The organism is Arthrobacter crusticola (assembly GCF_004357995.1).
Lineage (GTDB): Bacteria > Actinomycetota > Actinomycetes > Actinomycetales > Micrococcaceae > Arthrobacter_D > Arthrobacter_D crusticola.
On the sequence record NZ_SMTK01000002.1, the window covers coordinates 338,011 to 393,452 of the forward strand.

Consider the following 55,442-nt stretch of genomic DNA (forward strand, 5'->3'; position numbering starts at 1 on the left):
GGAGATGCCCCCTCGAGTCGAATACGCGCTGACCCCACTGGGTGCGGGCTTCCTCCGGCAGGCCATGCCGCTCGTGGGGTGGGCCCAGGAGCATCGGGCGGAAATAGAGGAGAACCGGTCGGCGTCGGCTGCGGTCAGCGCTGCGGCTGTGGCTTCCGCAACCGCGTGATTCCGGTGCCCGGCGCATCGTCCAGGATGATGGTGCTGCCCGAGTAGCGGGACCCGCCGTCGACGGGTGGCTCCCGAAGCCACAGGCCGCCGTCGAGGTCCTGCGGAACTTCCGCCCCGGACTCACCGGCCAGGGCCGAGGCGAAGGCGGCGGCCGCGCCGATGCCGACGCCGCTTTCCATCATGCAACCCACAAGCACCCCGATGCCGGCGGCCCGCGCCGTCGAGGCCAGCTCCATTGCTGGGGTAAGCCCGCCGGTCTTGGCGAGCTTGATGTTGACCATTGCCGCCGCGCCGGCGTCGATCAGCCGATGAAGGTCCTTCACGGTCCAGACGGATTCGTCGGCGAGGATTGGGGTCCGCACGGCGGAGGTGACGCGGGCAAGTCCGTCCCAGTCACCGGCTGGAACCGGCTGCTCCACGAGTTCAAGGTCGACTCCGTCATCCTCGATGGCCGTGATGAAGCGGATGGCCTCGTCGGCGGTAAAGGCCTGATTGGCGTCGATGCGCACCCGGGCGTCGGCGCCCACGGCGTTCCGCACCGCCCGCAGCTTCGCCACCGGATCGCCGTGCGCATCGAGCTTGACCTTCACGCAGTCGAACCCGGCGGCCCGGTGGGAGGCGGCGGCCCGGGCAAGGGCCGCGGGTCCGTCGACGGAGAGGGTCATGTCGGTGAGGATGCGGTTGTGCCGGCCGCCCAGGTAGCGGTACAGCGGCAGCCCTGCACGGCGTGCCGCGAGGTCGTGCAGCGCGCAGTCCACGGCCATGCGGGCGGCGCTGCGTTCGTCCGAGCCCGCAATCCGGGAAAGCGCAGCGGAAAGATCCCCTGATCCGCCGCCGGACTCCACGAGGGTTTGCAGCGGACCGTGCACCGAGGCGATGACGCCGGCCGTCGTCGCGCCCGTTACCGCACTGATCGGGGCTTCACCCCAGCCCGAGCGCCCTTCGGCGTCCCGCACCTCGACGAGCACCGATTCGAGGACCGTCGTGCGGCGTACCGCGGTGACGAAGGGCCTCACGAGGGGGATCGTGACGGCGTGCGCGGTGAGGAGGAGCGCCGGGTTGGAGCCACCTCTGCCCGAGGGGAGGACTGGTACGCCATCCTTCATGTGTCCACCCATCGCAGCAGCCTCCCCTATGTAGGTCACTTACGATACCTTTTACATGGTTGTAACTGACTGACTATTCCCTTCGACCGGCTTCCGAAAGCGGCAGATGAGCATCCAATCGGCAATTCAGGCGCAGCTGCCCACGCTTCCTCCTTCCGCGCGGCGGGTGGCTGAGGAAATCCTCGCCGATCCGGAGACGGTGCTGCGCCACACCATTTCGGAGCTGGCGCACATCTGCAGTACGTCCGAACCTTCAGTGGTGCGCTTCTGCCGTGCTGTTGGCTACGCGGGCTACGCCCAGTTGCGCCTTTCGATGGCCACCGAGATTGGCCGCGAGACCGCGCAGTTCGGGGACACGAAACGGTTCGGTGCCGACATCAGCCCCGACGACTCCCTGGCCGACACTGTCGCCAAGATCGCCTTCGCGGAAACTTTGGGCATTGAAGAGACCCTTTCCCACCTGGACATCGACCAGCTGCGCAGCGCGGTCGAGAGCATCAGCACTGCGCGCCAGATCCTGGTCTACGGAGTCGGCGCCGGAGCCGTGGTGGCCGACGACCTCCAGCACAAGCTGTTCCGGATCCGCCGGATGGTCCACTCCTTCGATGACCCCCACGACGCCCTGATGGGCGCGTCCCTGATGGCCGCCGGCGACGTTGCCGTAGCTTTCTCCCACAGCGGCAGGACCGCGGAGACCCTCGAGTTTGTTGAGCGGGCGCGGGAGGCAGGGGCAACGACCATCGGGATCACCAACGGCGCAGGGTCACCGCTCGCCGAGGCCACGGACCTGTGCCTGCTCACGATGGTCCGTGAGACCGCTTTCCGCTCCGGCGCCATGGCGTCGCGGATTGCCCAGCTCGCGGTGGTCGACTGCATTTTCGTGGGCGTGGCGCAGAGCAGCTACGACGCGACGGTCGAGGCGCTGGAGACAACCCGGGCGGCGATCACGAACCGGAAGCAGCGCTGACCCGACCCAAGCCCCCGACTCACCGGAGGACGCGGAGCAGGAAGTCCACGGTCCGCTCTGGCTGGTCCCAGTGCGGAAAGTGCCCACAGTTCTCGAACCATTCCAGGGTGGCCCCGGGGTAGAGGGTCATGGCCAGGGCGGCTTCACTGGGCAGGGTTACCCGGTCCTGGCGTCCCCAGCCGAAGGCGAGCCTGCCCTTGAGCGTCCCTCCGGGGGCGCCGGACTGATTGGGCCCGTAGGAGAGCGCCCTGCGGGCGTCGTCGAGGCTGGGGGAGGTGGCAAACCCGCGCAGCTCCCTGAGGACGAGTTGCGGGTCGAGCCGCCATGGCCGGGCCGAAAACTGGGCCAATAGCGCCGTGCGTCCGGCGGCGTGCCGTGTCAGGAAGGGGAGCGCCGGCTGGATGCGCCGCACGAGGGCGATGGAGGCTGTGATGCTTGCCGTGAAGATTGCGCGTTGTCGATGGTTCCAGAATCCGCCCGGGCTAAGCGCGACGGCGGAGCCGCGATGTCCCCGTCGAACCAGTTCGACCACCATCCGGGCGCCCATGGAGCTGCCGACGACGTCGGCGTCGGCCAGGCCCTGCTCCACGAGGTAGTCCTGCAGTGCATCCGTGAGGGTCGCAATGGTCACCTCGCCGGTGAGCGGAGCGCTGGTGCCGAAGCCGGGCAGGTCGACGGCCACGACCTCACGCTGGCGGGCCAGGGCGGGCACCACGGGATCCCAGTTGCGCAGGCTCGAGCCCAGGCCGTGCACCAGGACCAGCGGCTCGCCGGAGCCTGAGCGCTCGGTGTTAAGGGTTGGGGCTCCCACCTAGGAGGCTTCCGGCGGCAGGGCCTCATGGTGCTCGCGGCCCTGCGTGCGGCGGTCTTCCTTCATCTCGGCCTCGAAGAGGTGACGTTTGCCGTCGGCCAGCTTGTCCCGGGCCAGCTTCTCGAGCGCCTTAAACTCCGCATAGTAGTGATCGTCGTAGTCCTCGACGATCTGGAATGTCCAGCGTCCTTCGATCACATTGCGGCCCACGAGGTCCTTGTTGAGGGTTTCGGCGAGGTCCGCGTGACCGGCCGTGCGGAGCAGTTCGACCGCCTCACCCAAGGCCAGGTCGGCCTTGCCCGTCAGACGGTGGAAGCCGTACAGGTAGCCCCGGGCATGTTCAACCACCTCGAGTGCCTCGGAGAGCTTGCCCAGGGCCTCGACGGTGGCGTCGTCGACGCCTTCAGGGCGCTGGTGGTTGGCATCGGGTCCAATATCAGCAGAGTTGGTCATGCTGCTTACCCTAAACGGATCACCGGCTGGGAATGGAGCACTTTCTGCTGCGGGCCGGGCTCGGGCCGAAGGCCGGGGGACCTAGCGGGCGCCCAGGATCGTCCGCAGCGTGTCGGCATTGCGGACCGCGTTGCCGCCGCCGTCGTTGTTGAAGTACACGAACACGTCCTTCCCGGCACCCTGCCACTCACGGATCCGGTCCGCCCACCAATGCAGATCCGCATCGCTGTAGGACCCGCCGTACAGGTGATGGGTGTCCGGGCCGTGCATCCGCAGATAGACGAACGGCGCGGTGGCACGCAGGACGCACGGCAGGTTGGCGCCGCTCATCACGCAGTACGCCGCACCGTGCCGTTCGAGCAGCGAATAGACCTCCTCCGTCTCCCAGCTCGGATGCCGGAACTCAACGGCGACCCGGATCCAGTCCGGCAGCAGGGCCAGGAAGTAGTCGAGCCGGGCATCGTCGCGCTGCATCGCGGGCGGGAGCTGCACCAGGAGAACGGCCCGCTTGTCGCCCAGCTCGTGCCAGCACCGGATGATGCGCTCGACCCACACCTCCGGCGCGTACAGCTTCTTGGCGTGGGTGAGTCCCCGCGGGGCCTTGACCGAGAAGAGGAATTCGGCCGGAAGGCGCTCCCGCCAGCCGGCGAAGGTCGACTCCCGGGGCCACCGGTAAAAACTGGCGTTCAGCTCGACGGTGCTGAACCGCTGGTAGTAGTACTGCAGCCGCCGGGCGGTCGGCGTACCCGCGGGATAGAGCACATCGTTCCAGTGGTCGTAGCTCCACCCGGAGGTGCCGATGAATACGCTCAAGACCAGGCTCCGCCCGTTGGATGACACTTCGGTCCGATCCTAGTGGACGGCTACGGCCGGCCGAGGGATACGGTTCCGCAGGCCGTCGAAGGGGCGGTGAAGCATTTTACGCCGGTCCCGGCGCTTCTCCAAGCAGGACCAGAGCCGAATCGCTGCTGTTCCCAGCGATTTGCCCCTAGCTACCGTTGAAGGGCAAGGGGACGGACCAAGGGGAAGATGCGGACATGAATTTCAAGACATTGAAGAGCCTTCCGGTCGTCGTAGTCCTGAGTGCCCTGGCGCTTATGGGCTGCGACAATCCCGCCGAGGAGCCAGTGGTGCCGCCCACGGGCAACATCACACCCGTTCCTACGGACTCCGCGTCGCCGATGGAGTCGACGATCCCCACCGGGACACTCCCAACCTCCGACGGGGAGACCGACGGGCCCACACCGGACGAGTCGACCATTCCGACAGGAACCCTGCCGACCGAGGACTAGCGCAGCGCCGGCGGTTCGAGGTTCGGTCGCAGCCCGGCTCAACTGCGGGCGCGGAGCAGCCAGGCCGCGTTGTCGGGTTCAAGCCAGCCCTCGGCAGCCTGCGGAACGGCGGTGATCAGCACCGTCCCGGCGGGAAGCCGCACGGGACCTTCGCCCATGGCCACGGCCAGCAAGAAGCCGTGCCCGCGCTCGCACAGCAACAGGCCGCCGTCGTCGACGTGCCAGGACGCGCCGTCGCCGGCGTCGAGTACGCCCTCCGCCAGCAGCCGTCGGCGGAGCTCGAGGGCGCGGACCACCAGCTGCTGCGGAGACGCCGGGTCGTTCCGTTGGGCCTCGATGGCCCCTTGCCCCCATCCGGGTGGTTGCGGCAGCCACGGTTCGGCCGCGGGATCGGTCATCGAAAAGCCATGTGCCGATGCCGCGTCCACGGTCCAGGGCAGCGGGACCCGGGCGCCGTCGCGGGAGATCCCGCCGCGGGCCACCATGGGGTCGCGCCGGGCCGCGGGCGGCACCTCGGCTTCGGGGAGCCCGAGTTCCTGGCCCTGGTAAATGTAGGCTCCGCCGGGCAGCCCCAGGACGATCAGCAGGGCCGCCCGGGCCCGTGCGGCGCCGCGCCCGCCGCCGCCGAACCGGGTGGCGGTACGGACGACGTCGTGGTTTTCCAGCGCCCAGGTCGGGGCCGCGCCGTGGGCCTTCCGTGCCGCTTCCAGTTCGGCGCCTACGACGGCCCAGGCCACCGGGTCCCAGCCGAGCCGCACGAACGCGAAGGCGAAGGCCTGATGCAGTTCGTCCGGCCGGGTGTACCGGGCGGCACGGTGGGGATCGAGATTGACCTCGCCGACCAGCACGCGCGGCGGGGAGTAGGAGTCGGCGAGCGTGCGCCACCTTCGGTAGACGGCGTGCACCTCCTCCTGGTCGGAGACCTGCCGGTTGGAGCGCAGCCCGTCCACCACGGGGGTGCCGGTGGAGGAGTCGGGAAGCCCCTCGGCCTTGAACAGGGCGTGCGCCACATCGATGCGCAGCCCGTCCACGCCCTTGTCCAGCCAGAACCGCAGCACCTCGAAGAAGTAGTCGCCCACGGCGGGGTTGCGCCAGTTCCAATCGGGCTGAGCCGGGGAGAACAGGTGCAGGTACCACTGCGTGTCGGTCGTCGACTCCGGGTCCGCGCGGGTCCACGCCGGTCCGCCGAAGACGCTCTGCCAGTTGTTCGGGGGAGAGCCGTCCGTGTGCCCCTCGGCGAAGTGGAACAGCTCCCGCTCGTTCGAGCCGGGACCCGCCGCGAGGGCCTGCCGGAAGAGTGGGTGTTCCACCGAGCAGTGGTTGGGGACGACGTCGACCAGGACGCGCAGGCCCAGGCCGTGGGCCCGGTCGAGCACCGCGTCGAAATCGGCCGGAGTGCCGAACAGCGGATCTACCCCGCGGTAGTCGCTCACGTCGTAGCCCTGGTCGACCTGGGGGGAGGTCTGGAACGGTGTCAGCCAGAAGCCGTCCACCCCGAGGGAGGCGAGGTAGGGCAGTCTCGCCAGGAGGCCCGGCAGGTCGCCCACGCCGTCGCCGTTGCCGTCCGCGAAGGAGCGCGGGTACACCTCGTAGATGACGGCGGTCTTCCACCAGGGCTCACCGGCCGTGGCCGCAGCCAGCTCCGGCACGGCTACACCTCCAGGGAGGCGACGAAGTCCTCCCCGTGGACGCAGCGGCCGCCGACGAAGGTGGCGAGCACCTGGATCTGCCCGATCGTGTCGGCGGGCACGGCCGCCGGATGGTCCGACAGCAGCACGAGGTCGGCGAGTTTTCCCGGCTCGAGGGTGCCCCGGATGTCCTCGTCTCCGGCGATCCACGCTGCGTCCACGGTATAGGCGTGCAGGGCCGTGGCGGCGTCGACCCGTTCGGCGGGGCTCATCACCCGGCCGGCGGCGGTGCTGCGCTCGACCATCGACTGCATCCCCAGCAGCGGGGCACCCGCCGCCACCGGGCGGTCGGAGCTGCCGGGCACCCGGACTCCGGCCTCGAGGAAGGACCGGTGCCGGTACACCAGGGCCTCGCGCTCCCCGCCGACCGTCTCGAGCATGACCTGTCCCATTTCATAGAGGAAGCGCAGCTGCGGAACCGGGGTGACGCCGAGCGCGCGGAAGCGCGGCAGCTGGTCCTCCCGGACGAGGCCGGCGTGTTCGATCCGGTGGCGCACTCCCGGGCGAGGACGGGCGGCCTGCGCGGCCTCGAACGCGTCGAGGGCGACGTCGACGGCACGGTCGCCGATGGCGTGGGCGGCGACGGTCCAGCCGGAGCAGTGGGCGTCGACGATGCGGGCGGTGAGCTCCCCGAGGGAGAGCTGAAGGCTTCCGGTGATGTGCTCCTGCCCGCAGAAGGGTTCGGTGACGGCGGCGGTGCGCCCGAGGAGGGATCCGTCGATGAAGATCTTCATCGGCCCCAGCCGCAGCGTGTCATCGCCGAAGCCGGTGCGCAGTCCGAGGTCGAGCCCGAAGGTGACCCGGTCCTGCCGGTGGGAGGTGAGCGGGTGGAGGGCGTCGCTGCTGGCCATCAGCTGCACCCGGGTCCTCAGCCCGCCGCGCTCGCGGGCGAGGGTGTAGGCGGAGAGTTCCACCGGGCTGCGCCCGATCCAGCCCGCGCCGATGCCGGCCTCGGTGACGTGGGTCAGCCCTTCGGCGGCGTAGCGTTCGCTGGCGGCGGTGATGGCGTCGGCCAGGGCCTCCACCGGGTAGGGGATGACGAGCCGGGTCACCAGTTTCTGGGCCTGTTCCTGCAGCACCCCGGTGGGCCCTTCGGCGTCCCGGACCACCTCCCCGCCGACCGGTGTCGGGGCCGATCCGTCCATCACCCCGGCCCGGGCCAGCACCTCGGTGTTCACCGTGGCCGCGTGGCCGGAGCGGTGCTTGAGCCAGACCGGGCGGCCCGGTGCCGCGGCGTCGAGCCGTTTCCGGTGCGGGTGGGCGCCGAGGATCGTGTTGTCGTAGCCGGACCCGATGACCCACTCTCCGGCGTCGAGGCCCGAGGCGAAGGCCGCGACGGCGTCGTACACCTCCTCGACGGTGGCGCAGCCGCTGAGGTCGAGTTCGGAGAGGGACTGCCCGAACCACGCCATGTGGTTGTGCGCGTCCCCGAACCCCGGGAGGACCACCGCGCCGCGGCAGTCCAGGGTGCGGCGGGAGGCGAGGCCCTTGACCTGCCCGTCGAGTCCGACGATGCGTCCGTGCAGGATCCCCAGGGTGGCGGCGGTGGGGGAGGCCCCGGCCAGTGGGGAGATGGCCGCGTTGGTGAGCAGCAGGTCGAGGATGGGGTCACCTCTGGGTCAGGGGGCGGATGGAACCTTGGCTTTCTTTATCTTCCCCCGCCCGATGCCCGGCGCGCCGGTTCCGGCCACCGAGTCGCTGGAGAGCCGCTGTGCCAGCCAGATGGGAACGATGGAGACGACGATGAGGATGACGGCGACGACATTCACCACGGGCGCCTGGTTGGGGCGGAACAGGTTCGAGAGGATCCAGACCGGGAGGGTCTGCTGGCCGGCACCGATGGTGAAGGTGGTGACGATGATCTCGTCGAAGCTCAGGGCGAATGCCAGCAGTCCACCGGCGAGCAGGGCCGAGCGCAGTTGGGGCAGGGTGACCAGAACGAAGGTGGTGAAGACCCCGGCCCCGAGGTCCGCCGAAGCCTCCTCGAGGCTGCCGTTGACGCGGCGCAGCCGGGCGATGGCGTTGTTGAACACGGTCACCATGCAGAAGGTAGCGTGCGCGACGATGACCGTCCACAGGCTCAGCGGAACTCCCAGCACCGTGGTGAACAGATTGTTCAGGGCGATGCCGGTGACGATGCCGGGCAGCGCGATGGGCAGGATGACCAGCAGGTTGATCACGTCCCGCCCGAAGAAGCTGTACCGCTGCAGGGCCAGGGCCAGCAGCGTGCCCAGGATGAGCGAGATGATTGTGGAGATCACGGCGACCTGCACCGACGTCGCCAGGGCGTCCCGGACCCCCTCGGAGGCGACGGCCCGGCCCCACCACTCAAGGGTGAAGCTGCGCGGGGGCCAGCCGAAGGTGCGGTCGGCGTTGAAGGAGTTCACCACCACCAGCAGCAGCGGCAGGTAGATGAACAGCAGGATCAGCCCGGTGATGACCCCGAGGATGGTCTTGGCGCTGCGGGATAGCTTCACGGCCGGCTCCTACAGGTTGTTCAGGGCGCCGGTGCGGCGGACCACGAAGAGATAGATCATGATGATGGCGATCGGGATGAGCGCCACCGCGGCCGCCAGCGGCAGGTTGTTCGCCGCCCCGACGTTCGCGTAGACGACGGTGCCGAGCATCTGGGTGGTGCCCCCGACGATCTGCGCGGTGATGTAGTCACCGAGGGAGAGGGAGAACGTGAAGATGGTCCCGGCGATGATCGAGGGCACCAGAATGGGCAGGACCACCAGGCGCAGCGTCGCCAGCGGCTTCGCGCCCAGGTCGCCCGAGGCCTCGATCAGCGAGTCGGGCACCCGCTCGAAGCCGGCGTGGAGGGGAAGGATCATGTAGGGGAGCCAGATGTAGGCGAGGGTCAGGACGACCGCGGTTTCGCTGTAGCCGGGGCTGTTCAGGCCCACCGGGGCGCCGAGCCACTCGAGCAGCCCGCCCTCGGCGAGGACGTTCCGCCACGCGTACGCCTTGACGAGGTAGCTGGCCCACAGGGGCATCAGGACCGCCACGATGAGCAGTTTCTCCCACCGCTTGTCGGCCACCTTGGCGATGAAGAAGGCGATGGGCAGGGCGATCACCATGTCGATCAGGGTCACGACGACGGCGATGCGCAGGGTCCGCAGCGTGATCGCCTGGTACACGGGGTCGGTGGTGACGGTGAGGATATTGTCGAGGGTCCAGGTGGTGGACACCTTCCCGGTGAAGGTGTCCACCGTCCAGAGGGCCGTGATCAGCAGGGCGGCCAGGGCCGCGATGTACACCAGGACCAGCCAGGCCGCCGGAGCGGTGAGCAGACCCGCCAGGCGCAGGCGGGGGCTGCGGTGCAGCGCCGCCGATACCCGCCGGTGTCCCGTCCGGGGCGGCGCCGGGGCGGGCCGCGGTTCGGTCTCAAGTGTCATCTGTGGTTACCTTTTTCATCCGTCCTGCTGATGCGGGTGTGCTCCGGCCTGTGGGCCCGGTTCAGCCCTTGATCTCGGTCCAGGCCTTGGTCCATTCGGAGTAGTCGGTGCATTCGACGTCGGTGCGTCCGTCGATGCAGTCGGCCACCGGGGTGGTCCAGTACCAGATCTGGTTGGCGTATTCCTCGTCGCCGGAGTGGAACGTCTCGCAGTGGTTGGCGTCCTTTGTCAGCTCGCACGCGGCGGGGTTGGCGGGGGACTCACCGAAGTACTCGGCGACCTGGGCGTTGGCCTCGGGGCTGGCGATGTAGTCGAGCCACATGTAGGCGCAGTTCTTGTTCTTCGATTCCGAGCCGATCATCCAGGTGTCGGACCAGCCGGTGGCTCCTTCTTCGGGAAGGATCGTTTCGACCTTAGTGCCGTCGGCCGTGGCGATGTTCGCTCCGACCTGCCAGGTGGTGCCGACGACGCTGCCGCCGCTGGCGAAGGACTGGACCTCCTTGACGACGTCGGACCAGTATTCGCCGACATGCTCCCGCTGGGACTTCAGCAGGTCGACGGCGGCCGCCAGCTGGTCCTTGTCGAGGGCGTAGGGGTTTTCGATCCCGAGCTCCGGCTTGTGCTTCATCAGGTACAGGGCGGCGTCGGCGATGTAGATGGGGGAGTCGTAGGCGGTGACCTTGCCCGAGTACTTCTCGGCGTCCTCGAACACCGCCTTCCAGGAGGTGGGGGCCGGGTCGACCAGGTCCGCGCGGTACATCAGCACGTTGGCGCCCCAGCCGTGCGGCATCCCGTAGTTCTTGTCGTCGACGGTGTTCCACGGCTGGTCCTTGAGGAACGGGTAGACGTCGTCGTAGTTCTCCAGCAGATCGGTGTTCACCGGTTCGACGTCGCCGCCGGCGATCAGACGGAGCGACGCGTCCCCGGAGGCGGAGACGACGTCGTACTGCCCGGTGCGCATGAGGGTGACGGCCTCATCGGAGGTGCCGAAGGGCTTGAAGTCGACCATGCACCCGGTCTCCTCCTCGAAGGCGGAGACCCAGTCGACTTCGGGGTCGTTGCTGCCGTCCTCGACGTAGCCGGGCCACGCCAGGATCGACAGCTTGCCTTCACCTTCGCCGATTTCCGTTTGGGCGGTCTTCGCGGGCGCCTCGGCGTCGGGTTCGCCACCGCCGGAGGTGGTGCCGCAGGAGGTCGCCGCGAGGACGGCGACCGCGGCCAGGGAAAGCGGCCAGTACCGCTTGGTGGACGTGCTCATGGTTCTGCCTTTCGGTCGATGATGCGGGAAGTCGGTTACAGTCCGGGATGCCGCCCGGTCAGCCGGTGGGCGGGAGCCAGACGACGTCGGAGGTGCGCCACTCGACCGCGACCTCCCGGCCCGGCGTGACGTCCTCCTCGGCCAGGGCGGTCGGGTGGACAAGGACCACCACGGTGGTGCCGTCGCTGATGGACACCCGGACCTGCGTGGCGTGCCCGAGGTACACCAGCGCCGAGACGGTTCCCCGGATCGCGGTGGTGCCGTGCCGGCCGGCGTCGCCGGGGTGGGCAAGACGAAGGCGTTCGGGCCGCACTGAGAACGCCTCAGGCCTCCCGTACAGGCTCGATCCCACGGCGGCGGGGAAGATGTTCGAGGTTCCGACGAAGTTGGCGACGAATTCGCCGTTCGGGCGGTCGTAGATCTCCTTCGCCGAGCCGACCTGCACCAGGCGGCCGGCGTTGAAGACGCCAATCCGGTCGCTCATCGTGAGCGCCTCCTCCTGGTCATGGGTGACGAAGATGAAGGTGATCCCGAGCGAGCGCTGCAGCTCCTTGAGCTCGACCTGCATCTGCTGGCGCAGCTTGAGGTCGAGGGCTCCAAGGGGCTCGTCGAGCAGGAGCACCCGAGGCTCGACGACGAGCGCCCGGGCGAGGGCGACCCGCTGCCGCTGGCCGCCGGAGAGCTGCGAGGGCCTGCGGCCGAGGAAGCTGCCGAGCTGGACGCGGTCGAGTGCCGCCGCGGCACGCTCGCGGCGCTCCCGCTTGGGGACCCCGCGCACCCTCAGGCCGTACGCCACGTTGTCGATGAGGCTCATGTGGGGAAAGAGCGCATAGTCCTGGAAGACCGTGTTCACGTCCCGGTCGAAGGGCGCGCGCGCCGTGACGTCGGTTCCCTCGAGTTCGACCGTTCCCCGGGTGGGGGACTCGAAGCCGGCGATGAGGCGCAGCACCGTCGTTTTGCCCGATCCCGACGGACCGAGCATCGAGAAGAACTCGCCCTGGCGGATCTCGAGGTCGATCCCGTCGACCGCCGTCGTCTCGCCGAACTCCTTGGTGAGCCCGCGCAGGGAGATCGCCGGAACGTTGGAGGACACTGTCTTCACTCCTGGGTTGAGGGCCGTCTGGGTCATCGGGGCCGGTGCCTTTCCGCTGCCGGGGCAGCTGTGGAGGCACTGTGACCTGCCTCACTCGTCGAACTGCGCTAAAGCCTATGACCTTATATGTTTTATGTATAGACGTGGGCAGAAATTTCTCGTTACAGTGAGTCCGTGACCCAGCAAGCCGCCTCCGCCTCGCGGGGACTTGCCGCCGTTTTCTCGCCGCTGCGTTCGGCAGGGCTGGCCGATCAGGTGGTTGAGCGCATCGAGCAGGCCGTGGAGACCGGGCTGCTGGTGAGCGGCCAGCGGCTGCCGAGCGAGGTTGAGCTCGCCGCGGCCCTTGGTGTTTCCCCTGTCACCGCACGGGAGGCGCTCTCGAGCCTCCGGGCGCGGGGCCTGATCACCACGACCCGCGGCCGCAACGGAGGCAGTTTCGTCGCCGAGGACTTCCTTCCCTCAACCAGGGGAGCGCTTCAACAGCTCCAGGCACTCACCCGCCTGCAGATCAACGACCTCGGACTGCACTACTCGATCATCACGGTTGCCTGCGCCGGGATCGCCGCGCGCCGGGCCGACGCGACGGAGCTGGCCATCCTGCGGACCTACCTCCGCCCGTCGCAGGAGACGCTGCTGTCCTGGCGCCTCGTCGACTCTGAGTTCCTGCTCGAACTCGCCGCCATCGCCCGCTCGGCCCGCCTGGGCCGGGAACTGGTGCGACTGCAGGCCGACCTCGGAACCCTGACCCTGCTGCCCTACACCGACAAAGCCTTCCGCGAGGCCTCCGTCGGCATGCGTGCCGCCGTCGCCGACGCCATTGAGGCCCGGAACAGTGCGCTCGCCGAAACCACAACCAAGGAACTCGTCCACGCCCTGATCCACTGGCTGCTGGACGAGCATTCGCGATGACACTCCGCGCCCCCAAGGAGCCTTTCATGGCTGCAGAAAAGATCGATGTACCGGCACCCGTCCGCCAGGTGCAGTCCCTGATCGCCGGCATCGAGGTCACCCTCGAGAAGTGGGCACAGGATCTCGGCAAGGACCTCTCGGACCTGAAGGGTATGGTTGCCGGCGCGGCCATTGACGGCCTCGTGCAGCCCGCGGTGAAGGGACTGCTTGCCAGGGACAGCCCCGAACTCGCCGGAGCGGGCTTCATCGCCAACTCCGGGCTTGTCGGCCCCGACCGCAGCTACATCGCCTGGTGGCAGGGGCCCCAGCTGGAGCGCGTTGATGCGCTGGCGAACTTCAGCCCCAGCTCCATGGAGCGCTACCTCAAGGCCGAGTGGTTCCGGATTCCGGTGGAATCCGGCATTCCGCACGCGACGGGGCCCTACATCGACTTCCTGTGCACGGACGACTACGTCGTCACCTTCACCCACCCGGTCCGCAGGGAGGGCAGCGCGGAACTCGCCGGGATCGTCGGCACCGACGTCGCCGTGCGCACCCTCGAACAAAACCTCATCCGGGGCCTGCGCCAACTGGGGCCCGCAGCGTCACTCGTCAGCGCCGAAGGGCGGGTCGTTGTCTCCTCGTCGCTGTCCCTGGAGCCCGGGGACCTGATCTCCCTTGACGACGCTGGACTTTCCTACCCGGTGGGCCGGCGGTTCGCCATTGTGAGCGCGACGGAGGACGACGCGCCCCGGGGATGAACCGCTAGATGCCGAAGGGGTTCGCGTAGTGGACCGTTCCCGCCGGGAGCGCCCGCTGCGGGTCGAGCGACAGGGCCATGAGGGCTTCGTCGGGAACGTCGATGCTGAGCCGGATCCCGGAGGCGGAGGCGCGCTCGAAGCCGAACCGGGGGTAGTAGTCCGGGTGCCCCAGGACGACCACGAAGGCTTCTCCCATGGCGCGGGCGGCGTTAAGGGCAGCCTGGACGGCAGCCGTACCGGCTCCGGTGCGTTGGCGGGAGGGGATGACCGCGCACGGTGCAAGACAGAGCGCGGGGGCGTCGCCGATGGAGCAGCGGGTGAGCAGGGCATGCCCAACCGGCTCGTCGTCGGCTGTGGTCACGACGATGGACAGGCCGTCGATCCAAGCCGGGTCGCCGCGCAGGGCTTCGACGAGATTGGCCTCATCCTCGGTATCAAAGGCTGCCGCGTTGATTGCGTGAATCGCTTCGATGTCGCGCGGCTCTTCGCGGCGGGTCCGCCATGCTTGGTGTCGCACGTTCAGATCCTCTCGTTGATGCCAGGCGCTCCACCAGCTCCGGATGGACCCTGCGGCACGCAAATCCAACAGGCTTCTTGTTTCGGCCGGGAAAAGTCCCGCGATCGAACCCAGGCGGGTAGTCACACGGCGTTGTCGGGGGTACGTTCAGGCCAAGACGCGCTCCGGTGCAGCGGTTGCTTCGCCGGGGGCGCGTCCTCCCAACCAGTCCCGGGATCAGCATGAGCGAACGGAATGGAAGTCGCAAGCCGCGTCGGCATTGGAGCGTGCGCCGGATGCTGTGGTCGGTCTGGCCTGCCATGCCGGCGTCGTTGGGTGAGGTGCCGAAGCGTCTTACGCCGGCCGCCACGCAGATTCTCCGGCTCACTGTGGCAGCAGTGGTCGCCTACGTCGTCGCCGACATTCTCTTTCCCGGCATTCTCGACCTGACCGCACCGCTCACGGCTCTGCTGGTGGTTCAGGCCTCGACGGTCGGAACGCTCCTGATGGGAATGGTCCGGGTCGGGGCGGTGCTCACCGGCGTTCTCATCGCCATCGGCGTCACAGCGATGATCGGACTGTCCTGGTGGAGCCTGGGCCTCGTGATCGCCGCCTCCCTGACCGCCGCCATGGTGCTGCGGCTGGGGGACCAGACGCTCGAGGCGCCCATCAGCGGGATGCTGATCCTTGCGGTCTCGACACCCGGCATTGCGGCGGAGGTGCGCGTGGCGAACACCCTGATCGGCACGGTGGTGGGAATCGCGTTCAGCCTCGTGGTTCCGGTCGCGATCCCGAATTCGCGTGCCAGCGATGCGGTGCGGCGGGTCACCCGATCGCAGGCGGCGCTGATGGACGAGGTCGCACGGGCACTTGGTGATCGACCGCCGCATCCAGAGGAGGTGAAGGAATGGTACGAGTGGTCAGACGACATCGCCAAGGAACTCCGCACCGCGTCGGCCGAGGTGGAAACGGTGAGGGAGAGCCGCCGGTTCAACCCGCGCGCGCTCGCAATGGCGGTTGTGTACCCGGGGCTTCGCGCTGCCCTGAACCGCTTGGAGAAGTGCCTCGCCGCCGAACGGGCTTTGCTCGTCGTCATCGGTAAAGCGGCGCCGGCGGAGCGGAGCGGATTGCCCGACCCGACCGAGAGGGAGCTTCGTCGGGCGTTTGCGTTCGTGCTTGACGATCTGGCGAACGGGCTGCGCGCCTTCGGCGACCTCGTCGAAGCCGAGTATGGCAGCGGCATGGGGGAGCGTGCCGACGAGGCGCTTGAACATATGCTCGAAAGTGTCCGCGAGACCCGGGCCGTACTCACCGAGCTGATGCTCCTTGACGTTGATCCGCGGGAACAGAAGGAGTTGTGGATGCTCCAGGGCTCCGTGCTGGCCGCCATCGACCATGCGGTCTCGCAGCTCGACCTGGAGCACACCGAGCGCAGCACCAAGCCATGGCTGCAACGGATTGAAATCCCGAACCCCGGCATCGGCTGGCTGCCCAAGGTCGCACGGCGATCACCGCGGCGAGGGGGTTCGAGCCGCGCCTCCCGGAGCGGGGGCTGAGTTTCAGGGACTTGGCGTCATCGGCAGGCGGCGGACTCGGGGTGAAGGACGCCACCGCCCAGCTGGGTTGCCTAGCCCCGCCCTCTCCGCAGCGAATACCAGGAGCCGCCCGCAACCAGTGCGAGTCCCGCACCGGTGACGCCGAAGACTCCTGCCACCCCGGCGGACGCCGCGACAAGGCCCACCGCCGCGGGGATCGCCGACTGGCCCAGCCGGTTCGCGCTCAGCCGCAGGGCCAGCCAGGTGCCCTGCGTGCCCCGGGGTGCCTCAAGGGAAATCACGGTCATGGTCAGCGGCTGCCCGATGCCCAGCGCCACCCCCGCCACCACCAGGACGGCGGCCAGCGCCACCAGGTTCAGCGGCGCGGCGAGTGCGCCCACGGCAAGCGCCGACACCGCCGTGGAGAGGGCGATCAGTTCGGCCCGGCCGAACCGGGCCACGAGCGGCCCGAGGTAGAGCCGCGAGGCCATCGTTGCCCCGGCCCGCACGCTGAGCAGGATGCCGACAACGGCGGCCGGGATCCCGCGCTCCACGCCCAGCGCCGGAAGGTACACCGCGATCAGGTCGATGGCACCCAGCACCATGGCACTGACCACCATCGCCCCGAACAGCTTCCCCCGGGACCGGCGGGTGGTCCGGGTGAACGTGCTGCCCAGGCTGCCCCGGGGTATCTCCGGCCGCACCCCGGCCCTGCCCGTCCGCCGCGGGTGGCGCACCAGGGGGAAGGTGAGTACCAGCAGGACGATGGCGGAGGCGGTGTAGGCCAGGAACAGCGCCCGGGTGTCGGGCAGCACCCGGCCGCCCCCGAACACCGGAATCAACAACGGCCCCACGGCCTGCCCGGCCGACCCGGCGAAGGTGTAGAGGCCGAACGCCGCATCAAGCCGACCGGACTCTCCCTCGGCGATCCGGCTCTGCTGGCCCACTACGCACATGAGGTGCCCGAGCCCGAGCACTCCGTTCCATAGCAGCAGCAGCTCAAGGGATGACGACGCGAACACCAGCCCGGCCCCGGCCCCGGCCATGAGCATTGCGCCGCCGAGCAGCACCGCGCGTTGGTGCCCGGCGTCGGTGGCCCGGCCCACCAGGACGGCGATGAACAGCGGCAGGAGCGCGAAGCTCGCCGCGATCAGTCCGAGCAGCGCCGGCTCGACGCCGAGCTCCAGGGCGCGGTAGGCAGCGGCGGGACGCACGATATAGGCAGCCAGCTGGAGGAACATGGCGTGGAGGAGCAGCACCCAAGGCCACCGGCGCACTACCGGCCCCGCACCGGTGGCAGGGGCCGGGCGTTCAGCGCCCGGTCCAGAGGTAGAACTTCTCCGGCCGTCCGGCGCTGCCGTAGCGCGGAACGATGCGCACCTGGCCCTTCGTGACAAGGAATTCGAGGTAGCGGCGGGCGCTCACCCGGGCCATCCCGAGGCGCTCGGCGACCTCCGAGGCCGAGGCGCCGTCCGGCCGGGTCCGCAGGTCGGCGACGACGGCGTCGAGGGTGGGCGCCGACAGTCCCTTGGGCGTCGGGCCCTGCGCCGCGCGGACCGCCCCGGCCGGGGCCCCGGGGCCTGTGGGCCGCAGGAGCTGGTCGATGCGGTGCTGATCCAGCGCCGCCGCGCCCACCGAGGCGTGGGTAGCCACGGCCCGGTGGTATTCCACGTAGGCGTCGAGCCGCTGGTTGAGGACCCGGGAGTTGAACGGCTTCACCAGATAGTGGAGCACGCCGCCGGCCACCGCTGCCCGCACCGTCTCCAGTTCCCGGGCAGCGGTGATGGCGATGATGTCCACGGGATCCCCCGGCAGGTTCCGGGCGGCGCGCAGCACCTCGATCCCGGACATGTCCGGCAGGTGGATATCGAGCAGGACGAGCTGGGGCTTCAACAGGTCAACGAGTTCGAGCGCGCGGGCGCCGGTGTGCGCCACGCCGACGACGTCGAAGCCGCCGTGGGCCAGCAGGAACCCGGTGTGGACCCCGGCGACCTCGGAGTCGTCGTCGACCACCACGGTGCGGATCGGGCTCATGATGCCTGCAGGGGTCGGCCCGCGGGCTGGCGGGCGAGGAAGACGGTGAACTCGGCGCCACCCAGCAGCGACTCCTCGACGACGACCTGCCCGTGCCGGCGTTCGGCGATCCGCGTCACGAGGGCCAGGCCGAAGCCGCGGGTGCCTGCACTCCCGCCGTCCTTCGTCGAGAAGCCGGAGGAGAAGATCCGGCCAAGCACCTCGTCCGGCACGCCGGGGCCGTCGTCGGCCACGGTGATGCGGAGAATCTCCGGTCCGGATTCAAGGTCCACGCTGATCGTGCCGTCGGCGCCGACGGCCTCCATCGCATTGTCGATGAGGTTGCCGAGGATGGTGACGGCGTCGGTGGTGCCGTCGGGCTCGAGGGTGGAGGTTTCCGTTACCGCGAGGGTGATGTCCTTCTCGGCGCAGATGGTGCTCTTGGCCATCAGCAGGCTCGCGGCGTCGGGATCGGTGATGCCCGGGGCGATGCTGCCCGAGATCAGGGCGCCGCCGTGGCCGGAGCGGGAGATGAAGTCGACCGCCTGCTCCGTGCGGCCCAATTCGAGCAGCCCGGACACTGTGTGCATGCGGTTGGCGAACTCGTGGGCCTGCGCGCGCAGGGCGGCGGTGACGTCCCGGGCGCCGTCGAGGTCCGTGAGGAGCTGGTGGAGTTCGGTGCGGTCGCGCAGGATCATCACGTTGCCGACCCGCTTGGAGTCGACGACGGCGTCGGTGGTCCGTGCCAGCAGGACCCGCTCGCCCACGAGGACCGTCTCGTCGACGTCGCCGGGGGAGGTGAGGAGCCGGGCCAGGGCGGGATCGAGCACCGCGGAGGCGTGCCGGCCGGTGGCAGCGTCGTCGAGCTCGAGCAGCCGCTTGGCCTCGTCGTTCATCAGGGCGATCCGGCCGGTTTCGTCGACGGCCACCATTCCCTCGCTGATGCCGTGAAGCATGGCATCGCGGGTCTCCAGCAGGGAGGCGATTTCCTCGGGTTCGAGCTTGTAGATGCGGCGCCAGACCAGGCGGGAGATATAGATCGATCCGGCCGAGCCGACCAGCGCCGCAGCCACCAGCCAGATCAGCAGGCGGGGGAGGTCCTCGAAGAGGTCCTCCCGGAGCTCGGACTCAAGGGTGCCCACCGAGGCCGTGCCGATAATCTCGCCAGCCGCGGAGTAAATCGGAACCTTCACGCGCCACGACTCCCCGAGGGTGCCGGTCTGCGTACCGACGTAGATTTCGCCGGAGAGCGGGACCGACGGGTCGGTGGACACGACCTTGCCGATCAGCTCCGGGTTCGGGTGGGAATACCTCACCCCGCGCTCGTCGGTCACCACCACGTACGTCACCCCGGTGGACTGGGCGATCAGATCGGCGATCGGCTGGATGGTGGCGCTGGGCTCCGGGTCGTCGAACGCCTCGATGATCGAGGGCAGCTGCGCCACCGACTGCGCCACCCCCACCATGCGGTCCTCATACTGGTCGCGGATCTGCTGCATCTGGCTCGCGACGGCCGTTGATCCGGCCACCAGGACGACGGCGAGCACGATGAACAACTGCAGCAGGAACAGCTGGAACCGCAGCGACATCGTCCGGACCATGCGCCCATTGTGGCACGGCAGCGGGCCGCAGCGGCGCGGAATTCCGCCTGATCGCCGGGACCATAAAGACCAATACGAGCGTTACGACCGTATTCTTCCGATGCCTTTGACACGTTCCTACGCTGAAACGAGCGTGGTGATCCACATCACATCTCAAGGAAGAGACACCCCCATGAAGATCAACCCAGCCGGCCCGCGCCGAACCACCCTGACAGCACTCGCCCTGGCATCCGCGCTTGCTCTTTCGGCCTGCGGCTCGATGACCGAGAGCACCACCGGGAGCGGCGGCGGCGACGCCATCGACAAGCTCAACATTGTGGTCCCGGCCGACCCGGGAGGCGGCTGGGACCAGACCGGCCGCGCCATGCAGAAGGACCTGCAGGACAACGACCTCGTCGAGACGGCCTCCGTGGTCAACGTCGGCGGCGCCGGTGGAACCAACGGGCTGGCCCAGCTCGCCACCGAGACCGATCCGAACACCCTGATGGTCATGGGTTATGTGATGGTGGGGGCGGTGGAGACGAACAACGCGGCGAACCGGATCGAGGACACGACGCCGATCGCCCGCATGACGGACGAGCCGCTCGTCGTCGTCGTCCCGGCCGACTCGCCGTACCAGAACATGCAGGACCTCCTCGATGACATCGAGGCCAAGGGCCAAGGCGTCTCCATCACCGGCGGCTCCGCCGGCGGCGCCGACCACATCCTCGCCGGCATGGTCCTCAAGGAGGCCGGTATCGCCCCCGACAAGCTGAATTACATCCCATACTCCGGGGGCGGGGAATCCCTCGCCGCGCTGCTGGGCAACAAGGTCAACGCCGGCATCTCCGGCGTCGGCGAATACGCCGAGCAGGTCGAGGCCGGCAAGCTGCGTGCCCTCGCCGTCTCCGGCGACGAGGCCGCCCCGCAGCTTCCCGAGGTCCAGACCCTCACCGATCAGGGCATCGACGTGGTGCTCACCAACTGGCGCGGCGTCGTCGCACCGGGGTCGATCGACGAGGCGCAGGCCGACAAGCTCACCGAACTCGTCACCGACCTCCACGAGACCGAGTCCTGGAAGACGACCCTCAAGGAGAACAACTGGTCCGATGCGTTCCTGACGGGTGAGGAGTTCGACACCTTCCTCACCGAGGACATCGCCACGGTGAAGACCACCCTGACCGAGATCGGCCTGCTGTAGCCATGAGCATGTCAACCTCCAGCCCCGCCGGGAGCGGCACCGCCGCCGCTCCCGGCCGGCCGATCGGAGAGCTCATCTTCGCGCTCATCGTGATCAGCGTCGGCGTGGTGGGATTCGTGGCCGGGGCCTCCATCCAGACCCCGCCCTCCGCCAGCGATATCGGCCCCAAGGCCTTTCCCTACCTGGTCTCGGGCATGCTCGTCCTCGTCGGGGCAGGTCTGGTCATCCAGCTGCTGCGCGGCGGAACCGGCGTGCCGGAGGAGGGGGAGGACGTCGACCCGAACATCGCCACCGACTGGGCGACCGTCGGGAAGCTCGCAGGCTTCGTCCTGCTCCACTCCTTCCTGATCGTGCCCCTGGGCTGGCCCGTTGCGGCCGCGGTGCTGTTCTTCGGGGCCGCGTGGTCCCTCGGCGCCCGGCCCTGGTTCCGCAACCTGATCACCGCCATCGTCCTGGCACTCGTCCTGCAGTTCGTCTTCGCCGGGCTGCTCGGTGTCTCCCTGCCCGCGGGCTTCCTTGAAGGGTTTGGTGTCTTCAGTGGATAACTTCATGAGCCTGCTCGAAGGCTTCGCCGTCGCGGCGCAGCCGATGTACCTGCTCTTCGCACTGGGCGGGGTGCTCGTGGGCACCGCCGTCGGGGTGCTTCCCGGCATCGGGCCCGCCATGACCGTGGCGCTGCTGATGCCGCTGACCTACAGCCTTGAGCCGACGGCGGCCATCATCGTCTTCGCCGGCATCTACTACGGCGGCATGTACGGCGGCTCGACCACCTCCATCCTGCTCAACACTCCCGGGGAGTCCTCCTCGATCGTCACGGCCCTCGAAGGCAACCGGATGGCCAAGGCCGGCCGCGGCGCCGCGGCGCTGGCCACCGCGGCGGTCGGCTCGTTCATCGCCGGCACCATTGCCACCGTCCTGCTGAGCTTCGTGGCCCCCTACGTGGCGGCATTCGCCGTGCAGATCGGTCCGGTCGAGTACGTCGCCCTCATGGTCGTCGCCTTCCTGACGGTCGGGGCCCTGCTGGGGTCTTCGGTGCTGCGCGGCCTCGCCTCCCTGGCCCTTGGCCTGTTCATCGCCACCATGGGCTTCGATTCGCTGACAGCCCAGCAGCGGTACACCTTCGGCAGCCCGTTCCTTGCCGACGGGATCGACGTCGTCCTGGTCGCCGTCGCGCTGTTCGCCGTCGGCGAGGCGCTCTACGTCGCCTCCCGGCTGCGCCACGGGCCCATCAAGGTCATCCCGGTGACCGGTGGCTGGACCAAGTGGATGCGCAAGGAGGACTGGAGGCGCTCCTGGCGGCCGTGGCTCCGCGGCACCGCCATCGGCTTCCCCGTTGGCACCATCCCGGCCGGCGGCGCCGACGTCGCCACCTTCCTCTCCTACGCCTCCGAGCGCAAGCTCGCCAAGGGCGCCCGGAAGAAGCAGTTCGGCAAGGGCGCGATCGAGGGCGTCGCCGGACCGGAGGCCGCGAACAACGCCGCCGCCGCCGGTGTGCTGGTGCCGCTGCTCACCCTCGGCATTCCCACGACCGCCACCGCCGCGATGCTCCTGGTGGCGTTCCAGCGCTACCAGATCCCGGTCGGGCCGCAGCTGTTCGAAAACGACAGCGCGCTGGTGTGGGCCCTGATCGCCAGCCTCTATGTCGGCAACCTCATGCTGCTGGTGCTCAACCTTCCCCTGGTTGGCATCTGGGTCAAGATCCTCCAGATCCCGCGGCCCTACCTCTATGCCGGCATCCTCGTGTTCGCCGCCCTGGGCGCGTTCTCGGTGAACTTCACGCCCATTGACGTGATCATCCTCCTGATCCTCGGCATCCTCGGGTTCTTCATGCGGCGCTACGGCTACCCGGTGGCACCCATGGTGGTCGGGCTGATCCTCGGCCCGATCTTCGAAAACCAGCTGCGGCGCTCCCTGGCCATTTCCCAGGGTGATCCGGTGGCGCTGGTCTCCTCGCCGATCGCCGCGGCTATCTACGTGGTGCTGATCATCATCTTCGTCCTGTCCTTCTGGATGAGGAAGCGGCAGAGTGCGATGGAGGCGGAGACCACCGCTGACCTCGAGGGAGGCGTCGATGACGGCGCGGATACTCCCCGCGCGACGGTCGCACAGGGCGGCCCGGACGCCGATGGGACTTCGGGTGCGGCACCCGCGGGGCCCGGTGATCCGGCGGAATCCGCCCATCCGGGTGCGGCGGCCGGTGTCCCCGGCGCCGAGAGCGCTCCCGGGCCGGACACGGTGTCCGGTGGGGCCCACTCCGGAGCCTCAAGCACCAAGAACCGAAAGGAAAGCCCATGAGCACCATCGTTGTCGGTTACGTGCCTAACGCCCTTGGAGACGCAGCGGTTGACGAGGCGATCCGCGAAGCACGGCGGCGGGAAGCCAAGCTGGTCGTGGTGAACACCACCCGCGCGGACCGGCTCGTCGACCCCGGCTACGCCGATGACACCGATGTGTCCCGGCTGGAGGGAAAACTGGCGGCCTCGAACGTTGACTACGAGATCCGGCACGGCACCTCCGACGCCACCGCGGCCGAGGAGGTCCTCGAGGCCGCCGAAAGCCTGGACGCCGAGCTCCTGGTGATCGGGCTGCGGCACCGTACGCCGGTCGGCAAGCTCATTATGGGCTCCACCGCGCAGACGATCCTGCTTTCGGCCCGGTGCAACGTGCTGGCGGTGAAGCTGCCCTAGGGCCGGCCCCCGGCGCTGCTCCGGCCGGACCCCTCGGCGGTGCCGGGAGGTCCGGCCGGACCCAGATCGACCCTCACCGTTGTGCCACCGCCCGGGGTGTCGGTGATCGAGATGCTCCCGCCATGGGCCGAGGCGATACGGGCGCAGGTCGCAAGGCCGATCCCGGTGCCTGGCGGGTCTCCCTCGCGGGACAGCCGCACCAGCGGCTCGAGGACCCGGGTGCGGTCCTCGGCGGCGATGCCCTTGCCGTTGTCCACGACCGTGAGGACCTGAGTGTCACCGGTCTCGGTGAGCACCGCAATGCGTGGGGCGGTGCCGGGGCGGGAGTACTTGATGGCGTTGGCGATAAGGTTCTGCAGCAGGGCACGGAGCAGCGTCGGGTCGGCGACCAGTTCGGCGTCGACGGCGGTGATGCCCGCCCTGGAATCCTGCACCAGCGGCAGAATGTCCTGCCGGACGGCATCGACGGCGGCGGCCAGCGGAACCCGCTCCCGCGTGACGCTGCCGCCGACCCGGGAAAAGTCGAGCACCTCCTGGACCGTCTCGAGCATCCGGCCGGCGCTTCCCCGGATGATCCGGAGGTAGCCGGCAGCGGGCCCCGACACCGAATCGTCCTGCTCGCCGAGTTCCGCGTAGCCGAGGATGGCCGTGAGCGGGTTCTTGAGGTCGTGGCTGACCCGAGCCGCGAAGCCGGCGAGGTCCTCGTTGCTGCGGCGGACGGTGGCCAGTGCGTCGGCGAGCTGCCGGGTCCTCAGCTGCAGTTCGAGCACCTCGATGACCTGCGCTGCCAGAATTTCGAGACCCTCCCGGCGCTCCGGATCAAGCTCCTGGCGATTGGTGGTGAAGACGCAGAGTGACCCCAGGGCTGCACCTGCGGGGGAAACCAGCGGGACCGAGGCGTAGGAGCGGATGCTGGACTTCACTCCGTTGACGAAGGGATTGTTGACGAAGCGGTGGTCCCGGGCGGCGTCGGGTACCACTGTGATCTGATTCGACTGGAACACCTTGGAGCACATCGAGTCCTCCCGGGAGCACACCTCCGGCTCGACGCCGTGCGCGGCGATCGTGTGCTGCTCATCGGCGGTGATGATGTTGATGGCACCCGAGGCCATTCCGGTGATTTGCACCGCGAGACGGACCAGGTTCATCAGCTCCGGCGGAGGAGAGACCTTGTCGGAGGTGCCTTCTGCTGCGCTGGAGGGAAGCCCGTAATCGCGCAGCACTGCCTGGCGGGAAAGCTCCTCGAGGTGGGGCTGATCGACAAGCGCATCCTGCATTGCTCCCCTTGGGTAAATCGAGACCGGGTCAGGAATACCCCAAGTTACCGCATCGGGCCGATTCCGGCGCTGTCGGCGAGGAGAGGCGGCGGGTGCGTTCGACAGGCGTGGGCCTACCGGGAGTAGGCGTCGTACCCCTCGACCTCGAGTGTGCGGCGGAGTTTCGTCAGGCCGCTCTGGATGCGGGACTTCGCCGTGGGGACCTTGAGGTTGAGGGCCTCGGCGACCTCGACATAGGTCAGGCCGCCGTAGTAGGCGAGCCGGATGGCCTCGGCCTGGTGGTCGGTCAGGGAGGAGAGGCACCGGCGGACCGTCTCGGCCATGAGGGAGCGGTGGACCGTTTCGTCGATTGAATCGTGTTTGAGCGCACCCATTTCCTGGGCGTGGCGCGCACCGCGTTCGGTGGCACTTTGTTCGCTGCGGACCCGGTCCACCGCCCGCCGGTGGGCGAGGGTGAGGATCCAGGTCTGGGGCGAGCCGAGGGAGGAATCGTACTTTCCGGCCGACGTCCAGACGAGCAGGTAGACCTCCTGGACGATCTCGGCCGCCATCGCCGGGTTCTTGATCACATTGAGCGCCACCCGGTAGACCCGGCGGACCGTCTGCTCATAGAGGGACTCAAACGCCGGCTCGCTGCCGCCCGCCACGTCCTCAAGGAGCCGCAGCAGGGTGGGGGTCGTTGAGCCTTTGTCGGTCATGGCTGCCGGGTTCCTGAGTCAGCGCATGCGCTGGCAAACGGATGCGCACCCGTCGCTTGAGTGTTGCCCGGCATGGAAACCTGCTCTGTTCGTGGACTCGACCTTCACGGAAGGGTGGAGGTCCCGACCGCGGCCTGCCGCACGGACAGCCCGCCCATCCACTCCCCAGCGAAGGATTCGAGTATGACATTTATCTAGACAATCTAGCAATACACCGGCTTAGTTTTTCTCTGAGTGCGATCCAGACGCGGACACAAGCGGTTTCACTGGCTCTTCGGCATGGATAACCGTCGCCGCGCCTTGCTGTACGCTGTGCTGAAAACCGCGGATGCGGGGGATCCAATGGGGGAGAACATGGGGAGAGCTGGCGCGCGCGTGAGCGCGCTGTTGACTGTCGGAGTACTGCTCTCGGGCTGTAGCGTGTTCGGCCCCGGGCCCGGCCCGGAGGCGGAGGATTCCCCAGCGCGGCCCGTCGCCTCGCCGGAACCCGCCCGGCCCGTCCCCGCGGCCGCAGAGCCGACAGTCCCGGCGTCGACGGCTCCGGCCGAGCCGCCCGCCGCGCCGGAAATGTTGCCGCCGGCGGAACTCGAGGCCCGGGTATCCCGTCTGCTTGACGCACAGGGCCAACCGTTCACCCTGATGCCGCGGGACCAGCTCGCAGCGGGGACGGATGCCGCCAAGATCATCTTCGACAATGCCGTGGTGGACCCCGCGGAGTGCGGGGAGACGGCGAGGAAGAACCTGGGGCAGATCCCCAGGGACATACCGTCAGCGTCCGGGGTCAGCGCCCCGGATTCCTTCGGCTCGGTGACCGTTGTCGCGATGGCATCGGTCGATGATCCCGCAGTGCTCGCTCACGGGCTGAGCCTTGACACCAGCCAGTGCGCCCGGTTCACCGTCAAAGTTCAGGGCCAGGGGGTGGCGGTCACGATGGATGAACTGCCCATCGATCCGGTGGGTGGGGAGACCGTGTCCTACCTGCTCACTCAGGACCTGCCGACAGGCCACACAATGTTCATCATGGCGGTGACGGCAATCGACGGCACGTCCACCGTGTCGGCCCAGCAGATCGGATTTACCGAGCCCGACCTGATCGCCCAGGATGAGCTCCGGCGCCTTGCCGGGGAACTGCTCACCGGCGCAGCCTTCACCGGGTAGTTCAGCCCATATCGGCGTACCGTTTCGCCCGCCCGAGCGCCTCCCGCATCCCCTCGGCGTCCGCCGGGATGACGTAGGCGGGTGTGTCGCGCTGGAACCGCCAGCCCTCGGCCAGCGGCCCGGCGTCGATAACGTCGAAGCCGAATTCATCGATCATCGCCGCGACCGTGGCCTTCGCCGCCTCGTCGTTCCCGGCGATCGGCAGGGCCCGCCGGTTCGGCGTCCCGGCGGGCGATCCCTCCGGAAGGTCCGCAAAGTAGATGTTGTTGAAGGCCTTCACGACGCGTGCCCCGGGCAGCTGCGCCTGGATCAGTTCGCTGGTGGTGGTGCCCTCGTCGTCGAGTTCGGGGATCCGGCCGTCCCGCTGGGGGTAGTAGTTGCAGGTGTCGACGACGACCTTCCCCGCCAGGGCCTCCGCGGGGAGATCCCGGTAGCCCTTGAGGGGGACCGTGACGACGACGATGTCACCGGCTCCCGCCGCTTCGGCGCTGGTGGCAGCCCGGGCCCGCGGGCCGAGCTCTGCCACAAGGTCAGCCAGCGTCTCCGGGCCGCGGGAGTTGCTGAGGATCACGTCGTAACCGCGCGAGACAGCCAGGCTTGCCAGCTGGGACCCGATGTGGCCGCTGCCGATCAGGCCGAGTGTCGTGGTGTGTTTGCTCATGCCTCATCCAACCCGGTTTCCCGACGCGCCGTCCACCCTCGACGCAGTCAGTCCGGCGCCCGGCGCCCGGCCGCGAGCTGGTCGGTGAGTTCGGCGAGCTGGGCGCGCACCGCAGCGAGTTCCTGCCGGACGGCGGCCGCGGAGTCGTCGGCCGATCCGGCCGAAACGCTCTCCACCAGCCAGGAGGCCACGGTGGCGGTGACGACGCCCAGGACCGCGATGCCGAGCACCATGAGCCCCGAGGCAACCAGCCGGCCGGGCACCGTGACGGGGAAGTGATCCCCATAGCCCACGGAGGTCACGGTCGTCAGGGACCACCAGAGGGCATCGCCGATGGTGAGGATATTGCCCTCCTGGGTATCCTGCTCCACATCGAGCACCGCCAGGGCGCCGGCATACGAAAGGATCGCGGAGGAGGTAAGGACATACAGCGCCAGCCGGCCGCGGAGCGCGTCTCCGCCGGCCCGGTTCAGCACCCGCAGCAGGGTCAGCAACCGCAGCAGGCGCAGCGGCCGGAGCATGGGCAGGACCAGGATGAGCAGTTCGTGGAGGTTCCGGAGCAGCCAGCGCCACTGCCGCTCCGCCAGCCCGAAGTTCACCAGGAAGTCCAGGAGGAAAACCGCCCAGATGGCCCAGTTCACGGCGGCAAGCAGGGAGGACTCGGCCGGACTCAGCGGAAGGATCACCTGGACCGAATAAATCAGGAGGAAGAGGACCGCGGCCCCTGCCAGGGGCCACTCGGTGCGTGCCCGCCACATCTCAGAAGTCATAGCTGAATCCTAGGGTGGTCCCTCCGCCACCCGTATCTGTGGCGATTCGGATACCGCTTTGTAGAATGCTCAGACGTCCATCTCCCCGCCGCGCCACCACGCGGTCCGACGAAGGGTCAACCGTGCCGCATCCCCAGCTTCCTCCGGTCGTCGTCATGGGGGTGCAGGGCTCCGGCAAGACCACGGTCGGAACCCTGCTGGCCGCCCGCCTCGGCGCCGACTTCGTCGACGGTGACGACCTGCATTCCGAGCACAACCGGAAACTTATGGCAGCAGGCACGCCCCTCACTGACGCCGAACGCCTGCCCTGGCTGCGGGCCGTGGGCGAGAGGCTCGCGCAGGGCGGGGACTCCGGCATCGTCGTGGCCTGCTCGGCGTTGAAGCGCTCCTACCGGGACCTGCTGCGCAGCTTCGCACCGGCCGTGGTGATGGTCCACCCGCACGGGCCGATGGAGGTGGTGGCCGAACGGGTCGCCAATCGCCGGCATCAGTTCATGCCGCCGTCGCTGCTGGTGTCCCAGTACGAGGTTCTGCAGACCCTGCAGGAGGACGAGCGCGGTGTCACCGTCGACCTGAGCCTGCCCCTTGAGCAGATCGTGGACCAGGCCGCGGACTATGTGAGGGGCCTGGCCGCCGAGGAGGAGCCCCCGGGCAGTGACCGGGGAAGAGTACTCGGGGAATAAGGTGCGGGCCCGGGACGCTACCCGGGGATGAAGAAAATAGGTTTCCTGTCCTTTGGGCACTACCAGGATGTCCAGGGCTCCTTCGTGCCGACGGCACGGGATGCCCTGCAGCAGATGGTGGAGCTCGCGGTCGCTGCAGAGGAGGTCGGCGTCGACGGCGCGTTCCTGCGGGTCCACCACTTCGCCCCCCAGTTCGCCTCGCCCTTCCCGCTGCTGGCGGCGATGGCGGCCCGCACCAGCCGCATTGAGCTGGGAACGGGCATCATCGACATGCGTTACGAGAACCCCCTGTACATGGCGGAGGAAGCGGCCGTCACCGACCTGATCAGCAACGGCCGGCTGCAGCTCGGAGTCAGCCGGGGATCACCCGAGCCGGCCCTGCGCGGCTATGAGAGGTTCGGGTACGTGCCGGCCGAGGGGCTCTCGGACGCCGACGAGGCGCGCCGGAAGACGGCCATCTTCCGCGCCGCCATCGCCGGGGCGGGGATCGCCGACGCCGACCCCCGGATGACCGGGTCGGCGGGGCAGCTGGCCATCGATCCCCAATCCCCGGGACTCAGCGGGCGCATCTGGTGGGGGTCCGGCACCCGCGCCACCGCACGCTGGGCGGGGGAGCAGGGCATGAACCTCATGAGTTCCACCCTGCTGACCGAGGATACCGGGGTTCCCTTCGATCAGCTCCAGGCTGAACAGATCGAGGTGTTCCGCGCAGCGTGGGCCACGGCCGGGCACGCGGGAAGCCCGCGCGTGTCGGTGAGCCGCAGCGTGTTCCCTCTAGTCACTGACGAGGACCGCTACTACTTCGGCGTGAGGGCGCAGCTCGAGGCCACCGACCAGGTCGGCAACCTCGGCGGCGTTCAGGCCCGCTTCGGCAAGAGCTATATCGGGGAACCGGATGCCATCGCGGCGCAGCTCGCCGCCGATGCGGCGGTGCAGGCCGCGGACACCGTCCTGCTGACCATCCCGAACCAGCTCGGCGTCGAATATAACGCGACGCTCCTTGAGAGCATCGTCCGGCACGTCGCGCCCGCGGCGGGCTGGCGCTGAGCCGGCGGCAGGGCCGCGCTTGAGGACAGCCAGCGGCGGGCGGCCAGTAGGGGGGCCGCCCGCCGCTGACCCAGTCCGGGCACTAGCGCAGGGTGCCGAGGATTGAACGCTGGATGACGACGGCGGCGGCGCCCCGGGCCCACTCGCCGAAGTCGGTCGGCTGGCGCTTCAGCCGGATCGGCGTGGCTTCCGGATCCCGGTGCTTGGCAATCGCCGCGTCAATCCTCTCGGGGGCAACTCCGGCAAGTTCCATCCCCTCACCGGAGAGCACGACGAGGTCAACCATCGTCAGGTTTCCGACGGCGGCGATCAGCGTTCCCAGGGCGGTGCCGGCGGCGTCCATCACCGCCCGCGCAACGGGATGGCCGGCGCGGGCCAGATCGAGGATGTCCTCATACCGGCACTGCTGGCCCGTGGTGGCGGCGACCTGGGCGCAGATCGCCGGGATGGTGAGGACGGCTGAGGAACATCCGCGGTGTCCCTCAAAGCACAGGGGGCCCGATGGGTCGAGTGGGTAGTGGCCGAGAAGGCCGAGGCCGGCATCCGGCGGCGCGATGACGGCGTCGTTGAGCACCAGCCCGTACCCCACGCCGGCGCCGACGGTGAGGACGGCGAAGTCGGTTTCCCCGCGTCCGCCGCCGAACCAGTGTTCGGCCATGGTGAGGGCGACGACGTCGTTCTCAACCGCGACCGGAACCGCGACTTCGGCCTCGATCAGCTGCGCCAGGGGCACATCGCGCCAGCCGAGGAACGGTGCGCGGACCACGACGCCGTCGGCGCTGAGCTTCCCGCCGATGCTGATGCCGACGCCGCTGAACTGCGCGGCGCCGCCGAGGTCCTCGATCACCGCCAGGATGGTTGCCACAACGTCACGCACCTCGTGGCTGGGCAGGAGCCGCTCGGCCGTAGCCAGCGCATCCGAGCGCAGGTTCGTCGCAACGCCCGCCGCGCTTGTGCCGCTGAGCTTGATGCCGACGAACCGGTGGGCTTCGGGGACGATCTCCAGCGGGCGGGTCGGGCGGCCGACGCCGCCGGAGACCAGTTCGTTCCTCTCGCGCACCACTCCGGCGTCGAGCAGTGGTTTGCTGAGCCGGGTGAGACTCGCGCCCGAGAGGCCGAGGCGGGAGGCCAGATTGGACCTCGAGATCGGGCCGTGAATCAGCACCTCGCGCGCAATGCTGCGGACGGGACTGTCCGGGGAGAGAGCGAGGACTGATTCCATGGCCGCCTCCGGAGACTCCGTCATTATTTTCACCGTAACTGTAACACCGCCCAGGAACTACGCAGGAAGGCCCTGGATGGGTGTCCTGGAGCCTTTTGACACTCTACTTTATTTCAAGGTAAAAATAATCTCATGTTTATACAGCGCCGGGTTCGAGCGAAGATCTTCGTCACCGCGGCCGCGACAGCGCTGATGCTGTCCGCCTGCGCGCCCACTGACACCGACGTCGTGACCCTCGATTTCTTCCAGTTCAAACCGGAAGCCGTCGGCAGTTTCGACAAAATCATCAGCGAGTTCGAAGCCCAGAATCCAGGCATCAACGTGGTGCAGAACCATGTGCCGAATGCCGACACCGCCATCCGAACGCTGCTGGTGAAGAACAAGACACCCGATGTCCTGACCCTCAACACCAACGGCAACTACGGCAAACTCGCCGAGGCGGGCGTCTTCGCCGACCTCAGCGACCATCCCGCCGCCGACACAGTACTTCCGGCGGTCAAGGACATCGTCCAGGAACTCGGCTCCCGCACGCCCTCGGAGGTCAACGCGCTGCCGTTCTCCAGCAACGCCAGCGGCGTCCTGTACAACAAGGACCTCTTCGCCAAGTACGACGTGGACCCGCCCCGGACCTGGGATGAGCTGATCGAAGCGGCCGAAACCTTCAAGGCCAACGGCGTGACGCCCTTCTACACAACGCTCAAGGACGCCTGGACCGTTGGGCCGGCCTTCGTGAACCTCGGCGGCGCCCTCCAGCCCGAGGGCTTCTTTGAGGATCTGAAGTCCAGGGACGGCAAGGTGTCCTTCTCCAAGGACTACCCGGAAGCGGCGGAGAAGCTGAAGACGCTGTTTTCCTACGGCCAACCCGATGCGGCGAGCAGGGACTACAACGCGGGCAATGCGGCCTTTGGCGCCGGCGAGGCGGCGATGTACCTCCAGGGCAGCTACGCGATCCCGGCTATCCGGGCCGCCAACCCTGACGCCAATATCGGCTCATTCCCCTACCCGGCCAGCAACGACCCCGCCGAGACAGTCGTCGTCTCCGGCGTCGACGTCGGGATCTCCATCGGACGCGACACCGAGCACCCCGAGGAGGCCCGCAAGTTCACCGAGTTCCTCCTCTCCCAGGAGGTCGTCGAGGCGTATGCGAAGGAGCAGAGCGCCTTCTCACCCCTGAAGGCGAGCCCGCCCAACGAGGACCCGGCGCTCGAGGGGCTCGCCCCCTACTTCACCGAGGGACGCCTGATCGGCTTCATCGACCACCAGATCCCCTCGAGCCTGCCGCTGGCGCCGCTGCTCCAGGAGTTCGCCCTCGGAGGAAGCACCGACAACCTCCTCGCATCACTGGACAACGAGTGGAACAAGATCGCCGCCCGCACCATCAGCAATGAGAAGGACAAACCATGAGCACGCTGACCAGGCCGAACGTCGGCCGCAAGACCCCCCGGGTCTTCTACTTCATGGTCCTTCCGGCGCTGGTGATCTTCGCGGTGTTCCACACGGTGCCGCTGCTGAGCGGAATCTACTTCAGCTTCACCAACTACGCCGGCTACGGTGAGTGGTCCTTCGTCGGGCTGAGCAACTACATCAACCTCTTCCGCGACGACCGGATCCTCAACGCCTACGGGTTCACCTTCCTGTTCGCCATCGTCTCCACCATCGCGGTCAACGTCATTTCCCTGGCCGTGGCCATCGCGCTTAACGGGCGGATCAAGTTCAAGACGGGCTTCCGCGGGATCTTCTTCATCCCGAACATCCTGTCGATCCTCATCGTCGGATACGTCTTCAACTACCTGTTCTCCAACTCGGTGCCCGCGATTGCCGAGGCGCTGGGAATCAACGCCCTGACCACGAGCATCCTCGCCGGCGCCGATACAGCCTGGATCGGCGTGGTGATCCTTTCCGTCTGGCAGGCGGCCGCCTTCAACATCATCATCTACCTGGCCGGGCTGCAGACCATCGGCGGTGAGCTGTACGAAGCGGCCTCGCTCGACGGCGCCTCCTCATGGCGGCAGTTCCGGTCCATCACCTTCCCCCTCATCGGGGCGTTCTTCACCATCAACATGGTTCTGTCCCTGAAGAACTTCCTGCAGGTGTTCGACCAGATCGTCTCCCTGACAGCCGGCGGACCGGGCACATCCACGGAATCGATCTCCCTGCTCATCTACCGGGGCGGGTTCGAGGGGGGCGAATACGGCTACCAGACCGCCAACGCCGTGATCTACCTCATCGTCATCATCGCCATCTCATTCGTCCAGCTGCGCATCCTGCAGCGCAGGGAGGCTTCCTTCTAATGACAGCTACAGCAGAATCGGCAGCGCCACGTACCGCTGCCCCGTCCGGGCCCAGCCCCACGGCGATGCGGCGCGACCGCCCCAAGATCAACTGGTGGCTTACCGCACTCGTCGCGGTCTGTTCCCTGACGGTGCTCATCCCGTTGTACCTCGCCGTCGTCACCGCGCTGAAGACACCAGACCAGCTCGGCGGCACCGGATTCGAACTGCCCATCGGTGCCCGCTGGGAAAACTTCGCCGAGGCGTGGACCACGGTCAAGTTCCCCCGGGCCCTGCTCAACACTGCGTTGGTGACGGTCGGGGCGGTGCTGCTGACGCTCCTGACGAACTCGATGGTCGCCTACGCCATCGCCCGGAACCTTCACCGGAAGTTCTTCAAGGGCCTCTACCTCTACTTCATTGCTGCCCTCTTCGTACCGTTCCCGATCATCCTGCTCTCGGTGGTCAAGGAAACCGCGATCCTGGGCCTCGATAACCAGCTCGGCCTGATACTGCTCTACACGGTGTACGGACTCTCGTTCAACATCTTCGTCTACGTGGCCTACATCCGCTCGATCCCGCTCGAACTGGAGGAGGCCGCCCTCACCGACGGCGCCAGCACCTGGACGATCTTCTGGCGCATCATCTTCCCGCTGCTTGGGCCGATGAACGCCACCGTGGGCATCCTCACCTGCCTGTGGGCGTGGAACGACTTCCTGCTGCCCCTGGTGATCCTCTCGGACCCGGCCGCCCAGACCCTCCCGCTGGCCCAGTTCATCTTCCAGGGCCAGTTCAACACCAACTACCCGGTGGCCTTCGCCTCCTACCTGCTGGCCCTGGCGCCGCTGCTGCTCGTCTACCTGTTCGCCCAGCGCTGGGTTGTCTCCGGCGTCATGCGCGGCTCGACCAAATAAACTCTCACAGACACCGAAAGGAAACCCCGCCGTGGCTACAAGCACCGCCGAAATTTCCGCACAGACCGGCTCCATGTCGGATCCCAACTGGTGGCGCCAGGCCGCCGTCTACCAGATCTACCCCCGCAGCTTCGCCGACTCCAACGGCGACGGCCTGGGCGACATCCGGGGCATCACCTCGCGGGTTCCCTACCTGATGTCCCTGGGCGTGGACGCCGTCTGGCTCAGCCCGTTCTACCCCTCGGCCCTGGCCGACGGCGGCTATGACGTCGATGACTACCGAAACGTCGATCCGAAGCTCGGAACACTCGAGGACTTCGATGAGCTGGTCGCCGCCCTGCACGGTGCCGGGATCAAGCTCATCGCCGACATCGTGCCCAACCACACCTCCAACCGGCACGAGTGGTTCCGTGAGGCCCTGGCTTCGCCGAAGGGATCTCCGGCCCGGGAGCGGTACATCTTCCGCGACGGCAAGGGCCCGGACGGCTCCGAGCCGCCCTCGGACTGGGAGTCAGTCTTCGGCGGGCCGGCCTGGGACCGCACCGAGGACGGCCAGTGGTACCTTCACCTCTTCGCCCCGGAGCAGCCGGACCTCAACTGGGACAACCGGGAGGTGCGCGATGACTTCCTGAAGACGCTGCGCTTCTGGTCCGACCGCGGTGTCGACGGCTTCCGGGTGGACGTGGCCCATGCGCTGACCAAGAACCTCACCGACCCGCTTCCCTCGAAGGCAGAGCTGGGCGCCGAGGACGAGAACCTCAACGGCGAGCACCCCTTCTGGGACCGCGACGAGGTCCACGAGATCTACACCGAATGGCGCCAGGTGTTCAACGAGTACGACCCGCCGCGCACCGCCGTCGCCGAGGCCTGGGTCCACGCGACCCGGCGGGCCCGCTACGCCAGCCCGGACGGGCTCGGCCAGGCGTTCAACTTCGACCTGCTGCGCGCCGACTGGAACCCCGGCCAGTTCCGCAGCATCATCACCACCAACCTCACCGAGGCCGAGAACTCCGGCGCCTCCTCGACGTGGGTCTTCTCCAACCACGATGTGGTCCGCCACGCCACGCGCTACGGCCTGCCCCCGGCCGGTGACGGCAAGCCCACCGGCATCGACTGGCTGCTCAGCGGCGGAACTGCCCCGGAGCTGGACGCCGAACGCGGCCTCCTGCGTGCCCGCGCCGCCTCCCTGCTGATGTTCGCGCTGCCCGGCTCGGCCTACCTGTACCAGGGTGAGGAGCTGGGCCTGCACGAGGTGGCCGACATCGCCGACGAAGCGCGTCAGGATCCGACGTTCTTCCGCAACCCGGGCGTCGAGGTCGGCCGTGACGGGTGCCGGGTGCCGCTGCCGTGGACCGCCGACGGGCCCTCCTTCGGCTTCGGAGGACACACGGCCCACCTGCCCCAGCCGGACTGGTTCTCCGACTCCGCCGTCGAGGTGCAGGAGGAGGCCCAGGACTCGACCCTGAACCTCTACCGCAGTGCCCTGGCGCTGCGCCGGGAACTCCAGACCACCGAGCAGCTCGACTGGGTTCCCACGGCACCGGAGGTCCTTCACTTCACCCGCTCCGGCGGGTGGCACTCGGTGACGAACTTCGGCACCGACCCGGTGGACCTGCCGGCGGGCCGGGTTGTGGTGAGCAGCGCACCCCTGGTCGACGGGAAACTTCCCGCCGACACCACCGCGTGGGTCATCGCGGAGGCCTGAACACTCCACGGCGGGAACATCCCGCGATGGCGCTTTCGACGCTGAACCATCAACGACGGCGGGCGGTCACCTACTGGTGGCCGCCCGCTGGCGTCCGGGCAGGAGCGTCTCCAGGTGGGCGATGATCGCCCTCACTCCCACCTCGAATCCGAGGTCGGAGCGCCGTCCATCAAGGGAGGCCTGTGTGAAGGCATCGTGCAGGGCGGGCTGCGCAGCGGGATCGGCCACCCACGCCGACTCCGGGGACGCCCAGTCCAGGGCGGAGCCCAGCATGAAGCTGTCGAGCGCCGTGACGGCGACGACCACGTCATTGTGCCCGAAGCCCGCCCCGGCAAACAGGGCTGCGAGCTGTTCATAGATATCGAGGGTGGCCTTGTCCGTCACTGCCTCACCGACCAGCAGCGGGATGGCCTTGGCGTGCTGGCCCAGCGCGCTGCGGTAGCTGCGCGCCCACGCCGCCGCCCGGTCCTGCCACTCGGGGCCGGCGGTAAAGAAATCACCCGACGCCAGCGCGTCCGATCCAATGACTGAACGGATCCCGTTGATGATTTCCGGACGTCCCTGGACGTGGTGGTAAATCGAGGAGGGGCTGACGTTCAGCCGTTGCGCCAGGCTGGGCAGGGTGAAGTCCCCAAACTGGTCGACCAGCTCAAGGGCTGCCCGGTAGATCTTTTCGGGCGACAGGATCGCCTGGCGTGGACGCCCCATGGTCCCTCCCGTCCTGGGGTGCGCTGCCGCACCTCCGCCGTCGTCCGTGCCGGCGGAAGGCCCGCCGGCAGTCCTAGAACACGATCACGCTCCGGGCCCGCTCGCCCCGGCGCATCGCCTCGAAGGCCTCATTGACCTCGTTCAGCGTAATCCGATGCGAGATGAGCTGATCAACGGGCAGGCGCCCTGCGAGGAACAGCTGTGCGAGGCGGGGGAAATCCCGGCCGGGCACCGTGGAGCCATAGTTGGATCCGATCAGGGACTTTCCGCCCTCGGCAAGCGCCAGCGCGTCGATGGAGATGGGGGAGTCCTCGGGCGGAAGACCAACGATCACGGCCTTGCCCCCGGCCGCGATCAGCGACGGAAGGGACTCAATGGTCGAGACCCGTCCGATAGCCTCGAAGGCGTACGCGGCCCCGCCGCCCGTCAGCCGGTGGACCTCGTCAGCGAGCCCGTCCGAAGGTGTAAGGGTATGGGTGGCACCGAAGGCCTTCGCCGCCACGAGCTTCTCCTCGTTCAAATCCACGGCGATGATCGGATTCGCGCCGACGAGCTGCAGCGCCATGATGATCGAGAGGCCAACCCCTCCGGTCCCCACCACGACGGCCGAGGTTCCGGCCTCTACCCCGGCGTCGTTCACCACAGCACCGAAACCGGTCGCGACCGAGCAGCCGATGAGGCTCGCGACGTCGAAGGGCACCTCGCGCGGGATGCGGATGGCGCCTGCCTCGGGGACCACTGCGTACTCGCTCATCGAACCGACGCTCAGGTACGGGAACGCTTTCTCGCCGTCGAGTGAGAGCGGGGTGCTGCCGTCGGGCAGCAGGCACTCCTCCGACCGGCTGCCCGTGCACACGTAGGACCGCCCCGACACGCAGGCCGTGCAGCGCCGGCAGGGGTAGAACCAGGAGAGGATGACGGAGTCGCCGACGGCGACGTCGGTGACACCCTCGCCGACCGCCTCCACGGTGCCGGCACCTTCGTGCCCCATCACAGTGGGGGAGGGCAGGGTCCAGTCGCCGTCGAGCACATGGCGGTCCGACCCGCAGACCCCCGAGGCTCCCATGCGGACCAGGACCGTCCCCGGGGCGGGGTCGGCCACCTCGACACTGGTCAGGTCGAGATCCCGCGTACCTGGCCGATGCACCGCGGCGCGTGAGAGGCGGCTCATGCGCTTTCCCCAACCTTCGCCGCGGCGGGTGCATAGCCGCCGATGCCCCGGCGGACATAGAGGACCCGCGCCAGCACGTAGTAGACGACAGCCCCCACGATGGCCGAGGGCAGGGATGCGGTGATGTAGCTGAAGACCGGCAGGGTGGTGAGCGTGACCGGGTTGTAGATCACCAGGTAGAAAACGGCTCCGGCGGCGACGGCACCGAGCCCGGCCCAGTTGATGCCGGTGGAGAAGTGATAGGCGCTGTCGCTGCGGTGGCGGTAGAGGTGCTCGAGTTCGACCCGCTGACGGCGCAGCACGAAGTAGTCGGCGATGATCGCCCCGCACATCGGGGCCAGGAAGGCGCCGCTGAGCGTCACGAAGGTCATGAACCGCAGGTACATAAAGCCCGGGAAGAAGGCAAGGATGGCCGGCAGGACGAAGAATGCCGCACACAGCCAGGCCCACCGGACCCGGGTGAGCAGGTTGCCGCTGGCCTGCCGGATGGCAAGCACCGTCGAGTAGACGATGGACGAGGTGCTGGTGATGTTGGCGAAGGCGATGAACAGCAGGATGAACGCGCCGAGCAGCGGGCCGCCGAAGGGAAGCATCCAGACCGTCGGGTCGGAGTCACCGAGGGTGAGGGCCGCGGCCATGCCGACGATCTGCGCGATCAGAGTGGCGCCGAGCAGCCCGCCGTAGGAGGGCCACAGGGCCGCCCGCGGCGTCTTGGTCAGACGGGCGAGGGAGCCCATCACGGGGTACCAGGACACCCCGACGCCGGCGTTGAACTCCACGGCCAGGGCGAAGTTGAGCCGGTCGTCCTCGAAAGGCGCCAGCGGTGCTGCCGTGAGCAGCGCGTCCCACGAGGTGTTGAGGACGAGGAAGATCATCAGGAACACCGTGACGACGATCAGGCCCGGTGCGATGAACTTGTTGAACCGGCCGATGGTCACCGGCCCCCGGGAGAGGATCCACCAGGAGACGGCGATGGCGACAAGCGCGAAGAACGTCACCATGAGGCTCTCCGGGCCGAAGTCGGTGCCGAAGGTCGAATTCGACACCTGGGTGACCGCCCGGCCCACCATGATCGCGAGCAGCGACGACCAGCCCATCTCGGTGATCAGGATGACGGTGAAGACGAGGATACCCACTCCGACCAGTCCGAACACCGGCCGGAGGATGGTGTACTGCTCGACGCCGTAGCGCTGGCTCGCCACGACGCTCGCGAGGATCATGAAGCCGAGGCCGATCGCATTGCCGATGACCATGGCGGCGATGCCCTGCTGGAAACCAACCAGAAGGGCCGTCGACCCGCCGACGAGGAACGCCCAGGTCGCGATGGCGAGGCTGATGTTGACGCCGGTGAAGTCGGATCCATTCCAGATCCGCTCCCGAAGGAGCAGGGGGAGTGAACCCAGGGATCCGCCGTTTTCACCGTCCGTTCCAGGCCTGCCGCGCTCGCCGCGTGCGGTGCTCACAGGACCAGCACCAGGAAGCCGAGCAGGGTGATGCCGAGGGTCACGGCCGTGAACAGGCCGAGGTCCCGCCCCGAGAGGGCGTTCCGCGAAGGATCGCCCTGTTCGTGGGCCGAGATTTCGGCGAGCCGTCGGCGAAGCTCGGCCGCCGTCGTGGTGTCAGCTGAATCCATTGGTTCGGGTCTCCAATAATCGAATGTCATTCGGTTTTCGACCAATGGTTGTGCCTATCATGAGTGCTGTCAATGGATTTGATCGATTTTTTCAGGTGGTGCGCCGGGACCGGCCGACGCCCGGGGAGGAGGAGCCATGCCTGCAATGGCAGTGCTGCAGGCCGCGGGGGTGGTCGACGCCGTCGAGGAGAACCTGCGCCGGATCGACGGCTATGCCGTGCGCGCAGCCGAGCAGGGGGCTGAACTCCTGGTGACCCCCGAACTCTTCGCCACCGGGTACGCCCCGGCACTCGTTGTCGATTCGGACGGTCAGGGTATCCGGGGCGAACTGGCTGGTATCGCCCGCCGGCGCGGCATCGCGCTCGTCGGATCGACGGTCGAGGCCGCGGGGGATCGGCACCACATCAGCGCCTCGCTGTTCGACGGGCAAGGGGCCGAGCGCACCCGGTACCGGAAATCGCACCTGTTCGGCCCCGAGGAAAAGTCGGTCTTCACCCCGGGAGACGACCTCCCGGACCTGGTGCCCCTGCTGGGCCTCTCCGTGGCGCTGGGCATCTGTTACGACATTGAATTCCCGGAATTTTCACGCAGCGCGGCACGCCGCGGTGCCGACCTGCTGTGCATCCCCACTGCCGTTCCGACGACAGGGGACGTGGGCGGACGTCCGGCGGAACTGACATACAACGCGGAACGGATCTCCACCCTGCTGGTGCCGGCCCGTGCGCTCGAGAACGGCGTCTACATCGCCTACGCCAACCACACGGGCCCCGATTTCACGGGCCTCAGCAGCATCGCGAGTCCGTATGGCACCTTCCTCGGGCTCGCCGGCGGTGGGGAGGAACTGCTTGTCGCCGAGGTCGATCACTCGGAAGTGGACCGGGCACGCGGCCTGAACACCTACCTCACCTGCATGCGCCCGGCGCTGTACGGCTGATCCGGCACAGCACCGCCCTGTCGATTCGGCACGGACATCGGAACGTCGGAATTGTGCGAACGGGAGCGGGCGGTCACCCATCGGTGACCGCCCGCTCCCGTTGGTCCTGCTGCGGACGTTTTGGAGGTTACTCGGCGAGGGCCTTGATGACTTCCTTGGCGACGTCTTCGCTCGACTGCGGGTTCTGGCCCGTGATCAGGTTGCCGTCCCGCACCACGACGCTGCTCCAGGCGGCCGAGGTCTCAAGGACCGCGCCCCTCTCGCGCAGCACGTCCTCGACGAACCAGGGGGTGTTCTCGCCGGTGCCGCCGGCGAGCTCCTCCTCGTTGGTGAACACGGTCATGCGCCGTCCGGCGAAGGCAAAGCCGCCGTCCTCGTCCACGGCGCTGAGCAGGCCGGCCGGGCCGTGGCAGAACGGCGCGATGACCTTGCCCGCGTTGTTGGTCTCCACGAGGATCCGGCCGAAGTCCTTGTTCTCCGCGAGGTCGGCCATGGGACCGTGGCCGCCGGGCATCACGACGCCGTCGAAGTCGGACGCGCTGACGTGTGCCAGGACCAGGGGAGATGAAAGCTCATTGTCGATGTCCGCGAGGTAGGAGCGGAAGTCCTCGGCCTTGGCGGCGCCGCCGATCTGCTCCGGGTCGAGACTCGCCGCATCGATCGTCGGCTTGACCCCGCCGGGGGAGGCGAGCTGCACCGAATGCCCGGCCTCACGGAGGGTGCGGTGCGCGACGACGAGCTCTTCGGCCCAGACGCCGGTTGGGTGCGAGCTGCCGTCTTTCATGGTGAGGGCGTCGGCGGACGATACGACCATCAGGATTCGGGCCATGGGTTGTACTCCTTCACGGGCGCGCCCGGCGGGCACGCCGATCGGTTGATTGGTGTCCTTGGAGTCAGCCTACCCGGGCCGGTTTCTTGTGCCCGGTTCAGCTTCGAGCGTTACCGGGCGGATTCGAGTTGCGCGTAGGTTGCGTCATCGAGCGCGATGCCGAGGGCGCCCATATTGTCCTCGAGGTGCTCCAGCGAGCCGGTGCCGGGGATCGGCATCATCACCGGCGAGCGGCGCAGCAGCCAGGCCAGGGCGACCTGGGAGGCACTGGCGTTCAGCCGCCGGGCTGCCTCGTCCACGGGTCCGCCGGAGAGGGCCAGCTCGCCGGCGGAAATCGGAGCCCAGGGGATGAAGCCGATCCCGTTTTCCGTGGCGTAATCCAGGACGTCTTCCGAGGCGCGGTCGGTGAGGTTGTACCGGTTCTGCACGGTGGAGACGGTGAAGTACTTCGAGGCCTCCTTCAGCTGGTCCACCGTGACCTCGGACAGGCCGAGGGCCTTCACCTTCCCCTCCTGCTGGAGGTCACGGAGGGTGGCAAACTGCTCCCCGGCGTCGACCTTCGAATCGATCCGGTGCAGCTGGAGAAGGTCGAGGGAGTCGACGCGGAGTTTGCGGAGGCTGAGTTCGGTCTGCTGGCGCAGGTATTCGGGACGGCCGACGGCGACCCACCGGTTGGGCCCGGGCCGGGTGAAGCCGACCTTCGTGGCGATGCGCACGCCCTCCGGGTAGGGGTAAAGGGCCTCGGCCAGAATCTCCTCGCTGACATCGGGCCCGTAGGAGTCCGCGGTGTCGATGAAGTCGACCCCGAGCTCGACGGCACGGCGCACGACGTCGATGGCGGTGCCGCGGTGTGCCGGCTCACCCCAGATGCCCGGACCGGTGATGCGCATGGCGCCGAACCCCAGCCGGTGGACCGTACCGAGGTCCTTGAGGTCGATGGTCGGGGACAGAGTCGTTGCCGTGTGTGGAGTATCAGTCATACTGCCGCAACGGCCGGGCCGGGCTGGTTGTTCCACCGGGGGTGACCGGCGTCACTGGGGACCCTAGGGCCTCAGGTCCAGCACCGGCATGCCCTCACGGAGCTCCTTGAGCCTTTGCGCATGGAGCTGCAGCGCCTGATCCTCCTCGGTGGCGGGCGTATACGCCGGCACAGGGACGGCACGTCCGTCGTCGTCCAAGGCCACGAAGACGCTCAGGCACTGCGCGGCAAGGTGCATCACCTGGTCCTTCGGGTCGGCGGCACGGACGCGGAGCCCGATGTGCATGCTCGACGTTCCGGTCATCAGCAGCCTCGCCTCGATCTCCAGGAGGTGGCCTACCGGGATGGGGCGGTGGAAGTGGATGCCGCCGGCGTAGACCGCGGCGGTGTTCTGCCGGCACCACCCGGTGGCGCAGGCGAAGGCCGTCTCGTCGATCCAGGCCATCACCGTGCCGCCGTGGGTCTTTCCGCTCCAGTTCGCGTCGGTGGGCGCCGTGAGGAACCGGAAGGTCATCTGCGGCCCGGACCCGGCCGCGGTGTAGGTGGTGCGGGCCACCTCCTCCTTGATCTCCGACCGGATCGGGATGCGCTCCGCGGCCGCGGCATGGAAGGCGCGTTCCTCATCGGTCGAGGGGGTCCATTCGGAAACGCGCCGGGGGGCGCCGTCGTCGTCGACGGCAACGAATACCAGGAGGCACTCGGTGGCCTCCTCGTACCGGCCGGAGCGGGGGTTCGCGGAGAGGACGCTGACCAGGATGTGCATGCTGGTGCTGCCGGTGTAGATCAGCTTGGCATGGGCCTCGATCAGGCTGCCGGCGGGGATCGGCCGGGTGAACCGGACGTCCCCGACATAGGCGGTGACGCAGTAGCCGCCGCTCCACCCGACGGCGCAGGCGAACCCTGCCTTGTCGATCCACTCGAGCACCCGGCCGGCCTGTACGGTGCTGCCGCCGACGGCGACGTCGGTCGGCGCGGCGAGGAAGCGCAGGACCATGGTGCCGCGGGAGCTCATCGGGTCATCCACTGCGCCCGCTCACCCGTCCCCAACCGCCGCGAGGGCGCGGGCGACAGCGGCGATCGACTGCTCGACGTCGTCCTCGTCGGTGGACCAGTTGCTCACGGAGATCCGGAGCACCGCCCGGTCGTGCCACCGGGATCCGGACATCCACGCCGTTCCACCGGCCAGCAGGTTCTCGGTGACCCGCCGGGTGCGTTCGTCGTCCCCAAAGCTCACACAGACCTGGGTGAAGGCGACCTCGTTGAGAATCTCCGCTCCGGGCAGCCGGGCGATGCCGTCGGCCAGGGCGCGCGCGTGCCGGGCGAGCCTCTCCACGAGGTCGACGGTGCCGGAGCGGCCGAGGGAACGCAGGGCGGCCCAGACCGGGACACCCCGCGCCCGGCGGGACAGCTCGGGAACCTTCTCGAGCGGGTCTCCCGGGCCCGAGACGTCGGCGATGAGGTAGCTCGTGTGTACCCCGAACACCCCGCGCATCACCTCGGGCCGGGCGACGAAGGCCACCCCGCAGTCGTAGGGGACGTTGAGCGTCTTGTGGGCATCGGTGGCCCATGAGTCGGCACCCTCGATGCCGGCAAGCTGCCCCCGGTAGTGCGGGCTTGCCGCGGCCCACAGGCCGAAAGCGCCATCGACGTGAACCCAGGCGTCCCTCGCATGAGCGACGGCGACCGCCTCGGTCATGGGGTCGGACGCCCCGGAATGGAGGTTGCCTGCCTGAAGGCAGACAAGGGCGGGGCCCTGGCCGGCGTCCAGGGCCGCTGCAAGGGCATCGGGCCGAAGGCGGCCCTGGGCATCCGCCTCGACGACGGTCGGGGCGCCGAGCCCGAGGTAGCGCAGGGCAAGGTCGATGACGTCGTGCCGTTCGGCGCCAACGAAGACCCGGACGCGGGGGCCTCCGGAGAGGCCGTCCCGGTCGAGGTCCCAGCCGGCCCTGTCGAGGACGACCTGGCGTCCGGCGGCGAGGCCCACGAAGTTCGCCATAGTGGCCCCGGTGGTGAACCCGACGCCGCTTCCTGCCGGGAGGCCGAGCAGCTCAAGCAGCCATCCCCCGGCGGCCTCCTCGGCGGCCACCACGGCCGGTGTGGCGAAGCGCAGCCCGGCGTTCTGGTCCCATGCGCTCACCAGCCAGTCAGCACCGAGCGCCGCCGGCAGGGTGCCGCCGATGACCCAGCCGAAGAACCGGCCGGACGGCATGGACATCAGCCCCGGCTCGGCGAGAAGGGCAAGCTCATCGATGACCCGTGCGGGATCGGTCGGTTGATCGGGCAGGGGAGCGGCGAACTGCGCGGCGAGTTCGTCTGCCGTACGTCCGGGCGGCACTGCACGCGAGGGGATGGACGCGAGCCACTTCTCAGCGTGAACCCTCGCCCTCTCCAACGCGTCGCCATAGGCGTCCGGCCGGGCCGACATGCGGCCACCTTAGCAGGGACGGCCGCCCGTGCCGAGGCCTTCCCCGGGCCGGATTTCTGACGTGCCCGCCGTCAGGTAAGTTCCTCAACCCGCCGCAGCGCCTGCTCCACCTCGTCCCGTGCATCCTCGGCATTCCGTTCGGCCGACTCCTTCGCGCGCCCGGCCTCGGCGGCTTCGGCGTCCAGCCCGTCCAGTTCGCGCTGCAGCGCCTCGAGCCGCTCGTGGAGGTCCTCGATGGAGGCCGCCAGACCCTCCCGCTTCACCGCGATCCGGTGTGCGCGCTTCTGCAGCGACCCGGCCTCGTCTGCGGCCTGCCGGGCGGCGGCTTCGGCCACCGACAGCTCTTCGCGCGCCCGCGCCAGTCGTGCCGCGCGGTGCGGGTCATCGGCCGGCGTGCCGCTCTCCCTGGCATCCCCACCGGCCCCTGGCAGGTCCTCAAAGGGCCCGGCGACAGCGCCGGTCAGGTCCACCGGTTCCCACCCCGAGACCTGGAGCGGGCGGACGAGCCGGCCGGTGAGGACAGCCGCCGCCGCGCCGGGGTCGGTCATCGCCGCCCGAAGGGTTCCCTCCACCTCCGGCAGCGCGGAGACGCCGACCGGGTGGCCGAGCCCGGCGGCGAGGTTGAGGCTCTGCCGTGCGATGCCGGCCAGGAGCCGCTGCCGCTGCTGCCCCAGCGCGTGAAGGCGGGCCCGGTCGGTGGTTTCCTGGGCCTCGCGCAGGGATTCGCCCAGGGCCAGCACCTGCTCGATCTCCTCCCGCTGCCGGTCCACCAGGAGGTTCACCAGCCACGCCGCTGTCGAGGCCTTCCGAAGCTTCCGGAGTGCACCGCCCAGGTCCTTGTCCCCGGCCGCAGCGGCCTCCTTCGCCCGGTCGTCCCGGGCACGGGTGAATTCGTCGAGGGGCAGCGCGTACAGTTCAGCTGCCGCTGAGGCCAGATCCATCTGTCCTGCCTCTCGTAGGGGATCGGAGATGCCAACACTGGCAAAGACGACACCGTGGGGCAAGACCGCCGCCGTGCCGGACGGCTCAGTGGAGGCGCAGGATGCGAACAGGTAGTTGCCGTCCGCACCCGCCGCTATCGGAAACAGGGAAGTACTCCTATGATGAGCGTGTTCCGCTGATTTCGAGCAGGACAGATGGGGGGCGGAATGGTCTTCCCGGTGTATTTCAGGTCCAGGAAAGAAGGGCTGAACCCATGAACGAGGAAGACCTCCGACGCATCCGCATTGCCGCAGCCGACAAGGAGGCGGCGGCCTTCGAACTCGACCACGCCTCACTTACCCTTGAGGAGGCTGTCGTGGAGGCGCTGCGCCACGGCGAGCATCCGGCCCTCATCGCGGAGGCGGCCGACCTGCCCGAGCCCGAGGTGGTCGGCCTGTCGGGTGCGCCGGCGGGGGTAAAGGAAATCCAGCCCGAGTGAAGCCGCTGTTCTCCTCCGGGCGTCTGGAGGGGAACGAAGGCGGCGTTGGCATTTGTTAGAAAAGCTACCTATATGCTTTCCTAATGGTTTCGATGAACGCTGTTGAGCCGAATCCCTTCCCCGTCATCCCCTCACACAGACAGAGCAGAACACATGCCCAACAAGAGCAGACTCACCCCGGAGGAGCCGTTCCCCGAGGACCTTACAGAGCTAAGGGACGAGTCGGTCGAGGTCCTGCACAGCAAGATTCACCGCGAGATCGATGCTGAGTACGACGAGCTGGGGGAGCTTGTTCCGGAGACCGAGTTCCGCCTCGAGGAGCTGACGGAGGAACTGGACCGCAGGGACGAGGACGCGGAGCTTGACTCCCGGCCCGTCGCCGAGGTGACCGTCCTCAAGACCGCAGACGAGGACGAGGAAGAGGCCAACGCCTGATTCCCAGGACCCACCCGGGCCACGGGCGGCAGCTCAGGCAGAACCGCGCAGTATCAGGGACGTGCCCAGGCGGGTGACCCGTTCGACCGGGCGGCCCTCGATCAGCGCAACGAGCGTTTCCGCCATCCGCGCGCCCAGGCGGGTCACCGGATGGTGGACTGTCGTCAGGGCCGGGGTGAGTGCCGCCGCGAACTCATCGTCATCGAACCCGACGACCGCCACATCCCCAGGAATCCGCAGCGAGTGCGATTCGAGTACCGAGTACGCGCCGGCGGCCATCTGGGCGCTCGCCACGAACAAGCCATCGATCGGGGCGCCGCGGGCGAGGAGCCGGCGCATCGCCGCCGCCCCCGAGGCGGGGCTGAAGTCCCCGAACTCGACCCTCGAGGAATCCAGGCCTGCACGGGCCAGTGCCCTGCGCCAGCCGGCGAGCCGGTCAATTCCGGCGGACATATCCTGCGGCCCGGCGATGGTGGCGATGTTCCGCCGCCCCCGCGACAGAAGGAGGTCCGTGGCGGTGGCCGCACCCGACTCGTTCTCCACCTCGACGTAGTGGCTCCCGGCCTCTCCGACCAGTGGGCGGCCGGCAAAGACAACCGGCAGGGACCCACTCACCCGTGCCCAGGAGTCGTCCCCGCTGTGATGGGACACCACGAGGGCCCCGTCCACATTCCCGCCCAGCAGGTAGCGCCGGGTCTTGTCGGGTGTGGACTCCGAGGACAGGATCATGGTGAGGGTGTACTCGGTTTCCGCCAGGTAGCCGGCGATGCCCTCGATGACCGAGGCGAAAAAGGGGTCGGTGAAAACCTTCGAGGTCGATTCCGGGAGCACCAGCGTCACCGCCTGCGTCCGCCTGCTGGCCAGCGAGCGTGCGGCACGGTTCGGGACATAATTCAGTTCCGCGATGGCATCCCGGACAGCCCGTGCGCGCTGCGGGTCCACCGACGGGGAATCGTTCACCACCCGGGAGACGGTGGCGCGCGAGACCCCGGCCAGTGCCGCCACCATTTCGAGGGTCGGTGCCGGCCGGGCCCGGCCCGGATCGCGGTGTGTCACAGGGCGGGAGCCTACCCGGCCGACCGGTCCTGCGCGTCGGCTGCCGGATCGGAGCCTGAGTGCGCGGCGGCGATCACCCGGCCGTAGGTGTGGCCGCTGTCCTTGATGGTGCGTGCAAGGGTGCCGTAGTCAACGCGCACGATGCCGAACCGTTTGCCGTAGCCCCACGACCATTCGAAGTTGTCGAGCAACGACCACACGAAGTACCCGCGCACGTCTGCGCCCTCATCGATGGCCCGCCCCACGGCGTCGATATGGTTCAGGATGAACCGGGTGCGCTCCGCGTCGTGGACGGCGCCGTCGGCGTCGACCTCGTCGTCGTACGCCGCCCCGTTCTCCGTGATGTACAGCGGGGGGAGGTTTTCGTACTCCCGGCCCAGGCGGACCAGCAGGTGCCGCAGCCCGTCGGGGTTGACCTCCCAGTCCATGGCCGTGCGCGGCAGGCCGCGGCTGGGGAAGGTGATCCACTCGGCGCCGATCCAAGGCGACGCCGCGGGCCGTTCCGCGCCGCCCGAATGTCCGTCGCTGCCCGAAAGGTCGGGGTGCCCGCTGATGAGGTCGTCGTGATAGTGGTTCACCCCGAGGAAGTCCAGCGGTGCCCCGATCGCCTCAAGGTCGCCGGGCTGGATGAGCTCGGCCAGACCGAACGGTTCGAGGTCCCGCAGGGAGTCCTCGGGGTAGGCGCCCCGGAGGATCGGGTCGATGAAGATCCGGTTCTGCAGTGAATCGAAGAGGCGTGCCGCTTCGAGATCGACCGGGTCGGACGGGTCCTTCGGGATCGAATTGCTGAGGTTGAGGGTGATGCCAAGGTGCGCGGCGCCGCGGTGGCGCAGCTCCGCCACGGCCAGGCCGTGTGCCAGGTGCTGGTGGTGCACGGCGGCGACGGCGGCGCGCGGCTCCTGGCGGCCCGGGGCGTGCACCCCGGAGCCGTAGCCGAGCAGCGAGGAGCAGAACGGCTCGTTGAAGGTCGTCCAGTGCTCCACGCGGTCGCCGAGGGCCTCGTAGACGTCGGTGGCGTACTCAACGAAACGATAGGCGGTGTCGCGGTTGGCCCACCCGCCCTTTTCCTCAAGCGCCTGCGGCAGATCCCAGTGGTAGAGGGTGAGCCAGGGCAGGATGCCGGCGTCGAGCAGTTCATCGACGAGCCGGGAGTAGAAGTCGAGCCCCTCGCGGTTCACGGCGCGGTCCCCGGGGCGCACGCGGGCCCAGCTGGTGGAGAACCGGTAGGAGTCGAGTCCGAGTTCCTTCATCAGGCGGACATCCTCGGGCATGCGGTGGTAGTGGTCCACAGCGGTCTCGAGGTTCTCCCCCTTCGCAACAGCGCCGGGGATACGGGCAAAGGCGTCCCAGACCGAGTCCTCCTTGCCGCCTTCATGGCCGGCCCCCTCCACCTGGGCGGCGGCGGTAGCCGAACCCCAGAGGAAGCCCTGCGGCCAGTTGGTGCGGAAGTGTTCCTGCTGAGACATGGGCCCTTACCTGCTTCTTGAATGGGTTGCGGAGAACGCTGTGCTGGCGGCGGCCGGGAGAGCAACGCTATGGCGGCACTGCCGCTCCCTGAGTCCGGGTCGGCCACCTCCAGGGGCAAGGGGTGGGTCGAACAGGCCGCAGAGAGCGCTCTCACGGGGTGGGTCGAGTCTAGGAAGGCCGGGGCGGTGGTGTCAAAGGAGGTGAGGGTAGATCGTGCTATTTGTCCAGCGCCGGCATAAAGCCGATCCCGTAGGCCGGGGCGCTGGGAGCGGGTTTAATGACAGGACCTGCCCGCGGTACCCAGGAGGAGAAGATGAGCGCTGTGTGTCCATCGTGCGGATCGAGTCTGCAGGAGCTCCCTGAGAGCCAGTGGCCGGCGTCCGGCCCCGTCCCGGAGGGGGCGATCGCCGTGTATCAGTGCGAGGGCAACCACCGGGTCATCGTCGCCGATCCCGCGGTCCAGGCCTAACGTCCCTGGGAGTGGGACTGGCGGTCGCGGATGATCCTGTCGATCTCATCGCGCAGGGCAACCGCCTCCTCCATGGTGAGTTCGAGTTCGGCGGACTGCTCCACCCAGCCGATCTTCAGCACCTCGTCGCCCGCGGTGCCGGAAAGCCCCACCGCAAGGGCCCGTCCGCCCACCCGGCTGACATCTCCGATCACCATTTCCCCGCCGTCGTCCTCCGCGATTGCCATGATGTCCGCTCCTTGTGCGAGTGCCCGCCGCCGCCCCCGGGGCCTCGGATGGGGGCTGAGGCCATCATCCTACCCAGAGGGAATCCGCAGAATGAAGGGTCCTGAAAGTTATGGCCGGGAAAACAACGCAGGCTTAGCATTGAGGCGTGACCGGTGGGTATTCCACCTGCGGGCACAGCCAACCAGGGAGTGCGCCATGGGCTTGAGCAACCGACTTATCAATGCTGCGGGACGATTGGCGGGCCGCGGCACCACGGGGACGACGGGCACCGGCAGGACACGCGGCACGGGCGGAGTAGGGCGCGGCATGGGCCGCACCACCGGCCGGGGCGGTATGAGCAGCGGTTCGCGCGGCGGGCTCGGCGGAATGATCCGGGGGATCCTGAACCGGCGGTAGGCACCGGCCCGCGGCCCGGTCCGGGTCCATGGCGCAGAGGGCCCGCCAGGCGTTCCGGGCCCGTCCCGAAACAGCGGCAGGCACGAAGGGCCGCCGCGGAGTAGGTTGGTGCGATGCAGACACCTGAACTCCCACACGCCCCGGAATTCGACCCCGATTCATCCGAACCCCAGTCGGAGGAGCTGCTCGCCGCTGCGATCGGTAGAATCGAAGGCGAGATCGCCGAGCTCCAGTTTGACCGGTTCACCGCTGCCGATGCGCTCGCACTCGGACTCCAGCTTGTCGAACTGGGAACGGAAAGGGATCTCCCAATCGCCATCGACATCCGCCGCGGCGACCACACGGTCTTCCACGTCGCGCTGGCCGGCGCCACCTATGACAATGACCTGTGGGCCGCAGCCAAGAGCCGCACGGCGCTGCGGTACGCGGAGCCGTCCCTGCTGGTCGGGCTGCGGGCGCGCCGGGGCGGTGGCAGGCCCGAGGACAATCCGATGCTCGATCCGGCGCTCCATGCCGCCCATGGCGGAGCGTTTCCGCTGTACGTGCGTGGTGTGGGGCCGGTGGCCGTCGTGACGGTGTCCGGGCTGCCGCAGGTCGCCGACCATGACCTGGTAGTGGAGGCGCTCCGGACCTGGCGGAATGAGGCGGATTGAGCGGGCGGGTTGACCGGGACGGGCTGAGCGCCCGGGAAGATTGCGGCCAGCGGTCGCCCCCGCGGCAGCGCTGGTGAAGGGTGTCGGAGTCCGTTCGGCCGGTTCCCCGGCGGCCTGGGTGCCGCGGTCCTGTGGCCGTGCCCGGGCATGGAGAGTTCCACGCGCCGGGCACGGTCAGTGGCGGAGAACGGATGCGTTCCGGCGTCTCATCGCTTCCCCCACGGAGCGGTGAGTCGTGCGCCACCTGAAGCTTAGGCACAGCCGGCGTCAAAAACAAACCATCCGACCGGTTTCATTCATCCGGGGTTTCGCGGATCAGTCGAACAAGCCGGGGGCCCTCGTGCAGATGCTCCTTGGCGAGGATGCCCGGTAGGAGGGCGGCCCACATTTCCTCGATGCGCTCCATCAGGTCCCGGCGCCCGGTAAGGACGTTAGAGACCATCTGAACGCCGGTGACCGAGGCCACCAGGACGTGCGCGAAGGACCCCGAGTCAACTCCCGCGTGCAGCCAGCCTTCCTCCCGAGCGGCGCGGGTCAGCGCCTCCAAACCCTCCACCCAGTGCTGGTAGGGCCCTGCCACATCCTGGCCGAAAGCGGATGCTTCAAAGGTCAGGCGGATCCCGGCGCGCACCATCGGTTCATTGAGGGTGTCCTGCCCGAAGCCCCTGGACATCAGGATCATCGTCTCAAGTGCCGGGCGGCCCTCAGCAAGGATGGCGGCGGAGCGCTCCACCCCCAGGGCATGCTGGGCCGCGATGACCGCCCGCGCCAGTTCTTCCTTCGAGCGGAAGTGGAAGTACAGCGCGCCCTTGGTCACCGAGGCCGCCTCAGCGACACGCGCGAGGGAGGCCGTCTCGTAGCCCTGTTTTTCAAAGACCGCCGCGGCGCCGGCGAGGATCGACTCCCGGGTCGCCCGCGCCCGCTGCTGGATCAGGGCGGATCCCCGGGGCCGCCCGGGGGGCCCGGCAGGAGCGGGCTCGCCCGCCGCGCCGGGTATCCCTCCGGACATTTCGACGTTGGGTCCCACGTTGCGCCCTTCCTTGGTGCCGGCCGGGTGGTGCGCTCCCATGACGCTTCTTGGATGCTTTTGTCGCCCGTTCCGGCAAAAGCAGGAGATATACGCCAGGTTAGATAGGGGTTAGCATGCCATTAACATCTGGCACATGGCGCAGCGTAGCACTGTGCGGACCGCACGGGCCCGACGGCCGGCGGCCGGTGCTTCCGGGTGTGACAGGTAGAGGGGGACTACGTCATGCATCTGCGCCATGCGCCGCGTTTCGGCGGCGGCGAGCTGCCGGAGGAGCTGTTCATCAAGGCGATGGCTGCGACATCGGAAATTTCTTTGATCACCGATGCTTCGGAGAATATCCAGCACGTTTCGGAGTCCTTCACGGCCATCACCGGTTACACGGCGGATGAGGTGCTGGGGCGGAACTGCCGGATGCTCCAGGGGCCGGGGACCGACGTCGACACCCGGGCCGCCATCCGGCTTGCGCTGGACGCCGGTGAGCCCTTCCGGGGTGAAATCCTCAACTACCGAAAGGACGGGTCTGCGTTCTGGAACATGCTCAGCATTACGCCGCTGGCCTCCGAGTCGGGGGAGCTCACCCACTTCGTGAGTGTCCAGCGCGACATCAACACCAGGATGGCGCTCCATGAACAGCTCCGCTTTCAGGCGCTTCACGATCCCGTCACCGGATTGCCGAACCGCCTGGCGATGAACAACCACCTTGTGGACATCCTGGCGGGCGGGCCCCGATCCGAGGTCACGGCGGCCGTGGGGATGATCGACCTCGACGACTTCCGCGTAGTGAACAACACCTTCGGGCATGAGGCGGGGGACATGCTGCTCAAGGAGTGGGCGGCGCGGATTCAGGCGCAGCTGCGCGATGAGGATTTCCTCGGCCGGATGGGCGGGGATGAGTTCGTCCTGATCCTCAGCGGTATCAGCCGCGGTGCTCCGGAGGCCGGACTCACCCGGGTCCTTGAGCGGCTGTCCTCCGCCGTCGAGGTGCCCTTCAGTATCGACGGGCGCAGGGTGACCATCGGCATGAGCATGGGACTGGCCCTGTTCCCGGAGGACGGCTTCGACACCGCGTCCCTGCTCAAGAGCGCCGATGAGGCGCTCTACGAAGTGAAGACCCGCAAACACGGACGGCGCCGATGGTGGGAGCTTGCCGCCGAGGTCCCATCGGCGTCCGACGGCGTCGCCGCCGCCTCCGGCGCCTCCGTCTCCGACGGCGTCGCCTCCGCCTCCGCCTCGGCCGCCTCTGCCGCCGAGACAGGGGATCCCGCCGACCCGGCCGAGCAGGAGGCCGAGTGGACCCGCGAACGCCGGCGCGATGCCCTCTACGGCGGAGGGCTGTCCATCTGCCTTCAGCCCGTCATTGACCTGCGGGACGGCTCGGTGCATCTGTTCGAGGCGCTGGCCCGCCTGACGCTTCCCAACGGGACGGTGCTGCAGCCCGCTGGATTCGTTAAGGACCTGAGCGCTTTCGACCTGGACCACCTCTTCTCGACGGTCCTGGAGCAGTCCCTGGCCCAACTGGCCGAGTGGGACCGGCAGGGGCTGAACTACAGCGTGTCGGTGAACCTGCCGCCCACCACCCTTCTCGATCCGGCCTCACCCGACCTGATCAGCAGCGCCCTGGCCCGCCACGGGATCGCGCCCCACCGGCTCGGCCTCGAACTGCTCGAATCGCAGACCCTCGAATGGGACATCCAGCGGGAGGCGCTCAGCCAGCTGGTCCGCCTGGGGGTCGGCCTCGCCATGGATGATCTCGGGGCGGGATACAGCAGCCTGAAGCGGCTGTCGTCGCTGCCGTTCAATGCCATCAAGCTCGACCGCGATCTGCTCGCGGACATCCGCACCAAGCCGTCCGAGACGCTCAGCCTGATCGCGACCCTGATCCAGATGGGCAGGGATTTCGGTATGAACGTCGTGATTGAAGGGATCGAGGATGAGGGGATTGCCGAGGCGGTGGCGGTCCTCGGGGCGCCGCTGGGCCAGGGCTTCCACTTCAGCCGCCCGCTGGCACCCCAGGACGCCGCGGCGTGGGTCGAGCACTTCCGCCTGCCGGCGCCGAACGGTTCGCTCCGCACGTGCCTTGGGGCGCTGGCCTACCACTGGCAGTTCGCCCGACTGGGTTCACCCCATCCCCGCGCCCTGGCCGAATGCCCGCTGAGTCGGTTCCTCGCCTCCTACGGCAGCAGCGCCGATGTGGGCCGGTGGCATATTCAGCAGCACGACCCACGGGCGGCGCATGCCGGTGCCGGGCGGCTTCTTGTGGACTGGCTGGTGCGTCAGATCCGCACGCCCGCCGAGCCGGCCGGGCCACGGATGGAGCTGCTGGCCTGAGGTCCCCGGCGCTCGAAGGCCTGGGCGCTCGAAGGCCTGGGCGCTCCATGGGCTCAGCGACTGGATGCCCGAGCGCCGGAATGGCCGAGCGCCTGAACGCCAGAGCCCCCAAAGCCCGGTCCGATGCGCCCCGGCACCCCGCCGCCCGGCGGGCGGCGGGGTGCCGGAAGGTCAGGGCCGCTCGCCGTCCGCGGACCCACCCGAGGCCCGCGGAGCTGCGGTGCTGCCATTCGCTGAGATCCGCTGGCCCGACCCCGCTCCCTTCAGGATGTCGCCCAGCAGCGTGATGACATCGAGGCCGGTGGTGTCCTTGATCAGCTGGGTGGTCTGCTGCACCCCGGTCGAAACGTCCCGGCTGAGCTGCCCGGCGCCGTCGTTGGACACAACGGTCATTGTCTTGATCGCCGCGAGCGGAGCGGCGACCTCCCGCGCCATGGCGGGCAGGACCTCCAGGACCTTGCTCAGCACAGCCGCCTCGTTGAACTTCTCGTAGGCCTCGGCCTGCGCCGCGATGCCGGCGGCCTCCGCCTTGCCCCGGGCCTCGGTGGATTCCGCCTCCGCCTCGCCGCGCGAGCGGATGACCGCCGCCTCGGCGCGCCCCCGCGCCTCCTGTACAGCCGCTTCGGCGGTTCCGCGCGCCGTGTTCGCCGCGGCATCCGCCTCCGCGGCGACCCGGTCGCCCTCGGCGACGAGCTTGCGCTTGGCCAGTTCCACCCGGGCCTCGATCTCGGTCGCCTCCGACGCCCGACGCCGCTCCTCAAGCCGGGCATCGGCCTGCTGGATCAACCTGTACTTCTCGGCGTCCGCGGGCTTGCGGACTTCGGTGTCGAGCTCGCGCTCGCGCAGTTCGGCGCGCCGCTGAGCCACCTGCTGCTCGCGGATGATCACCTGCTCGTTCTGTTCCGCAGCCGCGAGGGGCCCCGCCGCGTCGGCCCGGGCCTGCCGGGCATCGGCGACCTCCTTCAGTTCCGCACGCTTGATGATGAGCTGCTGGTGCGCCAGGGCGACCTGCTCATCGGAGAGCGCGCGGGCCTGCTCGGATTCCTGGACCGACCGGGCTTCGGCAATTTTGGCGTTTTTCTCGGCCAGTGCGGCCTCCGGCCGGCCAAGGTTTTTCAAATAGCCGGAATCGTCGTCCACCGACTGAATCTGGAAAGTGTCAATTTCGAGACCCTGATTATGCATTGAGTGCTCGGCTTCTTCCTTCACGCTCTTTGCGAAGGTGGCCCGGTCCTTAATAATCGATTCCACTGTCAGTGTTCCCACAATAGAGCGGAGCGAGCCGGAAAGAGTTTCCTGGGTGTAGTGGTCAATGGCCTCCTGCTGGTTGAGGAACCGTTGGGCCGCCTTGCGGACGGCGTCGGCGTCCCCGCCCACCTTGACCTGCGCCACCCCGGTGAGGTGCAGTTTGATGCCGTTCTGCGAGATTCCCTCTATTTTGAGCGAGACCTGGCGGGACGCCAAGGAGATGGGGTAGG

57 protein-coding genes (2 of these 57 only partly in view) are annotated in these 55,442 nt (G+C 68.5%); 24 read left to right on the top strand and 33 right to left on the bottom strand.

The annotated features are described in order from the left end of the window. A protein-coding gene (locus E2F48_RS05535; RefSeq protein WP_133403009.1) for a winged helix-turn-helix transcriptional regulator crosses the window boundary here: on the top strand, positions 1–169 show its final stretch. It extends 248 nt beyond the left edge of the window; only the last 169 of its 417 coding nucleotides appear in the window; its start codon lies beyond the left edge, outside the window; it ends in the stop codon at positions 167–169. On the opposite strand, the gene E2F48_RS05540 is transcribed toward E2F48_RS05535, so the two are convergent. Then, positions 135–1,316: a dipeptide epimerase gene (locus E2F48_RS05540; RefSeq protein ID WP_221411631.1), complete on the bottom strand. Its 1,182-nt coding sequence runs from the start codon at positions 1,314–1,316 to the stop codon at positions 135–137. The genes E2F48_RS05535 and E2F48_RS05540 overlap by 35 nt on opposite strands. Positions 1,317–1,383: 67 nt before the next feature. On the opposite strand from E2F48_RS05540, the gene E2F48_RS05545 reads away from it, so the two are divergent. Continuing rightward, positions 1,384–2,244 carry a MurR/RpiR family transcriptional regulator gene (locus tag E2F48_RS05545; protein ID WP_133403010.1) on the top strand — a complete coding sequence of 287 codons (861 nt, stop codon included), beginning with the start codon at positions 1,384–1,386 and terminating at the stop codon, positions 2,242–2,244. A 19-nt stretch (positions 2,245–2,263) separates the two neighbouring features. Here the strand turns inward: E2F48_RS05545 and E2F48_RS05550 are convergent, their stop codons facing one another. The 3 genes from E2F48_RS05550 to E2F48_RS05560 all read right to left on the bottom strand — a co-directional run bounded on the left by E2F48_RS05550 (position 2,264) and on the right by E2F48_RS05560 (position 4,321). Next, positions 2,264–3,055 (bottom strand): alpha/beta fold hydrolase, encoded by a 792-nt coding sequence (locus tag E2F48_RS05550; RefSeq protein ID WP_133403011.1) that lies wholly within the window; start codon positions 3,053–3,055, stop codon positions 2,264–2,266. Then, positions 3,056–3,508 carry a hypothetical protein gene (locus E2F48_RS05555; RefSeq protein WP_133403012.1) on the bottom strand — a complete coding sequence of 151 codons (453 nt, stop codon included), beginning with the start codon at positions 3,506–3,508 and terminating at the stop codon, positions 3,056–3,058. It abuts the gene before it with no gap. Positions 3,509–3,589: 81 nt separating this feature from the next. After that, a complete protein-coding gene (locus E2F48_RS05560; RefSeq protein WP_133403013.1) occupies positions 3,590–4,321 on the bottom strand; it encodes a DUF72 domain-containing protein in 732 nt (243 codons plus the stop codon). 224 nt (positions 4,322–4,545) lie between these two features. On the opposite strand from E2F48_RS05560, the gene E2F48_RS05565 reads away from it, so the two are divergent. Continuing rightward, positions 4,546–4,800, top strand: a complete 255-nt coding sequence (locus tag E2F48_RS05565) for a hypothetical protein (RefSeq protein ID WP_133403014.1) — start codon at positions 4,546–4,548, stop codon at positions 4,798–4,800. A 38-nt stretch (positions 4,801–4,838) separates the two neighbouring features. On the opposite strand, the gene E2F48_RS05570 is transcribed toward E2F48_RS05565, so the two are convergent. The 6 genes from E2F48_RS05570 to E2F48_RS05595 all read right to left on the bottom strand — a co-directional run bounded on the left by E2F48_RS05570 (position 4,839) and on the right by E2F48_RS05595 (position 12,273). Next, positions 4,839–6,449, bottom strand: coding sequence for an alpha-amylase family glycosyl hydrolase (locus tag E2F48_RS05570; RefSeq protein ID WP_246018532.1), 1,611 nt, complete (start codon positions 6,447–6,449; stop codon positions 4,839–4,841). A gap of 2 nt (positions 6,450–6,451) precedes the next feature. After that, on the bottom strand, positions 6,452–8,092 hold the full coding sequence (locus E2F48_RS05575) for an amidohydrolase (protein WP_133403015.1): 1,641 nt from the start codon (positions 8,090–8,092) through the stop codon (positions 6,452–6,454). Between the two features lie 15 nt (positions 8,093–8,107). After that, positions 8,108–8,965 carry an ABC transporter permease gene (locus E2F48_RS05580; protein ID WP_133403016.1) on the bottom strand — a complete coding sequence of 286 codons (858 nt, stop codon included), beginning with the start codon at positions 8,963–8,965 and terminating at the stop codon, positions 8,108–8,110. A 9-nt stretch (positions 8,966–8,974) separates the two neighbouring features. Then, positions 8,975–9,886 carry an ABC transporter permease gene (locus E2F48_RS05585; RefSeq protein WP_133403017.1) on the bottom strand — a complete coding sequence of 304 codons (912 nt, stop codon included), beginning with the start codon at positions 9,884–9,886 and terminating at the stop codon, positions 8,975–8,977. 61 nt (positions 9,887–9,947) lie between these two features. Then, positions 9,948–11,144, bottom strand: a complete 1,197-nt coding sequence (locus E2F48_RS05590; protein ID WP_133403018.1) for an ABC transporter substrate-binding protein — start codon at positions 11,142–11,144, stop codon at positions 9,948–9,950. Between the two features lie 58 nt (positions 11,145–11,202). Beyond that, positions 11,203–12,273, bottom strand: coding sequence for an ABC transporter ATP-binding protein (locus tag E2F48_RS05595; RefSeq protein WP_133403019.1), 1,071 nt, complete (start codon positions 12,271–12,273; stop codon positions 11,203–11,205). A 138-nt stretch (positions 12,274–12,411) separates the two neighbouring features. Here E2F48_RS05595 and E2F48_RS05600 point away from each other — a divergent pair, with 138 nt between their 5' ends. Next, positions 12,412–13,146, top strand: a complete 735-nt coding sequence (locus E2F48_RS05600; protein ID WP_133403020.1) for a FadR/GntR family transcriptional regulator — start codon at positions 12,412–12,414, stop codon at positions 13,144–13,146. A gap of 26 nt (positions 13,147–13,172) precedes the next feature. Next, on the top strand, positions 13,173–13,886 hold the full coding sequence (locus E2F48_RS05605) for a cache domain-containing protein (RefSeq protein ID WP_133403021.1): 714 nt from the start codon (positions 13,173–13,175) through the stop codon (positions 13,884–13,886). 4 nt (positions 13,887–13,890) lie between these two features. Here the strand turns inward: E2F48_RS05605 and E2F48_RS05610 are convergent, their stop codons facing one another. Then, entirely contained in the window at positions 13,891–14,403 is a 513-nt protein-coding gene (locus E2F48_RS05610; RefSeq protein ID WP_133403022.1) for a GNAT family N-acetyltransferase, read from the bottom strand. Between the two features lie 320 nt (positions 14,404–14,723). Here E2F48_RS05610 and E2F48_RS05615 point away from each other — a divergent pair, with 320 nt between their 5' ends. After that, positions 14,724–15,938, top strand: a complete 1,215-nt coding sequence (locus tag E2F48_RS05615; RefSeq protein WP_165968699.1) for an FUSC family protein — start codon at positions 14,724–14,726, stop codon at positions 15,936–15,938. Between the two features lie 71 nt (positions 15,939–16,009). Here the strand turns inward: E2F48_RS05615 and E2F48_RS05620 are convergent, their stop codons facing one another. Genes E2F48_RS05620 through E2F48_RS05630 form a run of 3 tightly spaced genes read right to left on the bottom strand, consistent with a single transcriptional unit; the run spans position 16,010 to position 19,531 of the window. Next, positions 16,010–17,194, bottom strand: a complete 1,185-nt coding sequence (locus E2F48_RS05620) for an MFS transporter (RefSeq protein ID WP_133403024.1) — start codon at positions 17,192–17,194, stop codon at positions 16,010–16,012. A gap of 34 nt (positions 17,195–17,228) precedes the next feature. After that, positions 17,229–17,951: a response regulator gene (locus E2F48_RS05625; protein WP_133403025.1), complete on the bottom strand. Its 723-nt coding sequence runs from the start codon at positions 17,949–17,951 to the stop codon at positions 17,229–17,231. Next, entirely contained in the window at positions 17,948–19,531 is a 1,584-nt protein-coding gene (locus E2F48_RS05630; RefSeq protein WP_133403026.1) for an ATP-binding protein, read from the bottom strand. Before E2F48_RS05630 ends, E2F48_RS05625 begins: the two co-directional genes overlap by 4 nt. A 172-nt stretch (positions 19,532–19,703) precedes the next feature. Here E2F48_RS05630 and E2F48_RS05635 point away from each other — a divergent pair, with 172 nt between their 5' ends. Genes E2F48_RS05635 through E2F48_RS05650 form a run of 4 tightly spaced genes read left to right on the top strand, consistent with a single transcriptional unit; the run spans position 19,704 to position 23,398 of the window. Then, positions 19,704–20,711, top strand: coding sequence for a Bug family tripartite tricarboxylate transporter substrate binding protein (locus E2F48_RS05635; RefSeq protein ID WP_133403027.1), 1,008 nt, complete (start codon positions 19,704–19,706; stop codon positions 20,709–20,711). A gap of 8 nt (positions 20,712–20,719) precedes the next feature. Continuing rightward, entirely contained in the window at positions 20,720–21,256 is a 537-nt protein-coding gene (locus E2F48_RS05640; protein WP_133403028.1) for a tripartite tricarboxylate transporter TctB family protein, read from the top strand. Then, entirely contained in the window at positions 21,249–23,006 is a 1,758-nt protein-coding gene (locus tag E2F48_RS05645; protein WP_133403029.1) for a tripartite tricarboxylate transporter permease, read from the top strand. Before E2F48_RS05640 ends, E2F48_RS05645 begins: the two co-directional genes overlap by 8 nt. After that, positions 23,003–23,398, top strand: coding sequence for a universal stress protein (locus E2F48_RS05650; RefSeq protein WP_133403030.1), 396 nt, complete (start codon positions 23,003–23,005; stop codon positions 23,396–23,398). The genes E2F48_RS05645 and E2F48_RS05650 overlap by 4 nt, the downstream gene beginning before the upstream one ends. Here E2F48_RS05650 and E2F48_RS05655 read toward each other — a convergent pair. After that, complete coding sequence (locus E2F48_RS05655) at positions 23,395–24,675, bottom strand: GAF domain-containing sensor histidine kinase (RefSeq protein WP_133403031.1); 1,281 nt, start codon at positions 24,673–24,675, stop codon at positions 23,395–23,397. The genes E2F48_RS05650 and E2F48_RS05655 overlap by 4 nt on opposite strands. A gap of 113 nt (positions 24,676–24,788) precedes the next feature. Further along, positions 24,789–25,373 (bottom strand): sigma-70 family RNA polymerase sigma factor, encoded by a 585-nt coding sequence (locus tag E2F48_RS05660; RefSeq protein ID WP_133403032.1) that lies wholly within the window; start codon positions 25,371–25,373, stop codon positions 24,789–24,791. Positions 25,374–25,748: 375 nt separating this feature from the next. On the opposite strand from E2F48_RS05660, the gene E2F48_RS05665 reads away from it, so the two are divergent. Continuing rightward, on the top strand, positions 25,749–26,531 hold the full coding sequence (locus E2F48_RS05665; protein WP_133403033.1) for a hypothetical protein: 783 nt from the start codon (positions 25,749–25,751) through the stop codon (positions 26,529–26,531). 1 nt (position 26,532) lies between these two features. Here the strand turns inward: E2F48_RS05665 and E2F48_RS05670 are convergent, their stop codons facing one another. Beyond that, a complete protein-coding gene (locus tag E2F48_RS05670) occupies positions 26,533–27,192 on the bottom strand; it encodes an NADPH-dependent F420 reductase (RefSeq protein WP_133403034.1) in 660 nt (219 codons plus the stop codon). Between the two features lie 47 nt (positions 27,193–27,239). Next, positions 27,240–27,962 carry a potassium channel family protein gene (locus E2F48_RS05675; protein WP_133403035.1) on the bottom strand — a complete coding sequence of 241 codons (723 nt, stop codon included), beginning with the start codon at positions 27,960–27,962 and terminating at the stop codon, positions 27,240–27,242. Positions 27,963–28,084: 122 nt separating this feature from the next. Between E2F48_RS05675 and E2F48_RS05680 the strand changes: the two genes are divergently transcribed. Together E2F48_RS05680 and E2F48_RS05685 are read left to right on the top strand one after the other, a co-directional pair. Further along, complete coding sequence (locus E2F48_RS05680) at positions 28,085–28,645, top strand: gluconokinase (RefSeq protein ID WP_246018534.1); 561 nt, start codon at positions 28,085–28,087, stop codon at positions 28,643–28,645. 27 nt (positions 28,646–28,672) lie between these two features. Then, positions 28,673–29,692 (top strand): LLM class flavin-dependent oxidoreductase, encoded by a 1,020-nt coding sequence (locus E2F48_RS05685; protein ID WP_133403036.1) that lies wholly within the window; start codon positions 28,673–28,675, stop codon positions 29,690–29,692. An 82-nt stretch (positions 29,693–29,774) separates the two neighbouring features. On the opposite strand, the gene E2F48_RS05690 is transcribed toward E2F48_RS05685, so the two are convergent. Next, positions 29,775–30,938 (bottom strand): ROK family transcriptional regulator, encoded by a 1,164-nt coding sequence (locus E2F48_RS05690; protein ID WP_246018535.1) that lies wholly within the window; start codon positions 30,936–30,938, stop codon positions 29,775–29,777. Positions 30,939–31,046: 108 nt separating this feature from the next. Here E2F48_RS05690 and E2F48_RS05695 point away from each other — a divergent pair, with 108 nt between their 5' ends. From E2F48_RS05695 to E2F48_RS05710, 4 genes are all read left to right on the top strand, one after another. After that, positions 31,047–32,318 (top strand): ABC transporter substrate-binding protein, encoded by a 1,272-nt coding sequence (locus E2F48_RS05695; protein ID WP_133403037.1) that lies wholly within the window; start codon positions 31,047–31,049, stop codon positions 32,316–32,318. Beyond that, the gene (locus E2F48_RS05700) at positions 32,315–33,205 is read left to right on the top strand and encodes a carbohydrate ABC transporter permease (RefSeq protein ID WP_120167168.1); all 891 of its coding nucleotides are present in this window, start codon (positions 32,315–32,317) and stop codon (positions 33,203–33,205) included. Before E2F48_RS05695 ends, E2F48_RS05700 begins: the two co-directional genes overlap by 4 nt. After that, positions 33,205–34,098, top strand: coding sequence for a carbohydrate ABC transporter permease (locus tag E2F48_RS05705; protein WP_133403038.1), 894 nt, complete (start codon positions 33,205–33,207; stop codon positions 34,096–34,098). The genes E2F48_RS05700 and E2F48_RS05705 overlap by 1 nt, the downstream gene beginning before the upstream one ends. Before the next feature lie 73 nt (positions 34,099–34,171). Beyond that, positions 34,172–35,803 (top strand): glycoside hydrolase family 13 protein, encoded by a 1,632-nt coding sequence (locus E2F48_RS05710; protein WP_133403394.1) that lies wholly within the window; start codon positions 34,172–34,174, stop codon positions 35,801–35,803. A 66-nt stretch (positions 35,804–35,869) separates the two neighbouring features. Here E2F48_RS05710 and E2F48_RS05715 read toward each other — a convergent pair whose 3' ends face one another. The 4 genes from E2F48_RS05715 to E2F48_RS17275 form a co-directional block, all read right to left on the bottom strand. Next, on the bottom strand, positions 35,870–36,511 hold the full coding sequence (locus E2F48_RS05715; protein WP_133403039.1) for a TetR/AcrR family transcriptional regulator C-terminal domain-containing protein: 642 nt from the start codon (positions 36,509–36,511) through the stop codon (positions 35,870–35,872). Between the two features lie 73 nt (positions 36,512–36,584). Further along, positions 36,585–37,682, bottom strand: coding sequence for an alcohol dehydrogenase catalytic domain-containing protein (locus E2F48_RS05720; RefSeq protein ID WP_133403040.1), 1,098 nt, complete (start codon positions 37,680–37,682; stop codon positions 36,585–36,587). Beyond that, positions 37,679–39,145, bottom strand: a complete 1,467-nt coding sequence (locus E2F48_RS05725) for a purine-cytosine permease family protein (protein ID WP_133403041.1) — start codon at positions 39,143–39,145, stop codon at positions 37,679–37,681. Before E2F48_RS05725 ends, E2F48_RS05720 begins: the two co-directional genes overlap by 4 nt. Then, a complete protein-coding gene (locus tag E2F48_RS17275) occupies positions 39,142–39,315 on the bottom strand; it encodes a hypothetical protein (protein WP_165968700.1) in 174 nt (57 codons plus the stop codon). Before E2F48_RS17275 ends, E2F48_RS05725 begins: the two co-directional genes overlap by 4 nt. A 136-nt stretch (positions 39,316–39,451) precedes the next feature. Between E2F48_RS17275 and E2F48_RS05730 the strand changes: the two genes are divergently transcribed. Next, positions 39,452–40,249 (top strand): nitrilase-related carbon-nitrogen hydrolase, encoded by a 798-nt coding sequence (locus E2F48_RS05730; RefSeq protein ID WP_133403042.1) that lies wholly within the window; start codon positions 39,452–39,454, stop codon positions 40,247–40,249. 127 nt (positions 40,250–40,376) lie between these two features. Here E2F48_RS05730 and E2F48_RS05735 read toward each other — a convergent pair whose 3' ends face one another. From E2F48_RS05735 to E2F48_RS05755, 5 genes are all read right to left on the bottom strand, one after another. Next, positions 40,377–41,078 (bottom strand): type 1 glutamine amidotransferase domain-containing protein, encoded by a 702-nt coding sequence (locus tag E2F48_RS05735; RefSeq protein WP_133403043.1) that lies wholly within the window; start codon positions 41,076–41,078, stop codon positions 40,377–40,379. Positions 41,079–41,188: 110 nt separating this feature from the next. Continuing rightward, the gene (locus tag E2F48_RS05740; protein ID WP_133403044.1) at positions 41,189–42,058 is read right to left on the bottom strand and encodes an aldo/keto reductase; all 870 of its coding nucleotides are present in this window, start codon (positions 42,056–42,058) and stop codon (positions 41,189–41,191) included. A 63-nt stretch (positions 42,059–42,121) separates the two neighbouring features. Then, positions 42,122–43,069 (bottom strand): acyl-CoA thioesterase, encoded by a 948-nt coding sequence (locus tag E2F48_RS05745; RefSeq protein ID WP_133403045.1) that lies wholly within the window; start codon positions 43,067–43,069, stop codon positions 42,122–42,124. Between the two features lie 21 nt (positions 43,070–43,090). After that, complete coding sequence (locus tag E2F48_RS05750; RefSeq protein ID WP_133403046.1) at positions 43,091–44,482, bottom strand: pyridoxal phosphate-dependent decarboxylase family protein; 1,392 nt, start codon at positions 44,480–44,482, stop codon at positions 43,091–43,093. A gap of 71 nt (positions 44,483–44,553) precedes the next feature. Beyond that, complete coding sequence (locus E2F48_RS05755; protein WP_133403047.1) at positions 44,554–45,423, bottom strand: hypothetical protein; 870 nt, start codon at positions 45,421–45,423, stop codon at positions 44,554–44,556. A 254-nt stretch (positions 45,424–45,677) separates the two neighbouring features. On the opposite strand from E2F48_RS05755, the gene E2F48_RS05760 reads away from it, so the two are divergent. Both E2F48_RS05760 and E2F48_RS05765 read left to right on the top strand, forming a co-directional pair. Beyond that, entirely contained in the window at positions 45,678–45,902 is a 225-nt protein-coding gene (locus tag E2F48_RS05760) for a hypothetical protein (protein WP_133403048.1), read from the top strand. Between the two features lie 153 nt (positions 45,903–46,055). Then, a complete protein-coding gene (locus tag E2F48_RS05765) occupies positions 46,056–46,337 on the top strand; it encodes a hypothetical protein (protein ID WP_185149795.1) in 282 nt (93 codons plus the stop codon). A gap of 33 nt (positions 46,338–46,370) precedes the next feature. On the opposite strand, the gene E2F48_RS05770 is transcribed toward E2F48_RS05765, so the two are convergent. Then, positions 46,371–47,345: a LacI family DNA-binding transcriptional regulator gene (locus E2F48_RS05770; RefSeq protein WP_133403395.1), complete on the bottom strand. Its 975-nt coding sequence runs from the start codon at positions 47,343–47,345 to the stop codon at positions 46,371–46,373. Positions 47,346–47,404: 59 nt separating this feature from the next. After that, the gene (locus E2F48_RS05775; RefSeq protein WP_133403049.1) at positions 47,405–48,859 is read right to left on the bottom strand and encodes a GH1 family beta-glucosidase; all 1,455 of its coding nucleotides are present in this window, start codon (positions 48,857–48,859) and stop codon (positions 47,405–47,407) included. A gap of 314 nt (positions 48,860–49,173) precedes the next feature. Here E2F48_RS05775 and E2F48_RS05780 point away from each other — a divergent pair, with 314 nt between their 5' ends. Next, positions 49,174–49,329: a hypothetical protein gene (locus E2F48_RS05780; RefSeq protein ID WP_165968701.1), complete on the top strand. Its 156-nt coding sequence runs from the start codon at positions 49,174–49,176 to the stop codon at positions 49,327–49,329. On the opposite strand, the gene E2F48_RS05785 is transcribed toward E2F48_RS05780, so the two are convergent. Then, on the bottom strand, positions 49,326–49,556 hold the full coding sequence (locus E2F48_RS05785) for a hypothetical protein (RefSeq protein ID WP_133403051.1): 231 nt from the start codon (positions 49,554–49,556) through the stop codon (positions 49,326–49,328). The genes E2F48_RS05780 and E2F48_RS05785 overlap by 4 nt on opposite strands. Before the next feature lie 202 nt (positions 49,557–49,758). Here E2F48_RS05785 and E2F48_RS05790 point away from each other — a divergent pair, with 202 nt between their 5' ends. Beyond that, positions 49,759–49,953 (top strand): hypothetical protein, encoded by a 195-nt coding sequence (locus tag E2F48_RS05790; protein ID WP_133403052.1) that lies wholly within the window; start codon positions 49,759–49,761, stop codon positions 49,951–49,953. Positions 49,954–50,066: 113 nt separating this feature from the next. Further along, the gene (locus E2F48_RS05795; RefSeq protein ID WP_133403053.1) at positions 50,067–50,606 is read left to right on the top strand and encodes a heme-degrading domain-containing protein; all 540 of its coding nucleotides are present in this window, start codon (positions 50,067–50,069) and stop codon (positions 50,604–50,606) included. A gap of 292 nt (positions 50,607–50,898) precedes the next feature. On the opposite strand, the gene E2F48_RS05800 is transcribed toward E2F48_RS05795, so the two are convergent. Continuing rightward, positions 50,899–51,675, bottom strand: a complete 777-nt coding sequence (locus tag E2F48_RS05800) for a ScbR family autoregulator-binding transcription factor (RefSeq protein ID WP_246018536.1) — start codon at positions 51,673–51,675, stop codon at positions 50,899–50,901. Positions 51,676–51,858: 183 nt separating this feature from the next. On the opposite strand from E2F48_RS05800, the gene E2F48_RS05805 reads away from it, so the two are divergent. Beyond that, positions 51,859–53,964 (top strand): putative bifunctional diguanylate cyclase/phosphodiesterase, encoded by a 2,106-nt coding sequence (locus E2F48_RS05805; protein WP_133403054.1) that lies wholly within the window; start codon positions 51,859–51,861, stop codon positions 53,962–53,964. A gap of 171 nt (positions 53,965–54,135) precedes the next feature. Here E2F48_RS05805 and E2F48_RS05810 read toward each other — a convergent pair whose 3' ends face one another. Beyond that, positions 54,136–55,442 carry the 3' portion of a flotillin family protein gene (locus tag E2F48_RS05810; RefSeq protein ID WP_133403055.1) on the bottom strand. The gene runs 211 nt beyond the window's last position, so the window shows 1,307 of its 1,518 coding nt (coding positions 212–1,518); its start codon lies off the right edge, out of view; its stop codon occupies positions 54,136–54,138.

Coding starts and splice junctions, on each gene's coding strand:
- E2F48_RS05650 (WP_133403030.1), top strand. CDS start 23,003: ATGAGCACCATCGTTGTCGGTTACGTGCCTAACGCCCTTGGAGACGCA.
- E2F48_RS05555 (WP_133403012.1), bottom strand. CDS start 3,508: ATGACCAACTCTGCTGATATTGGACCCGATGCCAACCACCAGCGCCCT.
- E2F48_RS05800 (WP_246018536.1), bottom strand. CDS start 51,675: ATGGGAGCGCACCACCCGGCCGGCACCAAGGAAGGGCGCAACGTGGGA.
- E2F48_RS05695 (WP_133403037.1), top strand. CDS start 31,047: ATGTTTATACAGCGCCGGGTTCGAGCGAAGATCTTCGTCACCGCGGCC.
- E2F48_RS05585 (WP_133403017.1), bottom strand. CDS start 9,886: ATGACACTTGAGACCGAACCGCGGCCCGCCCCGGCGCCGCCCCGGACG.
- E2F48_RS05655 (WP_133403031.1), bottom strand. CDS start 24,675: ATGCAGGATGCGCTTGTCGATCAGCCCCACCTCGAGGAGCTTTCCCGC.
- E2F48_RS05565 (WP_133403014.1), top strand. CDS start 4,546: ATGAATTTCAAGACATTGAAGAGCCTTCCGGTCGTCGTAGTCCTGAGT.
- E2F48_RS05630 (WP_133403026.1), bottom strand. CDS start 19,531: ATGGTCCGGACGATGTCGCTGCGGTTCCAGCTGTTCCTGCTGCAGTTG.
- E2F48_RS05775 (WP_133403049.1), bottom strand. CDS start 48,859: ATGTCTCAGCAGGAACACTTCCGCACCAACTGGCCGCAGGGCTTCCTC.
- E2F48_RS05635 (WP_133403027.1), top strand. CDS start 19,704: ATGAAGATCAACCCAGCCGGCCCGCGCCGAACCACCCTGACAGCACTC.
- E2F48_RS05805 (WP_133403054.1), top strand. CDS start 51,859: ATGCATCTGCGCCATGCGCCGCGTTTCGGCGGCGGCGAGCTGCCGGAG.
- E2F48_RS05770 (WP_133403395.1), bottom strand. CDS start 47,345: ATGGTGGCGGCACTGGCCGGGGTCTCGCGCGCCACCGTCTCCCGGGTG.
- E2F48_RS05745 (WP_133403045.1), bottom strand. CDS start 43,069: ATGAGCTCCCGCGGCACCATGGTCCTGCGCTTCCTCGCCGCGCCGACC.
- E2F48_RS05710 (WP_133403394.1), top strand. CDS start 34,172: ATGTCGGATCCCAACTGGTGGCGCCAGGCCGCCGTCTACCAGATCTAC.
- E2F48_RS17275 (WP_165968700.1), bottom strand. CDS start 39,315: ATGGATTCAGCTGACACCACGACGGCGGCCGAGCTTCGCCGACGGCTC.
- E2F48_RS05765 (WP_185149795.1), top strand. CDS start 46,056: ATGCCCAACAAGAGCAGACTCACCCCGGAGGAGCCGTTCCCCGAGGAC.
- E2F48_RS05735 (WP_133403043.1), bottom strand. CDS start 41,078: ATGGCCCGAATCCTGATGGTCGTATCGTCCGCCGACGCCCTCACCATG.
- E2F48_RS05715 (WP_133403039.1), bottom strand. CDS start 36,511: ATGGGGCGTCCACGCCAGGCGATCCTGTCGCCCGAAAAGATCTACCGG.
- E2F48_RS05730 (WP_133403042.1), top strand. CDS start 39,452: ATGCCTGCAATGGCAGTGCTGCAGGCCGCGGGGGTGGTCGACGCCGTC.
- E2F48_RS05740 (WP_133403044.1), bottom strand. CDS start 42,058: ATGACTGATACTCCACACACGGCAACGACTCTGTCCCCGACCATCGAC.
- E2F48_RS05780 (WP_165968701.1), top strand. CDS start 49,174: ATGAGCGCTGTGTGTCCATCGTGCGGATCGAGTCTGCAGGAGCTCCCT.
- E2F48_RS05750 (WP_133403046.1), bottom strand. CDS start 44,482: ATGTCGGCCCGGCCGGACGCCTATGGCGACGCGTTGGAGAGGGCGAGG.
- E2F48_RS05795 (WP_133403053.1), top strand. CDS start 50,067: ATGCAGACACCTGAACTCCCACACGCCCCGGAATTCGACCCCGATTCA.
- E2F48_RS05755 (WP_133403047.1), bottom strand. CDS start 45,423: ATGGATCTGGCCTCAGCGGCAGCTGAACTGTACGCGCTGCCCCTCGAC.
- E2F48_RS05670 (WP_133403034.1), bottom strand. CDS start 27,192: ATGAGCAAACACACCACGACACTCGGCCTGATCGGCAGCGGCCACATC.
- E2F48_RS05685 (WP_133403036.1), top strand. CDS start 28,673: ATGAAGAAAATAGGTTTCCTGTCCTTTGGGCACTACCAGGATGTCCAG.
- E2F48_RS05660 (WP_133403032.1), bottom strand. CDS start 25,373: ATGACCGACAAAGGCTCAACGACCCCCACCCTGCTGCGGCTCCTTGAG.
- E2F48_RS05595 (WP_133403019.1), bottom strand. CDS start 12,273: ATGACCCAGACGGCCCTCAACCCAGGAGTGAAGACAGTGTCCTCCAAC.
- E2F48_RS05705 (WP_133403038.1), top strand. CDS start 33,205: ATGACAGCTACAGCAGAATCGGCAGCGCCACGTACCGCTGCCCCGTCC.
- E2F48_RS05690 (WP_246018535.1), bottom strand. CDS start 30,938: ATGACGGAGTCTCCGGAGGCGGCCATGGAATCAGTCCTCGCTCTCTCC.
- E2F48_RS05675 (WP_133403035.1), bottom strand. CDS start 27,962: ATGACTTCTGAGATGTGGCGGGCACGCACCGAGTGGCCCCTGGCAGGG.
- E2F48_RS05640 (WP_133403028.1), top strand. CDS start 20,720: ATGTCAACCTCCAGCCCCGCCGGGAGCGGCACCGCCGCCGCTCCCGGC.
- E2F48_RS05760 (WP_133403048.1), top strand. CDS start 45,678: ATGAACGAGGAAGACCTCCGACGCATCCGCATTGCCGCAGCCGACAAG.
- E2F48_RS05590 (WP_133403018.1), bottom strand. CDS start 11,144: ATGAGCACGTCCACCAAGCGGTACTGGCCGCTTTCCCTGGCCGCGGTC.
- E2F48_RS05605 (WP_133403021.1), top strand. CDS start 13,173: ATGGCTGCAGAAAAGATCGATGTACCGGCACCCGTCCGCCAGGTGCAG.
- E2F48_RS05785 (WP_133403051.1), bottom strand. CDS start 49,556: ATGGCAATCGCGGAGGACGACGGCGGGGAAATGGTGATCGGAGATGTC.
- E2F48_RS05625 (WP_133403025.1), bottom strand. CDS start 17,951: ATGAGCCCGATCCGCACCGTGGTGGTCGACGACGACTCCGAGGTCGCC.
- E2F48_RS05700 (WP_120167168.1), top strand. CDS start 32,315: ATGAGCACGCTGACCAGGCCGAACGTCGGCCGCAAGACCCCCCGGGTC.
- E2F48_RS05720 (WP_133403040.1), bottom strand. CDS start 37,682: ATGAGCCGCCTCTCACGCGCCGCGGTGCATCGGCCAGGTACGCGGGAT.
- E2F48_RS05545 (WP_133403010.1), top strand. CDS start 1,384: ATGAGCATCCAATCGGCAATTCAGGCGCAGCTGCCCACGCTTCCTCCT.